The organism is Sphingomicrobium sp., from assembly GCA_036563485.1.
In the GTDB taxonomy this organism is placed as follows: Bacteria; Pseudomonadota; Alphaproteobacteria; order Sphingomonadales; family Sphingomonadaceae; genus Sphingomicrobium.
Genome location: DATCMI010000001.1, coordinates 1,339,923 through 1,397,593 on the forward strand (window position 1 = coordinate 1,339,923; position 57,671 = coordinate 1,397,593).

At 64.5% G+C, this 57,671-nt stretch carries 49 protein-coding genes and 2 tRNA genes (2 of these 51 cut by a window edge); 25 read left to right on the plus strand and 26 right to left on the minus strand.

Going from position 1 to position 57,671, the window contains the following annotated elements; genetic code table 11:
• On the minus strand, positions 1-319 hold the 5' portion of the coding sequence (locus VIL42_07020; GenBank protein HEY8592601.1) for a hypothetical protein. It extends 176 nt beyond the left edge of the window; 319 of the gene's 495 nt are visible here — the first part of the coding sequence; the start codon lies at positions 317-319; its stop codon lies off the left edge, out of view.
• On the minus strand, positions 316-1,575 hold the full coding sequence (purD, locus tag VIL42_07025) for a phosphoribosylamine--glycine ligase (GenBank protein HEY8592602.1): 1,260 nt from the start codon (positions 1,573-1,575) through the stop codon (positions 316-318). The genes VIL42_07020 and purD overlap by 4 nt, the downstream gene beginning before the upstream one ends.
• Here purD and xseA point away from each other — a divergent pair.
• Positions 1,574-2,959, plus strand: coding sequence for an exodeoxyribonuclease VII large subunit (gene xseA, locus VIL42_07030; GenBank protein ID HEY8592603.1), 1,386 nt, complete (start codon positions 1,574-1,576; stop codon positions 2,957-2,959). The two genes, purD and xseA, sit on opposite strands and share 2 nt — an antisense overlap.
• Positions 2,960-2,963: 4 nt before the next feature.
• Complete coding sequence (locus tag VIL42_07035; protein HEY8592604.1) at positions 2,964-3,167, plus strand: DUF2093 domain-containing protein; 204 nt, start codon at positions 2,964-2,966, stop codon at positions 3,165-3,167.
• 76 nt (positions 3,168-3,243) lie between these two features.
• On the opposite strand, the gene VIL42_07040 is transcribed toward VIL42_07035, so the two are convergent.
• Positions 3,244-3,651, minus strand: a complete 408-nt coding sequence (locus tag VIL42_07040) for a hypothetical protein (protein ID HEY8592605.1) — start codon at positions 3,649-3,651, stop codon at positions 3,244-3,246.
• A gap of 417 nt (positions 3,652-4,068) precedes the next feature.
• Between VIL42_07040 and VIL42_07045 the strand changes: the two genes are divergently transcribed.
• Positions 4,069-7,413: a TonB-dependent receptor gene (locus tag VIL42_07045; GenBank protein ID HEY8592606.1), complete on the plus strand. Its 3,345-nt coding sequence runs from the start codon at positions 4,069-4,071 to the stop codon at positions 7,411-7,413.
• Positions 7,414-7,589: 176 nt separating this feature from the next.
• Here VIL42_07045 and VIL42_07050 read toward each other — a convergent pair whose 3' ends face one another.
• The 4 genes from VIL42_07050 to VIL42_07065 form a co-directional block, all read right to left on the minus strand.
• Positions 7,590-9,092 carry a sulfotransferase gene (locus VIL42_07050; GenBank protein ID HEY8592607.1) on the minus strand — a complete coding sequence of 501 codons (1,503 nt, stop codon included), beginning with the start codon at positions 9,090-9,092 and terminating at the stop codon, positions 7,590-7,592.
• 61 nt (positions 9,093-9,153) lie between these two features.
• Complete coding sequence (clpB, locus tag VIL42_07055) at positions 9,154-11,763, minus strand: ATP-dependent chaperone ClpB (GenBank protein ID HEY8592608.1); 2,610 nt, start codon at positions 11,761-11,763, stop codon at positions 9,154-9,156.
• Between the two features lie 69 nt (positions 11,764-11,832).
• A complete protein-coding gene (locus tag VIL42_07060) occupies positions 11,833-13,440 on the minus strand; it encodes a M20/M25/M40 family metallo-hydrolase (protein HEY8592609.1) in 1,608 nt (535 codons plus the stop codon).
• A 58-nt stretch (positions 13,441-13,498) separates the two neighbouring features.
• Complete coding sequence (locus VIL42_07065; GenBank protein HEY8592610.1) at positions 13,499-14,272, minus strand: hypothetical protein; 774 nt, start codon at positions 14,270-14,272, stop codon at positions 13,499-13,501.
• 65 nt (positions 14,273-14,337) lie between these two features.
• Between VIL42_07065 and VIL42_07070 the strand changes: the two genes are divergently transcribed.
• The 6 genes from VIL42_07070 (at position 14,338) to VIL42_07095 (ending at position 20,662) form a co-directional block, all read left to right on the plus strand.
• The gene (locus VIL42_07070) at positions 14,338-14,655 is read left to right on the plus strand and encodes a polyhydroxyalkanoic acid system family protein (protein ID HEY8592611.1); all 318 of its coding nucleotides are present in this window, start codon (positions 14,338-14,340) and stop codon (positions 14,653-14,655) included.
• Between the two features lie 36 nt (positions 14,656-14,691).
• The gene (locus VIL42_07075) at positions 14,692-15,990 is read left to right on the plus strand and encodes an FAD-dependent oxidoreductase (protein ID HEY8592612.1); all 1,299 of its coding nucleotides are present in this window, start codon (positions 14,692-14,694) and stop codon (positions 15,988-15,990) included.
• Between the two features lie 89 nt (positions 15,991-16,079).
• Positions 16,080-16,156: transfer RNA gene (locus VIL42_07080), tRNA-Pro, on the plus strand.
• A gap of 205 nt (positions 16,157-16,361) precedes the next feature.
• Positions 16,362-17,648, plus strand: coding sequence for a hypothetical protein (locus VIL42_07085; GenBank protein ID HEY8592613.1), 1,287 nt, complete (start codon positions 16,362-16,364; stop codon positions 17,646-17,648).
• 48 nt (positions 17,649-17,696) lie between these two features.
• Complete coding sequence (locus VIL42_07090; GenBank protein HEY8592614.1) at positions 17,697-18,317, plus strand: methylamine utilization protein; 621 nt, start codon at positions 17,697-17,699, stop codon at positions 18,315-18,317.
• Positions 18,317-20,662, plus strand: coding sequence for an EAL domain-containing protein (locus tag VIL42_07095; protein ID HEY8592615.1), 2,346 nt, complete (start codon positions 18,317-18,319; stop codon positions 20,660-20,662). Before VIL42_07090 ends, VIL42_07095 begins: the two co-directional genes overlap by 1 nt.
• Here the strand turns inward: VIL42_07095 and VIL42_07100 are convergent.
• Positions 20,659-21,783 carry an L-lactate dehydrogenase gene (locus VIL42_07100; GenBank protein HEY8592616.1) on the minus strand — a complete coding sequence of 375 codons (1,125 nt, stop codon included), beginning with the start codon at positions 21,781-21,783 and terminating at the stop codon, positions 20,659-20,661. The two genes, VIL42_07095 and VIL42_07100, sit on opposite strands and share 4 nt — an antisense overlap.
• A gap of 80 nt (positions 21,784-21,863) precedes the next feature.
• Here VIL42_07100 and VIL42_07105 point away from each other — a divergent pair, with 80 nt between their 5' ends.
• The gene (locus tag VIL42_07105; GenBank protein HEY8592617.1) at positions 21,864-23,735 is read left to right on the plus strand and encodes a hypothetical protein; all 1,872 of its coding nucleotides are present in this window, start codon (positions 21,864-21,866) and stop codon (positions 23,733-23,735) included.
• Position 23,736: 1 nt separating this feature from the next.
• Here the strand turns inward: VIL42_07105 and VIL42_07110 are convergent, their stop codons facing one another.
• From VIL42_07110 to VIL42_07125, 4 genes are read right to left on the minus strand one after another with little or no spacing between them, the layout of a single operon-like run.
• Positions 23,737-24,513, minus strand: a complete 777-nt coding sequence (locus VIL42_07110) for a class II aldolase/adducin family protein (protein ID HEY8592618.1) — start codon at positions 24,511-24,513, stop codon at positions 23,737-23,739.
• 35 nt (positions 24,514-24,548) lie between these two features.
• Positions 24,549-25,190, minus strand: a complete 642-nt coding sequence (gene maiA, locus VIL42_07115; GenBank protein HEY8592619.1) for a maleylacetoacetate isomerase — start codon at positions 25,188-25,190, stop codon at positions 24,549-24,551.
• Positions 25,191-25,199: 9 nt separating this feature from the next.
• On the minus strand, positions 25,200-25,604 hold the full coding sequence (locus VIL42_07120) for a thioesterase family protein (GenBank protein ID HEY8592620.1): 405 nt from the start codon (positions 25,602-25,604) through the stop codon (positions 25,200-25,202).
• Entirely contained in the window at positions 25,601-27,661 is a 2,061-nt protein-coding gene (locus VIL42_07125) for a S9 family peptidase (protein HEY8592621.1), read from the minus strand. Before VIL42_07125 ends, VIL42_07120 begins: the two co-directional genes overlap by 4 nt.
• A 225-nt stretch (positions 27,662-27,886) precedes the next feature.
• On the opposite strand from VIL42_07125, the gene VIL42_07130 reads away from it, so the two are divergent.
• Both VIL42_07130 and VIL42_07135 read left to right on the plus strand, forming a co-directional pair.
• Positions 27,887-28,015 (plus strand): hypothetical protein, encoded by a 129-nt coding sequence (locus VIL42_07130; protein ID HEY8592622.1) that lies wholly within the window; start codon positions 27,887-27,889, stop codon positions 28,013-28,015.
• The gene (locus VIL42_07135; GenBank protein ID HEY8592623.1) at positions 28,008-28,154 is read left to right on the plus strand and encodes a hypothetical protein; all 147 of its coding nucleotides are present in this window, start codon (positions 28,008-28,010) and stop codon (positions 28,152-28,154) included. The genes VIL42_07130 and VIL42_07135 overlap by 8 nt, the downstream gene beginning before the upstream one ends.
• A gap of 54 nt (positions 28,155-28,208) precedes the next feature.
• Here the strand turns inward: VIL42_07135 and VIL42_07140 are convergent, their stop codons facing one another.
• Positions 28,209-29,237, minus strand: coding sequence for an SDR family oxidoreductase (locus VIL42_07140; GenBank protein HEY8592624.1), 1,029 nt, complete (start codon positions 29,235-29,237; stop codon positions 28,209-28,211).
• A gap of 132 nt (positions 29,238-29,369) precedes the next feature.
• Between VIL42_07140 and VIL42_07145 the strand changes: the two genes are divergently transcribed.
• Both VIL42_07145 and VIL42_07150 read left to right on the plus strand, forming a co-directional pair.
• On the plus strand, positions 29,370-31,172 hold the full coding sequence (locus tag VIL42_07145) for an aminopeptidase P family protein (protein HEY8592625.1): 1,803 nt from the start codon (positions 29,370-29,372) through the stop codon (positions 31,170-31,172).
• A complete protein-coding gene (locus VIL42_07150; GenBank protein ID HEY8592626.1) occupies positions 31,169-31,567 on the plus strand; it encodes a cupin domain-containing protein in 399 nt (132 codons plus the stop codon). Before VIL42_07145 ends, VIL42_07150 begins: the two co-directional genes overlap by 4 nt.
• 7 nt (positions 31,568-31,574) lie before the next feature.
• On the opposite strand, the gene VIL42_07155 is transcribed toward VIL42_07150, so the two are convergent.
• On the minus strand, positions 31,575-33,056 hold the full coding sequence (locus VIL42_07155) for a phospholipase D-like domain-containing protein (GenBank protein ID HEY8592627.1): 1,482 nt from the start codon (positions 33,054-33,056) through the stop codon (positions 31,575-31,577).
• 156 nt (positions 33,057-33,212) lie between these two features.
• Between VIL42_07155 and VIL42_07160 the strand changes: the two genes are divergently transcribed.
• Positions 33,213-33,908, plus strand: a complete 696-nt coding sequence (locus VIL42_07160) for a CDP-alcohol phosphatidyltransferase family protein (GenBank protein HEY8592628.1) — start codon at positions 33,213-33,215, stop codon at positions 33,906-33,908.
• Here VIL42_07160 and VIL42_07165 read toward each other — a convergent pair.
• Positions 33,887-33,961 (minus strand) — tRNA-Thr (locus VIL42_07165). The genes VIL42_07160 and VIL42_07165 overlap by 22 nt on opposite strands.
• A 170-nt stretch (positions 33,962-34,131) precedes the next feature.
• Complete coding sequence (locus tag VIL42_07170; protein HEY8592629.1) at positions 34,132-34,953, minus strand: phytanoyl-CoA dioxygenase family protein; 822 nt, start codon at positions 34,951-34,953, stop codon at positions 34,132-34,134.
• An 83-nt stretch (positions 34,954-35,036) separates the two neighbouring features.
• Between VIL42_07170 and VIL42_07175 the strand changes: the two genes are divergently transcribed.
• Genes VIL42_07175 through VIL42_07185 form a run of 3 tightly spaced genes read left to right on the plus strand, consistent with a single transcriptional unit; the run spans position 35,037 to position 37,210 of the window.
• Positions 35,037-36,038 carry a beta-eliminating lyase-related protein gene (locus tag VIL42_07175; protein HEY8592630.1) on the plus strand — a complete coding sequence of 334 codons (1,002 nt, stop codon included), beginning with the start codon at positions 35,037-35,039 and terminating at the stop codon, positions 36,036-36,038.
• Positions 36,035-36,964: an EamA family transporter gene (locus VIL42_07180; protein ID HEY8592631.1), complete on the plus strand. Its 930-nt coding sequence runs from the start codon at positions 36,035-36,037 to the stop codon at positions 36,962-36,964. The genes VIL42_07175 and VIL42_07180 overlap by 4 nt, the downstream gene beginning before the upstream one ends.
• 15 nt (positions 36,965-36,979) lie before the next feature.
• Positions 36,980-37,210 (plus strand): KTSC domain-containing protein, encoded by a 231-nt coding sequence (locus VIL42_07185; GenBank protein ID HEY8592632.1) that lies wholly within the window; start codon positions 36,980-36,982, stop codon positions 37,208-37,210.
• Here VIL42_07185 and VIL42_07190 read toward each other — a convergent pair.
• Complete coding sequence (locus tag VIL42_07190; protein HEY8592633.1) at positions 37,207-37,725, minus strand: hypothetical protein; 519 nt, start codon at positions 37,723-37,725, stop codon at positions 37,207-37,209. The two genes, VIL42_07185 and VIL42_07190, sit on opposite strands and share 4 nt — an antisense overlap.
• 87 nt (positions 37,726-37,812) lie before the next feature.
• Here VIL42_07190 and VIL42_07195 point away from each other — a divergent pair, with 87 nt between their 5' ends.
• From VIL42_07195 to fahA, 3 genes are all read left to right on the plus strand, one after another.
• Positions 37,813-38,022 carry a hypothetical protein gene (locus tag VIL42_07195; protein ID HEY8592634.1) on the plus strand — a complete coding sequence of 70 codons (210 nt, stop codon included), beginning with the start codon at positions 37,813-37,815 and terminating at the stop codon, positions 38,020-38,022.
• A 98-nt stretch (positions 38,023-38,120) separates the two neighbouring features.
• On the plus strand, positions 38,121-39,404 hold the full coding sequence (gene hmgA / locus VIL42_07200; GenBank protein HEY8592635.1) for a homogentisate 1,2-dioxygenase: 1,284 nt from the start codon (positions 38,121-38,123) through the stop codon (positions 39,402-39,404).
• The gene (gene fahA / locus VIL42_07205; GenBank protein HEY8592636.1) at positions 39,401-40,651 is read left to right on the plus strand and encodes a fumarylacetoacetase; all 1,251 of its coding nucleotides are present in this window, start codon (positions 39,401-39,403) and stop codon (positions 40,649-40,651) included. Before hmgA ends, fahA begins: the two co-directional genes overlap by 4 nt.
• Here fahA and VIL42_07210 read toward each other — a convergent pair.
• From VIL42_07210 to VIL42_07220, 3 genes are read right to left on the minus strand one after another with little or no spacing between them, the layout of a single operon-like run.
• Positions 40,648-41,598, minus strand: coding sequence for a 2-dehydropantoate 2-reductase (locus tag VIL42_07210; GenBank protein ID HEY8592637.1), 951 nt, complete (start codon positions 41,596-41,598; stop codon positions 40,648-40,650). The genes fahA and VIL42_07210 overlap by 4 nt on opposite strands.
• Before the next feature lie 8 nt (positions 41,599-41,606).
• Positions 41,607-43,694 (minus strand): response regulator, encoded by a 2,088-nt coding sequence (locus VIL42_07215; GenBank protein ID HEY8592638.1) that lies wholly within the window; start codon positions 43,692-43,694, stop codon positions 41,607-41,609.
• A 2-nt stretch (positions 43,695-43,696) separates the two neighbouring features.
• Complete coding sequence (locus VIL42_07220) at positions 43,697-49,075, minus strand: HAMP domain-containing protein (GenBank protein ID HEY8592639.1); 5,379 nt, start codon at positions 49,073-49,075, stop codon at positions 43,697-43,699.
• A gap of 205 nt (positions 49,076-49,280) precedes the next feature.
• Between VIL42_07220 and VIL42_07225 the strand changes: the two genes are divergently transcribed.
• Genes VIL42_07225 through VIL42_07235 form a run of 3 tightly spaced genes read left to right on the plus strand, consistent with a single transcriptional unit; the run spans position 49,281 to position 50,200 of the window.
• Positions 49,281-49,649, plus strand: coding sequence for a hypothetical protein (locus tag VIL42_07225; GenBank protein HEY8592640.1), 369 nt, complete (start codon positions 49,281-49,283; stop codon positions 49,647-49,649).
• 1 nt (position 49,650) lies between these two features.
• Complete coding sequence (locus VIL42_07230; protein ID HEY8592641.1) at positions 49,651-49,932, plus strand: DUF5985 family protein; 282 nt, start codon at positions 49,651-49,653, stop codon at positions 49,930-49,932.
• Position 49,933: 1 nt separating this feature from the next.
• A complete protein-coding gene (locus VIL42_07235; protein ID HEY8592642.1) occupies positions 49,934-50,200 on the plus strand; it encodes a DUF5985 family protein in 267 nt (88 codons plus the stop codon).
• 749 nt (positions 50,201-50,949) lie between these two features.
• On the opposite strand, the gene VIL42_07240 is transcribed toward VIL42_07235, so the two are convergent.
• From VIL42_07240 to VIL42_07250, 3 genes are all read right to left on the minus strand, one after another.
• Positions 50,950-51,792, minus strand: coding sequence for a hypothetical protein (locus VIL42_07240; GenBank protein ID HEY8592643.1), 843 nt, complete (start codon positions 51,790-51,792; stop codon positions 50,950-50,952).
• A gap of 259 nt (positions 51,793-52,051) precedes the next feature.
• Positions 52,052-54,919 carry a calcium-binding protein gene (locus tag VIL42_07245; protein HEY8592644.1) on the minus strand — a complete coding sequence of 956 codons (2,868 nt, stop codon included), beginning with the start codon at positions 54,917-54,919 and terminating at the stop codon, positions 52,052-52,054.
• Between the two features lie 214 nt (positions 54,920-55,133).
• Complete coding sequence (locus tag VIL42_07250) at positions 55,134-55,553, minus strand: M10 family metallopeptidase C-terminal domain-containing protein (protein HEY8592645.1); 420 nt, start codon at positions 55,551-55,553, stop codon at positions 55,134-55,136.
• Between the two features lie 505 nt (positions 55,554-56,058).
• Here VIL42_07250 and VIL42_07255 point away from each other — a divergent pair.
• Entirely contained in the window at positions 56,059-56,214 is a 156-nt protein-coding gene (locus VIL42_07255) for a hypothetical protein (protein HEY8592646.1), read from the plus strand.
• A gap of 95 nt (positions 56,215-56,309) precedes the next feature.
• Here VIL42_07255 and VIL42_07260 read toward each other — a convergent pair whose 3' ends face one another.
• From VIL42_07260 to VIL42_07270, 3 genes are all read right to left on the minus strand, one after another.
• On the minus strand, positions 56,310-56,585 hold the full coding sequence (locus tag VIL42_07260) for a hypothetical protein (protein HEY8592647.1): 276 nt from the start codon (positions 56,583-56,585) through the stop codon (positions 56,310-56,312).
• 1 nt (position 56,586) lies between these two features.
• Positions 56,587-57,414 (minus strand): Crp/Fnr family transcriptional regulator, encoded by an 828-nt coding sequence (locus tag VIL42_07265; GenBank protein HEY8592648.1) that lies wholly within the window; start codon positions 57,412-57,414, stop codon positions 56,587-56,589.
• Between the two features lie 232 nt (positions 57,415-57,646).
• Positions 57,647-57,671 carry the 3' portion of a hypothetical protein gene (locus tag VIL42_07270; GenBank protein ID HEY8592649.1) on the minus strand. It continues 182 nt past the right edge of the window, so the window shows 25 of its 207 coding nt (coding positions 183-207); its start codon lies beyond the right edge, outside the window — the gene reads right to left on this strand; it ends in the stop codon at positions 57,647-57,649.

Sequence of the window (57,671 nt, forward strand, 5' to 3'; positions counted from 1 at the left end):
GCTCGCTTCGCTGGAAATCGTCGGCCGGTCCGGAAAGCAGCACTTGCCGGGTCAGCGGGCCATGCTGCACCTGGCCTCTGACCTGCGTGATCTCATAATAGACGAGCGTCCGCTGCACCTTGCGGTCGACGGTCGCGGCGAAGCGGTCGGCGGCGCCGAGCGGACCGTGCCATAGCGCCATCAGCGCCAAAGCCGTCACTGCGCCAATGGCGAGCGCCTGTTTGAAGCGGCGGCGCCGATAGCCGATCGTCGCCGCAAGCGTGCCGACGACGAGCCCGCCGGCGAAGATCGGCCAGAAATAGGTCCAGAACTCGTTCATGCCTGCTCTCGCGCCAATTCGCGCCAGCCGATGTCGCGACGATGGAAGCCGTCGGCGAAGTCGACCTGGTCGACCGCCCTGTACGCGCGCGCGCGCGCGTTAGCGAAGGTGTCCGCGATCGCGGTGACGGCGAGGACTCGTCCACCTTTGGCCACCAGGCCTTGGTCACCAAGAGCGGTGCCCGCGTGGAACACGGTGACGCCTTCGACCTGCTCGGCGGCTTCGATCTCGCGGATCAGGCCGCCGCTTGCCGGCACTCCTGGATAGCCGCGCGCCGCCATGATCACCGTGACGGCATGCTTGTCCGACAGGCGGGGCGGCGAGGCAGCCGCAAGGCCGCCGGTCGCCACGGAATGGAGCAGCTCGGCGAAATCGCCGTCGATGAGCGGCATGATTGCCTCGCACTCGGGATCGCCGAAGCGGACATTATACTCGATCAGCTTGGGGCCATCGGCAGTCAGCATCAATCCTGCATAAAGAACGCCGCTGAAGGGCGTTCCCGCCGCCGCCATCGCGCGCGCCGTCGGCACGACGATTTCGTCCATTGCCCGCCGCTGCAGTTCGCCGGTCAGAACCGGCGCCGGCGCATAGGCGCCCATGCCGCCGGTGTTCGGACCGGTGTCGCCTTCGCCGACGCGCTTGTGGTCCTGGGCCGATGCGAGCGGAACGGCGGTGTCCCCGTCGACCAGCGCGAACAGGCTCGCTTCCTCGCCTTCCAGGAATTCCTCTATGACCATCGGCCCGTCGCCCGCCGCGTCGATCGCCGCTTCGGCCTCTTCGCGCGTCATCGCAACAGTGACGCCCTTGCCCGCCGCGAGCCCATCGGCCTTGATCACGACCGGGATCGAGAACCGCTCGAGTGCGTCGCGAGCGTCGGCCACGCGCTCGACGCGGACATAGTCCGCTGTCGGGATGCCGTTGGCGCGGCAGAGATCCTTGGTGAAGCCCTTCGAGCCTTCGAGCTGCGCCGCCGCGGCATTCGGCCCGAACACCGCAATGCCGGCCTCCCGCAGCGCATCCGCGACCGCGGCGACCAGCGGCGCTTCGGGTCCGACGACGACAAGGTCGATGCCGCGCTCGCGCGCCAGCTCAACGACGGCGACCGGCTGGCACGGGTCGATGCCGACACATTCGGCCCAGCGCGCGATGCCGGGATTGCCGGGCGCGGCCAGCAGCTTGCCGCAGCTCGGCGATTGCCTAAGCCGCCAGGCGAGCGCATCTTCACGGCCACCCGACCCCAAGAGCAATATGTCCATGGATCTCCCTGACCAACCGCGCGCCGGCCTGTTAGCGAACGTCGCCCCCGGCGACAATTCGCCCGCGCTCAGCGTCAGCGAGCTTTCCGGCGCGCTCAAGCGGACCGTCGAGGCGGCGTTCGGCAATGTCCGCGTCCGCGGCGAGATCAGCGGCTTCAAGCGCCACTCGTCCGGCCACTGCTATTTCAGCATCAAGGACGAGAACGCCTGCATGGATGCGGTGATCTGGCGGACCAGCGCTGGCGCCCTGGCATTCCGGCCCGAGGACGGGGCGGAGGTCATCGCGACGGGCAAGCTCACGACCTACCCGGGCCGGTCCAAATATCAGATCGTCGTCGAACGGCTGGAGCTGGCCGGCGAGGGGGCGCTGCTCGCCCTCCTCGAAAAGCGGCGCAAGGCGCTCGCCGCCGAAGGGCTGTTCTCGCCGGAACGCAAGCGCCCGCTGCCGTTCATGCCGCGAGTCATTGGCGTCGTCAGCTCGCCGACCGGCGCGGTCATCCGCGACATTCTCCACCGGCTCGAGGATCGCTGCCCCACGCATGTCATCCTCTGGCCCGTGCCCGTGCAAGGCGAAGGCGCAGCGGCGAAGATCGCAGCCGCGATCCGCGCCTTCCCGGACGTGCAGCCGAGGCCGGACCTGCTGATCGTCGCGCGCGGCGGCGGCTCGATCGAGGACCTGTGGGCGTTCAATGAAGAGGATGTGGTGCGCGCGGCCGCCGAAAGTCCGATCCCGCTGATCTCCGCCGTGGGGCATGAGACCGACACGACCCTGATCGATCATGCCTCCGACCGGCGGGCGCCGACCCCTACGGCCGCTGCGGAAATGGCGGTGCCCGTCCGTGCCGAGCTGATCGCGCAGCTGAACGAGCTCGCGCACCGCGCGGAGAGTTGCCTGTCCAATCGGGCGCACCGCTGCCGCGAGCGGTTCGACCTGACCGTCTGTCGCTGGCCGGAGCCGGGCGCGATCTTCGCGCCGATGGTGCAGCGTCTCGACGAAGTAGGCGACCGGCTTCCCCGCTCGCTCGCCGCGCGTGCGGGCAACGCGCGCGGCGACCTCAACTTCGTTGCCGGCCGGCTTCGCCCGGACCTGATCGAGCAGCGCATCGGCCGCCTTTCGGAGCGCTTGTCCGCGGCCTGGAAGATGGCCGAGCTCGTCCACCCCGAACGGCCGCTCTCGAAAGGCTATGTCCGCGTCACGACGCGTGACGGCGCGACTCTGACCAGTGCGGGCGACGCGCGTAGTGCCGGCCTGCTGACGCTGCGGTTCGGGGACGGCAGCGTCGACGCTGCTGTCGACGGCGCCGCGCCGCGCCCGGTTGAGCGCAAGCCGCGCCGCTCCTACATCCCTCCCCAGCCAGGCCTGTTCGACCCGGCGGAGGATTGAAGCAATGTTGATGAGCGGCAACGGGCGCCCGGCGCGGGTTCATTATCTCGACGGCACCTTCCGGCTGCTGACCGACGGCGACCATGTCGTCTGCGCCGTCACGGGTGCGCGCATCCCGCTGCACGAACTCAAATATTGGAGCGTCGCGCGGCAGGAGCCGTACGTGGATGCCGAAGCAAGCCTGAAGGCCGAACAGCGGGCCGGTTGAGCGGCCCCCAATCACCCATCGTGAGCCTTCGGGTCGGATGGGCTAGGGCCCGCCAGGCGGCGGGCCCCGGCGGCGCTTAGTTCAAGCGGAAAGACGTGCAGAGTGTCACGCCTGCGCAGAACCGTCTGACACTGGCGTCCGCCATCTCAGAGCCGACGCTCCGAACTACGACGTAGGACGTCGGGCATGAAGCCGGTGCGGGTCGAGTCAAAGCCGGCGCCCCCGCCGACTTCGTCGCCCCAACGCGATATAGCTTCAACATGCCGACGGGCTGGTCGTTGACCATCATGCCGAGCCAGCGTTGCCCGTCGGTTGCAAGTTGGGTTGAGCCAGCCGCAAACACAGGCGTCATCGGCTCCGAGTCCGCTTCGGTGCGGAATACGACGCATCCTTGCTCTTCGGAAAAATAACCCGCCCGTTGTGTCACCGCGCCGCTGCCGCTGCCTTCCTGCAGCGCCAGGTACGGCGGCGGAGCCATGGCCATGTTTGGACCTTGCCCAACGCTGCACGCAGTGACTGAAAGCGCAGCCAATGTCGTGGCCAACGCGGCGGGTATGCTCGTTCTGGTAGTGCCGGTTCTTGAGCGCATCATGGCGACCTCCTGATAACCAACAGGAACAACATACTCCTCTGCCGAAGCCATGTAAATCGGAACGCAGGCGGACTGACCGCTGTCCGACTTCCCGGCACGTGCAAATCGCGAACCGCAGCTCGTCGAAATTTCCTGCACATGCACTGTGGCAGCACTGACACACCATCATCACAAAACACCCCCTGCGTGTTTCAGAAACTTTACAGGGTGTGAAGGAAACCTGCACAAGCGCGCCGGATGTGGGGGGCTTTGCTCGCCACCCGCTATTGCATGGCGCCTGCAACCAGGCGTCGGATTGGGGAGAGACTAATGAAAAAGTCGATTCTGCGCGCGTCTGCTGGTTTCCAGGCGCTCGCACTTATGGGAGCGGGCGTCACTGCCGGCTTCATCGCCGCGGCTCCTGCCGCAGCGCAGGATTACACCTCGGGTGGTCTGACGGGTACCGTCACGAACGCTTCGGGTGCGCCGGTCGCCGGTGCGGCGGTTACCGTCCGTTCGCTTGCGACGGGCACCACCGTTAACGCCACGACCAACGCGCAGGGCCAGTTCACCGTGAACCAGCTCGCTGCCGGCAGCTATGACGTCACCGTCAATGCCGCGGGCTCGCGTTCGTTCACCGCGACTGCCGTTGACGTTCAGCCTGGCCGCACGACCAGCATTCCGGTCGCGCTTGCTTCGGGTGCTGCTGCTGAAGGCGGCATCGTCGTCACCGGCCGCCGCATCCAGGCGTTCACCGGCACGACCACTGGCCGCACCGTCGACGTTTCCGAGCTCGTGAAGACCGTTCCGGTCGGCCGCACGCTTGCCGACGTTACGCTGCTCGCTCCGGGCACCGTCCAGGGCGACACGTCGTTCACCAGTGCCGGTCAGCCGCTGGTGTCGATCGGCGGTTCGTCGGTCGCCGAGAACGCCTACTACATCAACGGTCTGAACATCACGAACTTCGACAACTACCTCGGTTCTGCCGAAGTCCCGTTCGATTTCTACAAGACGGTTGAAGTGAAGTCGGGTGGCTATCCGGCGGAATTCGGTCGTGCGACCGGTGGTATCATCAATGCCACCAGCAAGTCCGGCACGAACGACATCACCGGTGGTCTGCACCTGAACTGGGCGCCGGACCGCTTCCGCTCGAACGGCAAGGATCTCCTGAACTGTGCGGAAAATGATGCGGGCACGATCGAGTGCAATCCGTACACCCGCCGCTCGGAAGACAAGGCCAGCTCGCTGTCGGCCACGGTTGAACTCGGCGGTCCGATCATTCGCGATCGCCTGTTCGCGTACGGCTTGGTCGAAATGCGCCGTACGTTCCAGCGCACGATCAACGTGCTCAACGAGCAGGCCACTGAAGATCGCTCCAGCGATCCGTTCTGGGGTGCGAAGATCGACGCTTTCCCCATCGACGGGCAGCATCTCGAATTCACGATCTTCGACACGCGCAAGACCGTCCGTCGTGAGATCCGCGACTGGACGGACAGCGAAGACGGTGGCCTCCTCGGTCCGATCGTGTCGAGCCGTAACCTCAACTACGGTGGCGTGAACTGGGTCGGCAAGTATACCGGCCGCTTCACGAATTGGCTGACGCTTTCGGCTGCTTACGGGCGCAACCGCGACCGCTTCGACACGCCGGGTCTCGATGAAGGATCGACGGCTCCTTACATTGCGAACGGCACGACCGGAACGCTGTTCGGCATTCCGAGCGGTGGCCTGGCCACTGGCCAGACGACGACCATCGTCGATCAGCCGTACGAAACCGAGCGCAAGTTCCTGCGCGGTGACGCGGACATCAACGTCGACTTCTTCGGCAGCCACCGCTTCCGCGTCGGCTTCGACCGCGAGAAGAACACGCTCAACCACTTCGCCGTTCGCCCGGGCGCGGGCGTGCTGTGCACCGTGGGCTTCCTGACTGCCGAGGCGTGCAACGCAAACGGTGGCAATGCCGGTGCGGCGCTGATCTTCCGTCCGGCCCAGACCACGGGTGCGAACGCGGGTCGCCCGATCGTTGAAGTGAACTACTACAACAGCGGCGGCGAGTTCCAGTCGGTGAACACGGCCTACTACCTGCAGGACGAGTGGAAGACGCCGCTTCAGGGTCTGACGCTCAACCTCGGCGTTCGCCGCGACGACTTCGTCGTGAACAACCCGGAAGGCGACACGTTCATCTCGCTGAAGAAGAACTATGCGCCGCGGATTGGCTTCACCTACGACGCCTTCCCGTCAATGCGTGGCCAGTTCTTCGGTTCATACGGCACCTACTACCTGCCGATCGCCAGCAACACGGCGTTCCGCGCGACCTCGGCCGAGTACTACATCCGCGAGCGCTACTATGTGGACGCTCTCGATGCGAATGGTCTGCCGATCCTCGGGCCGCAGGTGACCAACGTCGGTTCCTACCAGAACCCCAACTGCGCGCTGCCGATCGTTCCGCAGTCCAGCGGGGCGTTCTGTAACCAGACCGGCAACGGCGAGCCGAAGGATCCGACCTTCTACCTGTCGCAGGATCTGAAGCCGACCAAGGTTGCCGAATGGATCCTCGGCTATCGGCAGAAGCTCGGTGACTTCAACGTTGGCGTGGCTTTCACCAACCGCTCGACGAAGAACCTGAACGAAGACGCGAGCTTCGACCAGGCGATCATCAACTACTGCGAAGCCAATGGCATCGCAGGCTGCGCCGACTATTACACCACGGGCAGCCACCAGTTCGCGATCGCCAACGTCGGCAAGGACGTGACCCTGGTCATCGACGGTGGTCCGCTCGATGGTCAGACGATCACGATCCCGGCGGCTCTCACCGGCTACCCGAAGGCGAAGCGCACCTATCGCGCTCTCGACTTCACCTTCGACCGTCCGTGGGACGGCCGTTGGAGCCTCGGCGGCAGCTACTCGCTGTCGTGGAGCAAGGGTAACTCGGAAGGCTTCGTGAACTCGGATACGGGTCAGGACGACGCCGGCGTTCTCGCCGACTGGGACTTCCCGGGCTTCATGGACTACTCGTACGGCTACCTGCCGAGCGATCGTCGCCACAAGATCAAGCTGTTCGGCGCTTTCGCTCCGATCCCGCAGCTGATCCTCGGCGCGAACGTCCAGATTGAGTCGCCCCGTTCGCTGAGCTGCTTCGGTTGGCACCCGACCGATTACTTCGCGAACAACTATGCGGCCGCGTACAATCACTACTGCAATGGTCAGCCGTCTCCGCGCGGTACGGCGCAGAAGAGCGATTGGAACAAGCGCGTGAACCTGTCGGCCAGGTACAACCTGACCGTTCCGGCGACGGGCCTTGGCGTGACGCTTCGTGCGGACGTGTTCAACGTCTTCAACAGCCGTCCGGTCCTGTACCGCAGTGAAATCGGTGAACTGGCGCCTGCCGACACGGATCCGGTGACCGGTCTGCCGACCGTCTTCACTCCGGCGCCGAACTACGGTCAGCCGCGTGTCTACGGTTCGCCGCGTTACGTCCGCCTCGGCCTCGACGTCGGCTTCGGTGGTCCGGCTCCGGTGGTTCCGGTTGCTCCGGTGATCGCACCGCCGCCGCCGCCGCCGGCAGCTCCGGCGACGATCACCTGCCCCGACGGGCTCGTGATCCTGGCGAACCAGCAGTGCCCGGTGGCTCCGCCGCCGCCGCCGCCGCCGGCTCCGGCTCCGGAGCGTGGCCAGTAAGGCCAGCTGTCTCGCGCAAGCGAACAGTTGTGAAAAAGGGAAGGGTCGCTCCGCTGGAGCGGCCCTTTTCTGTTTGGGGGTAAGGTCACGACGCCGGCGCAAGCGACGGACGAGCGTCCGCTCAGGCCCGCACGAATTCAACGAAAGGTGGTCTCGGCCCGGTGGGGCCGAGCCGATCAGGCGGCCGAGGCCAGTTCCTTGGCGAGACGATCGCTAGTCGTCTCGTAAGCGCGCCAGAAGTCGCCCATCCAGGGCGCATAGGGCTCGGCCTGGCCGATCGCCTTCGTCGTGATCGGCTGCCGAACCTGCTGCAGGCTGGCGGTCCGCACTGCGCGCTTCTTGGTGTGGAACTGCTCCATTGCGTCTTCCCACGGGAGCCCGGCATGCGACGCAATCCGACGGATCATCGGAGACGGATCGTGGACGAGCTCCTGATAGTCGACGGCAAGGATGCCGTCGCCAAGAACCTTGGACCAGTGGGTGAAGAGGGCATCTTCGACTGCGAAGAAATGCCCCATGTCCGCAAAACGCCAGCACCAGGCGAGCGGCGAGGTGAAGAGGGTTCGGTAACAAGAGATCGCGACATCCGCGAGGTTGCGCCGCATCCAGATCACCGGGCAGCCCGCAAGCGCATGGCGGATCAGGCCCATGATGTGCGATTGGGTCAGCGACTTGTCCACCACGAGCGCGTCCGTACGAAAGCGCATTGAAAGCATGCGCTGGTACTGAGCACCGATCGTTCCCCAGGGATCGCTTCCGGCCTCGGCCTTCCGATCGTAGGCAAGCGCTCCGGCGTAGCGATAATCCAGTGCCGGGATCAGGGCCGCACGCGCGAGATTGACCTCGGCGCCGTCATGCACCTCGCTATGCGCGACGAGGATCTGCTCGACGAGCGTCGTTCCGCTGCGCGGCAAGCCGTTCACGAAGATGGATGCGCGTGGGCGATATTCGGCGGGTCGAAGCGCCTCCAGCGCCGCCGGAGTGAATTCCCGGATTGCCGCCACGGCAAAGGCTTCGAGTTGCTGCGGATTGTACTGGGCTTCGCTCCGACGTGCTGCGGCACCGCGCGAATAACAGTCCATCGCACGCGCGTAGTCGCCGCAGTCGTGGAATGCCTTGCCCAGCCCATATAACAGGCGCGATTGCGCCGAGGGATCGCTGCTCCGTCCCGCCCGCTCCACCGCCAGCATCTGGTCGATCCAGTCCGGGTGCTTGCTCATGTTGGTAATGGTGCTGAGCGAGAACCAGCCCTGGGCCGCGAGCTCGGGATCCTGGACTACCCGCAAGTGAAGCGCCGTCGCTGCTTCGAAATCGCCATCCTGGGCAGCCATCTGCCCCCTGACGTGAAGCACGGCCGGGTGGTAGGCGACTTGGTTGCCGAGCCGCGTAATCTCCTTTTCGACCACGTCGGTGCGGCCGAAGATCGTCAGATCCTTCCAATAATCGAGCTGGCGCGAAAGCATCAGGGGCGCAGTGGCGGCATATTTCCGCATCGCTTCGACCGCGAGTTCGATCTCGCCGATCTGCCCGCAAAGCTTGCCGATGCTCTTCCACTGAGCGCCGGTCGGCGGGCCCTTGTGCACCGCCTCCGCGATCAGGGCTGCAGCCTCGTCGCGCTCCCCGACCCGCAGCCGGCCAAGCGCCGCAAGGACCTTTTGCTTAACCTCGTCTTCCGTCATCGCCGGGCTATTGCCGTATCGGCCGAGCGGCGTCCATTCGCCTCTGCTTAGCCGATGTGCGTCAAGCGGCCGCGGACACCGATCCAGCTTCCGTCGCGGGCGTCAGCACCAATTGCCCGTCACCCTCGTCGACGTGAACAGTCGATCCATCCCCGACTTTGCCGGACAATATCTTGTCGGCCAGCGGGTCCTGCAGATATTTCTGCACTGCGCGCTTGAGCGGCCTTGCGCCATAGACCGGGTCATAGCCGACGCGCCCGAGCCAGGCGCGCGCCGCATCGGTGAGGTCAAGCGTGATCTTGCGATCTTCGAGCAGCTTCTGGAGCCGGGCGACCTGGATATCGACGATCGGCCCCATGTGCCCCGCGCTCAAGCGGTGGAAGAGGATGATCTCGTCCAGGCGGTTGAGGAACTCGGGCCGGAAATGGCCGCGGACGACCTCCATCACCTGGTTCTCGGCCTTTTCGACCGGCTCGTCCTCGCCCAGCGCGGCCAGATATTGCGAGCCGAGGTTCGAGGTCAGGATGATGATGGTGTTGGTGAAGTCTACCGTGCGGCCCTGGCCGTCAGTGAGGCGACCGTCGTCGAGCACCTGGAGGAGCACGTTGAACACGTCGCCGTGAGCCTTCTCGACCTCGTCGAACAGCACGACCTGGTACGGCCGGCGCCGCACCGCTTCCGTCAGCACGCCGCCTTCTTCATAACCGACATAGCCGGGAGGCGCGCCGATCAGCCGCGCGACCGCGTGCTTTTCCATGAACTCCGACATGTCGATGCGGACCATCGCCGTCGGATCGTCGAACAGGAATTGCGCAAGCGCTTTAGTCAGCTCGGTCTTGCCGACGCCAGTGGGCCCGAGGAACAGGAAGGAGCCGAGCGGGCGGTTCGGATCCTGGAGGCCGGCCCGGGCACGGCGCACGGCCGCCGACACGGCCTTCACCGCATCTTCCTGGCCGATGACGCGGGCGCCGATCGCCTGCTCCATGTTGAGCAGCTTCTCGCGCTCGCCTTCCATCATTCGTTCGACCGGAACGCCGGTCCAGCGGCTGACCACGCCGGCTATGTCCTGGTCCGTAACTTCCTCGCGAAGCATCGCGCCCTTGGTCACCGCCTGCGCTTCGCCAAGCTGCTTCTCGAGCTCCGGGATGCGGCCGTATTGGAGCTCGCCGGCCTTCGCGAGGTCGCCGTTGCGCTGCGCCTGTTCGAGTTCGATCCGGGCGGCGTCGAGCTGCTCCTTGATCTTGGCTTCGCCGGCGATCTTGTCCTTCTCGGCCTGCCAGCGCTGGGTCAGCTCCGACGATTGCTGCTCGAGATTCGCAAGCTCTTCCTCCAGCTTGGCGAGCCGGTCCTTCGATGCGCGGTCCTGCTCCTTCTTCAGCGCCTCGCGCTCGATCTTCAGCTGGATAATTCTCCGGTCGAGGTTCTCGATCTCCTCGGGCTTTGATTCCACTTCCATCCGGATGCGGCTTGCCGCCTCGTCCATCAGGTCGATCGCCTTGTCCGGCAGGAAGCGGTCCGTGATGTAGCGGTTGCTGAGCGTTGCCGCGGCGACGATCGCCGCATCGGTGATGCGCACGCCGTGGTGAAGCTCGTACTTTTCCTTCAGCCCGCGCAGGATGGAAATGGTGTCGGGTACCGTCGGTTCGCCGACGAACACCGGTTGGAAACGCCGCTCCAGCGCCGCATCCTTCTCGATATATTTGCGATATTCGTCGAGCGTCGTCGCGCCGATGCAGTGCAGCTCGCCGCGCGCGAGGCTCGGCTTCAGGAGGTTGCCGGCGTCCATCGCGCCTTCGGCCTTCCCGGCGCCGACCAGCGTATGCATCTCGTCGATGAACAGGATGATCTCGCCGGCAGCCTGCTTCACTTCGTCGAGCACGCCCTTCAGCCGTTCCTCGAACTCGCCGCGGTACTTCGCGCCGGCGATCAGCGAACCCATGTCGAGACTTAGCAGGCGCTTGTCCTTGATGCCGTCGGGCACGTCGCCATTGGCGATGCGCAGCGCCAGCCCTTCAGCAATGGCGGTCTTGCCGACGCCGGGCTCGCCGATCAGTACCGGATTGTTCTTGGTGCGCCGCGCAAGCACCTGGATCGTGCGGCGGATTTCCTCGTCGCGGCCGATGACCGGGTCGAGCTTGCCCGCCCGCGCCGCCTCCGTCAGGTCGCGGGCATATTTCTTCAGCGCGTCGTAGCGGTCCTCGGCACCTTGTGTATCGGCCGTGCGGCCGCCGCGCAGCTTCTCGATCGCGGCGTTCAGCGCCTGCGGCGTCGCGCCCGCGCGCCCCAGCGCCTCGCCGACGTCGCTGCCCGTGGCCAGCGCAAAGGCGAGCAGGATGCGCTCAACCGTGACGTAGCTGTCGCCGGCCTTCTTCGCGACCTGCTCGGCCTGGTCGAGGATGCGCATCGTATCGCCATCCAGGCCTGGCGCCTGGGTCGCGCCGGTACCCGTCACCGACGGGATCTTCGACACCAGCAGATCGACTTCCCGCTGCGCGGCCTTGGCGTCGCCGCCCGCGGCGTTGATCAGCCCCGCAGCCATGCCCTGCTCGTCGTCGAGCAGCGCCTTCAGCAAATGCGCCGGAGCAATCCGCTGGTGATGCTCACGAACGGCAATCGTTTGCGCTGCCTGAAGGAAGCCGCGCGCGCGGTCGGTGAGCTTTTCGAAATCCATCTGGTCCTAACCCCTCTTGCTACTCACCGGCATGTAGTGTTGCACATTAGCAACACAAGGGGTCAGGCGTCAGGGCTTCGGCGCCTTCGGCTGATCCTTCGCGAACTTGTCGCCAAAATAGCTGCCCTGGTACCAGCGCGGCGCCTCTGGGGCATCGGCCAGCTCCCGGCCGATCAGGTAATTGATCCGGGCGAACTTCGCCGCGGCCTGCCAGTCGAAGGGCAGGGTCACCTCGTCGCTGACGCGGTGATAATGATTGGCGATGAAGTCCTGGAAGGCGGCCTTGCCCGGTCCGGCCCAGCCGGTCGCAAGGTACACCGCGGGGATGCCCTTCTCGACGAACATATAGTGGTCCGAACGAGTGAAGAGGCCTTCCTCCGGCACTGGGTCCGGCGAGAGTTTGACGCCGGCCGAGGCGACCGCCCGGTCGACCGTCGCGCCCATGGTGGAATGCTCGGCGCCGAATGCGATCATGTCCTGGAAGTCGTAGGTCAGGATCGGCATGTCGAGATTGACGACGCCGACTACCTTGCGGTCCTTGCCCACGGGATAGTGCGCCAGATATTCGGCGCCGAGCAGGCCGTCTTCCTCGGCCGTCAACGCCGCGAACATGATCGTCCGCTTCGGCCGCTTTCCGCTGTCGACGAACGCGCGAGCCGCCTCCAGCATGGCTGCCACCCCCGACGCATTGTCCATCGCGCCGTTCATGATCGTGTCGCCTTTGTCGGCTTTGACGATGCCGTCGTGGTCGAGGTGGGCGGTGAACAGGATCACTTCCTTGGCGAGGTTCGGATCGCTTCCGGGGATCAGGCCGACGACGTTGGGGCTGGTCATGTTGGCAACGCTGCTCTGCCGCTGGAATCGGATCTTGCCGGGGATCGCGAAGCCCTTCGGCCGGAATGCCGTATCCTCGATCGCCTTGTAGAGCGCGTCCACCTTCATCGGCGCATTCGCAAACAGCGCGGCCGACGCCGCCGGACCGAGCGCCCCGCCGACTTTGAGCGACGGCGCGATCACGTTCGGCTTCCCGTCCGGATGTACCCAGCGCAGGCGAGGAACGCTGCCATATTCGCGCATCCGCTCCCACGCGAGTTGCTTCATGGAAGCCGGCGTGACGATGCCGATGGTTCCGATGGCGCCCTTCGACTCGGCGAGCCGCGAGCGATTGTCAGCAAGGTCGGCGACGACATCGCTCGGCGCGCCGGTCGGAAGGCTGCTGAGCAGCGCAACAACTTTGCCGCGGACGTCGAGGCCGCGATAATCGTCGAAGCCGTAGCGGTTGTCCTCCATCCCATAGCCGACGAACACGACCTCAGCTTCGAGATCCTGGTTCGGGAAAATGCTGGTGCCCGAAAGCACGACGTCCTGGCCGTTGAGGAAGGGCTTGCCGCCGATCGTGATGGCGTTGGTGGCGTACGGCTTGATCGACGCAAGCACGAACGGCACCTGCTGATAGTAGCTCGCGCCGTTGGCCGGCTTGAGGCCGAGCGAGGCGTAGCGGTTCGCAACATAGGCCGCCGCGATATTGTAGCCGCGCTCCCCGGTGTTGCGGCCCTCGAGCAGGTCATCGGCAAGGAAGCTGACGTCGGCGCGGATCCGCTCTGGCGAAAAGGTCTGCGCGGCGGCAGGCCCGCTTGCGAGCGCGAGTGCCAGCAGTGCAAGGCTATGCGATTTCATCGGATGTCCCCCAAGCAACAGGCGCAGACGATGCGCCAGATACCGCTTGGGGACAATCCTATTGCGGATTGCCGCGTTCGGGCGCGGGGGGCGGCGATGCTGTTGCGGCGGGCTGGGGCAATGCAGTCGACGGGGCGGGCGTGAGCGGCCGGCCGATCGAATTGGCATCCTCGACATGGACGATCGGCGGGCATTCCGCCGCAACAGCCGGGTCCATGTTCCAGCGGCGGAACTTGGTGCTGTCGACGTGGAAGCGAACGAAGGCATAGAAGCCGAGCCCGGCCCGATAGCGGGACCCATGCTTGTTATGGTCGCTGCACAACGCGCGCATCAACGTTACCCGCTGAATCGGGCGCAGCGGCACCATGTCGATAGCGCTGTCCAGCTTGTGCGCACTTTCGACCGCGCCGCCGGCGCAGACGTTCAGCTGCGGGTTGCGATACACGGAAACCGCTTCGACGGGCCCGATCGCCGGCACGACGAAGTCCCGAACGTAGCGCAGCGTGTTGACGATGTTAGGCCATTCGCTGGACGGCGGCACTTCGAACGGCTGGGCGCCGCAGTCGCGCCATGAGGTGGCGGTGCGAAGCAGCTGCCAGGTCGGGAGAATCCCGGCGACGCGGCTGGCGCTCAGATAATCGTTGAATGCCCTGACCTGCAGAGCGCGCTCGGGCGCGGCGAGGTACCAGGCGCGGTAGCCGGGCTCGTCCTGGCCGACGGTCACGTAGGGCGCGGCGGGGTTCCACGCACTTGGAACGGGCGGAACGGGACTCTGGCCCGCGGCATGGGCGCTGGAGACCAGCAGCAGGAGAAAGGCGATCAATCGCATCATCTTGGAATCATAGTCGGTCCCGGCGCCTTGAAAAGCGCTGAACGGCGGCCCACTGTTTGATTTCTATGACACAGCCAATCGACGTCGATCTCCCGCACAGCCTCGGCAAGGACGAGGCCCGCCGCCGCATCTCCAACAACATCCACAAGCTGCAGGAACATATTCCCGGCGGCGCTCAGGTTCAGTCGGGCTGGACCGGGGACCAGCTCAACATGGACATCGCTGCGATGGGCCAGGCCGTAACCGCAACCATCGACGTGATGGACAACAAGGTGCACCTGCGCGTGCTTCTGCCCGGTATGCTCGGCATGTTCTCGGGCATGATCCAGGCCGGGCTGCAGAAGAAGGGCGGCGTCTTGCTCGAGGATCATAGCAAGGGCTGACCGTCGCCGCTAAGCTGGCGCACAAAAGGGGGCGTCATGCGGCATTTCGCGATCGTCGGTTCGGGACCTGCAGGCTTCTACACCGCGGAGGCGCTCGAAAAGGCCTATGGCGAAGCCGCGCGGATCGACATCATCGACCGCTATCCCGTTCCCTACGGCCTGATCCGCTTCGGCGTCGCGCCCGACCACCAGTCCTTGAAGGCTGTTTCGAAGCGCTACGACAAGACGGCGGACAGCGCGGGCGTCGATTTCATCGGCAATGTCTGCGTCGGCCGCGATGTCTCGGTCGATGAACTGCTGGAAGTCTATGACGCGGTGATCCTCGCCACGGGGGCGCCGCACGACCGCAAGCTCGGCATCCCGGGCGAGGATCTTCCGGGCGTCGTCGGTTCGGCCGAATTCGTCGGCTGGTACAACGGTCACCCGGACTTCGCGGATCTCGACCCGTTCCTCCATGGCGAAGGTGCGGTCGTCGTTGGCAACGGCAATGTTGCGCTCGACTGCGCGCGCATCCTCTCCAAGACCCGCGACGAGTTCGGAGGGTCCGACATCGTCAATCATGCACTGGACGCGCTCGACGGCTCCGCCATCCGCACGATCACCATCCTCGGCCGCCGCGGCCCGCACCAGATCGCCATGACGCCCAAGGAGCTGGGCGAGCTCGGCCACCTCCATGCCGCGGTGCCGGTCATCGACCCCGCCGATTTCCCGCCAGCCGAAGCCGACGAGCCGCTCGAGCCGGGCTTGCGCAAGTCCGTCAGCCTGCTGCGCGGCTTCGCGGACCTCGCGCTGGACAAGCCCAAGCGGATGATCTTCGACTTCTTCGCCAAGCCGCTGCGGGTGGAAGGCGAGGGCAAGGTCGAACGAGTAATCGTCGAGCGCACCGAGCTGGACGAGACAGGCGGCGCTCGCGGCACCGGCGAGATCTACGAAGTCCCGGCTTCGCTGGTCATCACGGCGATCGGCTATTCCACCGCTCCGATCGAAGGGGTGCCGTTTGCGGGCGGCAAGTTCGTGAACGAGGCGGGCCGGATCGCCGAGAGGCTCTATGCCGTCGGCTGGGCGCGCCGCGGCCCTAGTGGGACAATCGGCACCAACCGGCCGGACGGCTATGAAGTCGCGGACCAGGTCGCGGCCGCATTGCCCGCCGGCGGCAGCGGCGACCGCGAGGGCGCGGAGGGGCTGAAGCGCTTGCTCGCCACCCGCGGCGTGATGCCCACCGACTATGAGGATTGGCGAAAGATCGAGGAAACGGAGACCGCCAACGCCCGGCCGGGCAGCCCCCGCGAAAAGTTCGTCCGCCACGAAGACTGGCTGGGCGTCCTGCAGCGCTGATTCACCGGTTGCGCTAAGCGCCACCCCCATCTATCTAGCCCCCGCCTTGGCTCCCGCCGCGACCTGTCGCGACGATAGCGGGTTCCGGTCGGGGAGTAGCTCAGCCTGGTAGAGCACTGTCTTCGGGAGGCAGGGGCCGGAGGTTCGAATCCTCTCTCCCCGACCATCATCCGCAGCACAAGCATGCGGGGCATGCTTGTGACCGGATGATCTTTGCGGATGTCCGGGGACATCCGCCGATAAATCGATCCGCAGCGACCATCCGGTGGATGGTCCGAAGCCGTGATCCTACACGCGGTCGTGGGGCGGCTAAGGCAGATCAAGCATATACGCTCACCAATATCTTAACCCTGTTCGCGTAAGCACAGCGAATGTTCGGCGCTGTTCGACGCCTGCCGCTGTATGGCGCGCTGCCCTTAGGCTGCGCGCTTGCTGCCCTGTGCCCGTCAGGCGCCGCCGCATCCGACACGCGATTTTTCACGCCCGACACGTTCGAATTATCGGGCGACCTGCGCTTCGTCCTGGTCGATGGCGAGCCGAGCTGGGTTGAGGGCGGCTTCGGCAAGCTGCGGTCTGGAAGCGACGGCGGGTCGCGCCTGACCCCGCAGCTCGGCAACGCCAACCTGATCTGGCAGCCGCAATTCACCTGGTCGCTGTCGGCAACCGTGGTCGCGACGATCCAGGGCGGCGAGCGGACCGAAGCGGGCGTGAACCAGGCCTTCCTGAGCTTCCGGCCGATGCGCAGCAGCAGCGGCACCAGTCTGTCGGCCCGTGCCGGGCTGATGTGGCCGCCGGTCAGCCTCGAACATGAAGGCGCCGACTGGCACGTCGGCGACAGCATCACGCCGTCGGCGATCAATAGCTGGATCGGCGAGGAAGTCAGGCCGCTCGCCCTTGAAGGCACGGTGAGTACCAGCATCGGCTCCCACCGGCTTCGCGCGACGGCGGCGGCGATCGCCGCGAACGACACTTCGGGCACGTTGCTGACCTTCCGCGGCTGGGCGCTCCACGACCGCATCACACTCGGCTTTCGGCGCCAACCGCTGCCGCCGCTCGGGGACGACGTCAGCACGTTCCAGCCGCGCTACACCCATCCGCTGATCGACATCCACAGCGGCTTCGCGCACCGGCCCGGCTATTATGCCAAGCTGTCGTGGCAGCCGCCGGTGCCGGTCCGGGTCGACCTGTTCCGTTACGACAATCGCGCCGACCCCGAGGACGTGAACCTCGAGATGGAATGGGGCTGGCGCACGGCCTTCGACAATGTCGGCGTGGTCGCCGATCTGGGCGCCGGAACGACGCTCAAGGCGCAGGCGATGCAGGGGCGGACGCGCATGGGGTTCATGGAAGGCGATCGGCGGTGGATCGACAATCGCTTCCGCTCGGCATTCCTGATGCTGACGAAGCCGGTCGGCCCAATCGGGCTGGCGGTGCGGGGAGAGGCGTTCGGGACCCGCAATCGCGGCTTCCACTGGGACCACGAATATGACGAGCATGGCTGGTCGGCGATGGTCGCCGGAAGCCGCGAATTCGGCCGTTTCACCGGTCTGCTCGAACTACTCCACGTCGCCAGCACCAGCCCGGCGCGCGAACATTCAGACCTCCCCTTTCGGCAGCGGCAGACGCAGCTGCAAATGGGATTACGAACGCGCTGGTAACCACGTCGGTCGTGACGGCGTTTACCGTCGCTGCGTTAATCATCGCCGATGGTGCGTATTATCCTTGGATCCGTCACGGCGCTGGCGCTTGCAGCACCGGCCGTCGCAGCCCCGCTGGCCGTCCGCGTCGTCGACGCGGCGGGCAAGCCCGTGCGCGACGCCGTCGTGACCTTTTATCCCAACGGCCAGGCGCGGGCGCCCCGTGCCGGCGGCCGCTACGTCATCTCGCAGAAGGACCTGCAGTTTCACCCGTTCCTGGCCGTCGTGCCGGTCGGGGCGGAGGTTTCCTTTCCGAACCTCGATAACACCCGGCACCATGTTTATTCCTTCTCGCCGGCCAAAAGGTTCGAGCTGAAGCTGTTCGCCAAGGACCAGTCGCGAGCGGTTCGCTTCGACCGTGCCGGAGTCGTCCCGCTCGGCTGCAACATCCACGACCAGATGACCGCCTTCGTCGTCGTCACCGACAGCGTCTGGACTGCACGCACCAATGCCCAGGGCGTCGCCGCGTTTGCAGACACGCCGGGTGGACCGGGACGAGTCACGGTCTGGCATCCCTATCTGCGGGCGCCGGGCGGCAAGCTGCAGCAGGCGCTCGCCGCCGGCCAGACGCGCCTCAATTTCTCGGCCCGCCTGCGGCCGCCGGCCCCGGCAATGCACACGGATTATTGATGCCGATGGGGCGCTTCCGTTCGCTGAGCACCCGCCTGACGGTGCAGTTCGCCCTGTTGTTCGCAGTGGCGATGCTCGGCGTGTCGGCGGCCCTTTCGACATTCATCGCCGGATCGGCGTCGCGGCACGTTGCCGAGCAGCTGCAATCGTCGGGCGCCGTCTACGACCGGCTGTGGCAGCAGCGCTCGCGCGAGCTCCAGAACGCCGCGCAATTGCTCGCCCGCGACTTCGGCTTCCGGGCCGCGGTTGCAAGCGCGGACGCGCCGACGATCCAGTCTGCGCTCGACAATGCGGCCGCGCGGCTGAAGGTCCGAAGCGCGTTCATCGTCAGCGCCGACGGGCGGGTCACCAGCATCGATGGCGGCATTTCTCCGCGCGAGACGGAACGGCTGTGGGCGCCGCTCGACGAAGGGCGGCTCACCGGCGTGTCGGTCCTCGCCGGGCGCCCGCGCCAGATCGTCGCCGCGCCGGTGATGGCGCCCAACCTCATCGGCTGGGTCGTATTCGCGCCCACTCTCGAGGGCCGGGAGATGCGCAGCCTCGAGCGGCTGTCGGCAATTCCGCTCCACGCGGCCGTGCTCGCGCGAAGCGGCGGCGCCTGGACCGAGGCTGCGGGCAGCGTCTCCGTGCTCAGCCCGCAAGCCGCGGCAAGCGCGGAGCGGCACATGGCGACCGGCGCCACTTTCCAAATGAAGGTCGCTGGCGAGAAATCGATCGTGCTCGCCAAGCCGCTTCCCGCCTTCGCGCCGGGCGAGCGGGCGATGCTGATGCTGACCTATTCGAAGGCACAGGCGCTTGCCGACGCCCGTGTGCTTCAGGCTGCGCTCGCCGTCATGACGTTGCTCGGTCTGCTGCTGATGGGCTTTGCTACCTGGCGGGCGGCGGGGCGCATCACCCAGCCGCTGGCGCGCCTCGACGAAGCTGCCGGCCGGCTCGCAAGCGGCGAGCATGTCCAGGTGCGCGTCCGCGGCAGCGACGAACTCGCGCGCCTCGCCGCCAGCTTCAACGAAATGGTCGGCCGGATCGTCGAGCGCGAGCAGCGCATTACGCAGCTCGCCTTCAACGACGTGCTCACCGGCCTGCCGAACCGGACCATGTTCCACCAGCAGCTCGACCAGCTGTTCCGTACATCCGAAGCCAATGGCAGCCTGTTCGCGCTCCACTGCCTGGACCTCGACCAGTTCAAGGTCATCAACGACACGTTGGGCCATCCGGCGGGCGACGCGCTGCTGATCGAAACCGCGCAGCGGCTGCGCCATGTCGCACGCGGCCACTTCGTCGGCCGCCTCGGCGGCGACGAATTCGTGGTGCTGCAAAGCGTCGGCGTGGACCGCGACGCGATCGATCGGCTGGCTCGCGACATCATTGCCGCGATCACCGTGCCGGTGACGATCGACGGCAATGAATTCGTGCCCTCGACCAGCATCGGCATCGCCATCGCGCCCGACGACGGCCGGGACGGCGGCACCTTGCTTCGCAACGCCGACCTGGCGCTCTACCGCGCCAAGGAAGCGGGGCGGGGCACTTACGCCTTTTTCGAAGAAAGCCTGAACAAGCGCGCTCAGGAGCGGCGCCAGCTGGAAGCCGACCTTCGCCTCGCTCTCGAGCGCGGCGAGTTCGAACTTCACTACCAGCCCTTGTTCGACCTCGAGAAGAACCGCGTCTGCTCGTTCGAGGCGCTGCTGCGCTGGAACCATCCCAAGCGCGGCCAGATCTCGCCCGTCGACTTCGTGCCCGTCGCGGAGGACACCGGCCTCATTGTGGCGATCGGCGCTTGGGTGATCCGCGAAGCCTGCGCCCAGGCCGCGCGCTGGCCGGCCGACGTGCGGATCGCGGTCAACGTTTCACCCGTCCAGTTCCACCGCGGCGCGCTTCACGAAACCATCCTGCGGGCGCTCGCGGCCAGCGGCCTCGAACCCGGCCGCCTGGAAGTGGAAATCACCGAATCAATTTTCCTTGAAGGAAGCGAGACGACGCTGCGCCTGCTCCATGCGCTTCGCACGCTCGGCGTGCGCGTGGCGCTCGACGATTTCGGCACCGGCTATTCGTCGCTCAGCTATTTGCAGAGCTTCCCATTCGACAAGCTGAAGATCGACCGCAGCTTCATCCACAATCTGCTGACACGGGATGGGGCTAGCGCGATCGTCCGCGCCATCACCGAATTGGCGCACGCGTTGAACATCGAAACGACCGCGGAAGGCGTCGAGGAGACGGCGCAGCTGGTCGAACTGCGGGCGCACGGCTGCTCGTCGGTGCAGGGCTTCCTGTTCGCCGAGCCGATGACGGTGTCCGATGTCGAGCAGCTGTTCCGCGACGACCGCTTGGGCATCCGCAACGTCGCCTAGGCCAACGCGCTCCGGTCCACCTCGTCGATCCGGGTGCAGCCGGTCAGCGCCATTGCGACCCGCATTTCCGCTTCGATCAGCTGCAGGACGTGCGCAACGCCCGCTTCGCCGCCGCCTGCAAGCGCATAGGCCCAGGCGCGGCCGAGAAGGACGAAATCGGCGCCGAGCGCGAGCATGCGCACCACATCCAGGCCTGACCGTACGCCGCTGTCGGCAAGGATCGGCATGATCCCGCCAAGCGCGTCGGCAATCGCCGGCAGCGCCCGAGCGCTCGACAATGCGCCGTCTAGCTGCCGGCCGCCGTGATTGGAGACGACGATCGCATCCGCCCCGCTGGCCGCCGCTTGGCGGGCATCATCGGGGTCGAGGATGCCCTTGATGATTAGCGGGCCCTTCCATTGCTCGCGCACCCAGGTCACGTCCTTCCACGTGACCGATGGATCGAAATTGGCGTGGATCCAGGCCTGGAAGTCGCTGAGCGGCGCCTTCGACCCGACGATCGGCTCGAGGTTGCCGAGGCTGTGCGGCTTCCCGTGCAAGCCGACGTCCCACAACCATCCCGGCCGCGACGCGAGTTGGACCGCCCGCCGCAGCCCGGCGCCTGCAGCTCGCGCATCGCGATAACGCGAGCCCGGCACCGCGAGGTCGACGGTTAGGACGAGCGCCTCACAGCCAGCCTCACGCGCGGTGTCGATCATCTGAGCGACGAAGCCGCGGTCCTTCACGAAATAGAGCTGGTACCAGGGGACGTTCCCTAACCGGGCGACTTCGCGAAGCGAGCAGGCGCCGACCGTCGACAGCGCGAAAGGAACGTTTGCGGCAGCCGCGGCTCGCGCTGCCTGGACCTCCCCGCGGCGGGCGTAGAGCCCGGCGAGGCCGACCGGCCCGAGGCCAACCGGCATCGCCCAACGCTTGCCGAACAGGTCGGCGGAAAGGTCGATGTTCGACACGTCGCGCAGCACCCGCTGCTTCAGCGCGATCGCCTGAAGGTCGTCGACATTCCGCCGCAGCGTCGCTTCGTCGTACGAACCGCCGTCGAGATATTCGAACAGGAAGTGCGGCAGCCGCGCCCTTGCCAAGGCCCGATAGTCACTCGCAGAGGCGGCTTTGCTTCGCGTCACTTAGCCTCCCGTTCACTGTTCCCTGCTACGCCCGCAAGCGCCGCAACAATCGTTAGTCGGCAAGGGGGCATTCGGAAACCGTGACGCGTTTCGTCAATCTCTATTTGCTCGTGAGCGGCGGGCTCGCCGGCCTGGCGCTGGCGATACCCTCGCTGGTGGTGATGGGGCTGTTCCTGCTCATCCTGCCCGGGCTCATCCTCGGCCTCGCCCCGACGGCATTCATGTGGGGCCTGGGCTTTGCGCTTCCCTGGTACGCGGTTCGCCCGGTCCTCGGCGACTATCTGGCGATCGTCCCGGCTGCGCTGATCGCCGCGGCCATCTTCTGGTTCATCCCGCAAGCCGGCATCGCCGAGAGCAAGGCACGGCTTTCCGCCTCTCTGCAGCCGGAACTGATCCCCGCGCAACCGATCCGGCTGGCCGGCCACATCCTTCTGTCCAGCTCGGGCATGGCGACCGAAAAAGGTGCACGAGGCGCTCCTTACGACCAAGCCGAGATCGCGCGGCGGCCATATGTCTGCGACGCCGTGTGCGCTGCTCTGCTGGCGACACCCGGTGTCGAGAGCGTGACGGTGAATAGCGACCAGCGGCCGGGGGACGGGGGCGCTCAGATGAGCGCCCATGCGCGTACATTCCGCCTCGTTCCCAAATCGGAATGTTCGGGGCCGAGCGTTCGTCCCACCAACCCTGATCAGCTCGGGCTGACCCAGGGCGCCGGCGGCGCCTCGCGTGCCCGGATCCGGCGGCTGTTGTCCCGGCCCTTGCAGGCGGAATGGGATGTTCGCCTTTCCACGAAGGAATGCATCGTCGCCGAGGCGCCTCGCACCCAGCACGATTTCGTCATCCGCAAGCACAGCTACCGGAACTTCGAAAGCGAATCGCCGCGCGAATCAAGATGGTCTCTCGGTGCGCTTCCAGTCTCTGTGGACATGCTGGAAATTGCCCAGGCAGATGGGCGCATCCTGCTTCGCAAGATGCTCGCGCGTACGTCGATGCTTCAGGCGCCCCTCAACATCGGCACCGCAGGCGATCTCCAGAGCTTCCACTTCAAGTGGTCACGCAAGGACCTGTCGAACGGCAAACGGTATGAATCCTTCAACGCCAACCAGCTGCTCGCCGATCACAGCACGCTGCGCACGGAGGTCGACTTCGCAACGGTGATGCAGGACTCGCGCGATCGGCTGGCCCATGCGCTTGCCGACCCTGCGCTCCCGGCCTCCGACCCGGCATTCCAGCTCGCGGGTCCGTGGATGAACTCGCTGGACGGGCAGGAGGTCAGCGACGCCGACCGCGCACTTGTGGCGACGCTCATCCGCGACCCGCGCGTGACGAAATTCGACGGCCTCCATTATGCGATCAAGGCGATGGGCGAGAGCGCCGCAGAGCTGCGTGCACCAATGATCGAACGTATTGCCTCGACCGATCTGACAGCCTCGGACCGGCCGCGCGATATTGGCCGGGTCATCGCTTCGCTGCCGCCAGGCACATTCGCTTCGTTGACCGATCCGGAGAAGGCGATCCTCGCCGACCCGGCCCGGCGCGTGCTCGCCGCCGGATTGATCTCGCGCCAGGCCGATCGCGGTCCTGCCGCGGTGCCGCTGCTGCTCGACATCCTGAAATATCACCTGCGCGAAATCGCGCGGGAGAGGGCCGAATCTGCGGGCGCCTCAGACAATATGATCCCGGTCGATCGCGTCCGCATGGCATTGTGCCTGATGGGGCCGGAAGCCGCATCTGCACTCCCCGCCATCGAACGCCTGGCAGCCGAGGGGCTCGTGGATCAGCGCTTTGCGGACAGCCGCGAATGGCAGCTGATGCTCGCGCGCTTGGGCAAGCCTGTCACTTCGATCCCGAAGCCGGGCAACCTCTCCGGCACCGAAGCCAATTTCCATCGCAACCTTCAGGAACGGCTGGACCGCTTCAAACCCGACAGGTGCGGGCCGCAGTGGAGCTAATCTAGCTCGCGAAGCTCGGGTCGAGCCGGTACGCCTTTCGCTTCAGCGCCGGCCAGGCGAGCAGGTTGGCCGCCATGGCGACCCCCACTTGCCCCTGCTGAGCGGTGATCTCCGGCGCGCCCTGCGGCGGGTTGTTGATATTCTCCCCGGCCGACAGGGCCATGATCTGCGCCTGGCACGCGCGTTCCAGGAAGTAGAGGCGCACGAAGCACTCGCCGACGGTCTTGCCGACCGCGAGCGTGCCATGGTTGCGCAGGATCATCGCATTCCTGGTGCCGAGGTCGGCGACCAGCCGCTCGCGTTCGTCGAGGTCGACCGCAACGCCTTCATAATCGTGGAAGGCGACGTCGCCGCGCACCAGCATCGCCGTCTGCGTCAGCGGCAGCAGCCCCTCGTTGTGGGCCGAGACCGCCTGTCCGGCGGGCGTGTGGAGGTGCATGACGGCATGCGCATCCTCGCGCGCCATGTGGAGCGCCGAGTGGATAGTGAAGCCGGCGGGGTTGGTGATGAACGGCGTCGGGTCGACCGGGTTGCCGTTGACATCGACCTTCACCAGCGAACTGGCCGTCACTTCCTCGAACATCAGATTGTACGGGTTGAGCAGGAAATGATGCTCCGGGCCCGGAATACGCGCCGAAAGGTGCGTGAAGATCAGGTCGTCCCAGCCATAATAAGCGACCATGCGATAGGCGCAGGCGAGATCGACGCGGATCGCCCATTCCTCGTCGCTGACCTTGCCCTGGAGCGAGGGAATGTCGACGCTGTCGAGCGCCTTCATCTCGGCCATTCCGCGATTGATGCTGTCGACTCGGTTCATGCGGGCACCTGCTGCCTGTCGGGATGGGCTGCTGCGAATGCTTCCAGCTTGTTGGCATTCTCCTCGGCGCGCAACAAGGTCGGATAAGCGTCCAGCGGCACGTTGAAGCGACGCGCATTGTACAGTTGCGGGATCAGGCAGACGTCGGCGCCTGTCGGCCCGTCGCCGAAGAGGAACTTGCCGGCACGGTCGTTGGCCATGGCTTCGAGTGCGGGCAGGCCCTCGTTGATCCAGTGCGCATACCAGCTGTCGGTCTGCTCCTGCGAAGCGCCGAATTCGCTCTTTAGATATTTGAGCACGCGCAAATTGTTGAGCGGATGGATGTCGCACGCGATCGTCATCGCCATGGCGACCACATGCGCGCGGGCTTCCGCTGCGACGGGGATCAGCGGCTGGTTGGGGTAGCGAAGGTCGAGATAGTTGATGATGGCCAGGCTCTGCGTGAGCCGGTGGCCATCGATCTCCAGCATCGGGACCAGCCCTTGCGGGTTCAGGGCTTTATATTCGTCCGACTTCTGCTCGCTTTCCAGCAGGTTTACCGGGCGCTGCTCATAATCGACGCGCTTGAGGTTCAGGGCGATCCGCACGCGATAGGCGGCGGACGATCGATAATAATCGTAAAGGATGATCCGGCTCATGGCCGGCGCTTACGCGGATGCAAGGAAGGGCGCTATCACTTCCGGCGGAACCCGGATCGGCCGCCCGCTCGCTTTGTCGATAATGGCCCAATGAGTGCGGGCGCGAACGCAGACTTTCCCATCGGCGTTCACGAACTCGACGAAGCGATCGAACCGCGCACCCTGCGGCGCATCGCCGACCCAGGTGCGCCCCGTCACCTGGTCGCCCTCAATCGCGGCGCGAAGGTAATCGATCTCGTGCCGGACCACGACCCAGAAGTAAGCGGCGTCATGCGCCGGATCGGCAAGGCTGCGCCAATGCTCGACCGCAACTTCCTGAATCCACTGCACCCAGACCGCATTGTTCACGTGCCCAAGTTCGTCGATGTGCTCCGCCCGCGCGGTGAACTCACGCTCGAAGATGGGGCGGCTCATTGCACCTGCGTCAGGATGAAACCGTAAGTCTCGGCGATCTCGTGCAGCTTCTCCCAGCGCCCCGACTTGCCGCCATGCCCCGCGCCCATGTTGATTTTGAGCAGCAGCAGGTTCTGGTCGGTCTTATAGGCGCGGAGCTTCGCCGCCCACTTCGCCGGTTCCCAATAGGTGACGCGCGGGTCGGTGAGGCCGCCGGTGATCAGCAGCGGCGGATAATCCTGCGCCTTCACCTGGTCGTAGGGCGAGTAACTGCGGATGGTATTGAACGCCGCTTCGTCGGTGATCGGATTGCCCCATTCCGGCCACTCGCCCGGGGTCAGCGGAAGCGTGTCGTCGAGCATGGTGTTGAGCACGTCGACGAACGGCACGTCGGCGACCACGGCGCCCCACAGGTCGGGATCGCTGTTGACGACCGCGCCCATCAGCTCGCCGCCTGCCGATCCGCCGTTGATGGCGATGCGGCCCGGCCTTGTGAACTTCGCTTCGGCCAGCCCTTTCGCGACATCGACGAAGTCGTTGAACGTGTTGGTCCGCTTGTTCAGCTTGCCGTCGAGAAACCATTGGTGGCCGAGGTCGTCGCCGCCGCGGATGTGGGCGATCGCGCAGGCCCAGCCGCGGTCGAGCAGGCTGATGCGGTTCGAGTTGAACACCGGCGGGATGGCGTGGCCGTAGGCGCCATAGGCATAGAGGAACAGCTTGCCTTCGCCGTCCTTCTCGAACCCGCGCTTGTAGACGACCGACACCGGCACCTTCGCACCGTCGCGCGCGTCGACCATCAACCGCTCGGTCGCATATTGCGACGCGTCGTAGCCGGATGGGATCTCCTGCACCTTCAGCACCTCGAGTGCGCCGGTCTCGGGCTTGTAGTCGTAGGTCGTCATCGGCGTGACCATCGACGAATAGCCGAGGCGATAGCTGGCGGGCGCGAACTCGGGATTGCCGTGGAAGAAGGCGCTGTAGCTCGCTTCTGCGAACGGGATCCGCGTCTCCTCGCCGGCGTAGGTCCGCAGCACCAGCTGGTCGAGGCCATCGACCCGGCTGCTGATCGCCAGGTGATCGCGGTAGGAGGTTACCCCCGTCAGATAGACACCGTCGGAACCCTCGATGACGGTCCGCCACTCGCCCGGGCTCGCAATGTCCGCTTTCGCGAGCCGGAAGTTCACATGGTCATCGTTGGTGTGGATCCACAATTTCCCGTGCGCCACGTCGACATGATATTCGCGGTTCGCCTTGCGCGGCGAGATCAGGGTCAGCGGCTGCGACGGGTCGTCGGCTGAAACGAAGCGCACTTCGCTCGTCGCATTGTCGCCCGTGGCAACGAAGATCAGGCTCTTGTCCTGCGATTTTCCGAGGCCGACCGTAAAGCCGAGCTCTTCGGTTTCCTCATAGATGGTAACGGCTTCATCGGCGGGGCGGCCGAGCCGGTGGTAACAGGCGCGGTAGCTTCGCCAATTGTCGTTGACCTCGGTGAACACGACGCCGCCGCTGTCGCTCGACCATAAAGGCTGGCCGATGCCGACCTTGGTCACCGTGTCGATGTCCTCGCCCGTCGCAAGGTCGCGAATGCGGAGCTCGAACCGCTCCGACCCATCGTAATCGGCTAACGTCGCCAGCAGCTTGCCGTCCGGGCTCACTTCCAGCGCGCCGAGCCGGAAATACTCACGCCCTTCCGCTTCGGCCGGCTCGTCGAAGATGACCTGCTCGTCCGACCCGTCGAGCTTCTTGCGGTACCAGCTGCGATATTGCGCGCCGGGCTTGAATGCCCACCAGTAGAGGAAGTCGCCGTCCTTCAGCGGAACCGAACTGTCGTCTTCCTTGATCCGGCCCTTCATCTCTTCGAACAAGGTGTCGAGCAGCGGCTGGTGCTGTCCCTTCCACTGATCGAAATAAGCGTTCTCGGCCGTCAGATAGGCGAGCACGTCCTCGTCGCCGACGTCCGGATAGTTGGGGTCGCGCAACCAATGCCACGGGTCCTCGATGGTCACGCCGTGGCGTTCGTAGCTGTACGGGCGCTGCGCGGCGGTCGGCGGGCTTGGCATTTGTGCGGGCTTGTCCATGCCCGAGCGAAAGCAAGAGCGCCGCGACGCGTCCACCCCTAATCCGCAAACCGAGCCCGCGCCGCGCCGGCCCAATGTTGGGAATTTTTCCCGCAACGGCCGTGGCGCGCTTTCCCAATCTGCACCGGACCAAATGAAAAAACCGCAGTTCTGCGCCATTGGCACATTGTTTGAATAGTGCAGGCTACGACCCGCATGAAGCGGGAAATGAAAAGGGGAATTGAAATGATCCAGTCTTCGCTCAAGCGCTCGCTCGTCGCCATCGCCGCCGCTCTTGCCATGAGCAGCGTCGCCGTCGGCGCCGCCGTCGGCCCGGCCCAGGCCGCCAGCACCAGCGTTGAAGTCCGTGCATAAGCTGCAGCCGGCGTCGGCGACGCGCCAGGCCCATAAGTCCGCGGCGACCAAGATCCCGGCGCAGGTTTTCGGTGTCATGGCGCTGACCAGTCTCGGCACCTTCGCGACTCTCGCGGGGACGTACAGCCTGTTCTTCTGATCGGCGCAGCCAAGGCGCCTGGCGCCGATCAGGAGATGATCGGCAAGAGGAGGGTTATCGTTCGTCCTGCCGGGTCTCCATCCGGTCGCGCAGAGCGCTGAGCATCACCAGGCCGGCCGCCGCTGCCGCGATCGGCAGCATCAGCGGGTTTGTCTGTGCCTGGAGCAGCAGGCTGGTCTTGCGGACGAACACATCCTGGTCGCCGCGCGTGTCGCCATCCTTCCTGGGCGCATCGAGATTGTCGCGCATGACCGGATCGCCGGGGTCGCCGGGCTTCTGCTGGATCTCGACGCCGAACTGCTCCATCGCAAAATCCGTCAGGCGCGGCGCCACCCGGCCGGCGAGCGAGATCAGCCAGCCGCTTCCGCCGACATAGATGTGGCGGCGCTGGTGTTCGCAGGCGAACAGGATCGCATCGGCAACCAGCTTTGGATCGTAGAGCATCGGCGGCAGGCGCGGCGGCTCGTCCATGTAATTGCGTGCATGCTCAGGGTAGGGCGTGTTGATCGAGCCTGGCTTGATCAGCGTGACGGATACCGGCGCGCCATCGCGCTCCAGTTCCATGCGCAGGGCGTCGGTCGCCGCCTGCACCGCTGCCTTGGTGGCCGAATAGGGCCCCTGGTAGATCATCGCCCGGTCGCTGAGCACCGATCCCATGTTGACGATCGCGCCGGCGCCGCGGGCGCGCAGGTGCCGAGCCGCCGTCAGCGATCCCATCAGAAGCCCGTGATAATTGACGTCGAAGATCCGGCGGTGGTCCTCCATCGGCACTTCTTCCATGCTGCCGTAGGTGGCGGCGGCCGCGTCGTTGACCCAGCTGTCGAAGCCGCCGAACCGCTCGATCGCCGTTTGCGCGATCCGCTCGACGTCCGCCGGGATTGATACGTCCGCGACGCATACCGCGGCTCGGCCCCCGGCGGCCTCGATCTCCGCTTGTGCTTTCTCCAATGCTTCGCGGTTGCGCGATGCAAGCACCAGCGCGGCGCCGCGCCGGGCGGCCTCCAGCGCAGTCGTAAGGCCGATGCCGCTGCTTGCACCGGTGATGACAATCACTTGTTCTTCTAAAGGCTTGAGCCGAACCATCGTGCACCTCTCCCAAACCCAAGCGGCTGAGGCGGGCAGGGGTTCCTACCGACTTTCGGGCTGGTGCCGTGAGCGGTGGGCCCTTCAAGAAACTGCCGCGGTAGACTAGCTGAGGGGCAAGGGAGCCAAGCCATGTCCACCTATGCCGATCGCCTCAAAGCCCTTCGCGAGCAGCTCAAAGCCGACCGCCTCGACGGCTTCGTCGTTCCGCTGACCGATGAGCATATGAGCGAATATGTCGGCAGCTATGCCCAGCGGCTTGCCTGGCTGACCGGCTTCCAGGGCTCGGCAGGCGCCGCCGTCGTGCTTCCGGAGGAAGCCGCCATCTTCGTCGACGGCCGCTACACGCTGCAGGTTCGCAGCCAGGTCAGCGCCGACGAGTGGAGCTACCAGTCGGTGCCGGAAACCAGCACCACGCAATGGCTCGAAGAGCATGCGCCGGAAGGCGCGCGGATCGGCTACGATCCCTGGCTCCACACCCGGGACTGGGTGAAGAAAGCGAAGGACGCGCTCGCCAGCCGCGGCGCCGAACTGGTCCCCGTCCGCCACAATCCGATCGACCGCGTGTGGGCCGACCGCCCTGAAGCGTCAAAGGCTCACCTGGTCGTCCAATCCGACGAGCATGCCGGCAAGTCGGCCGCCGAGAAGCGGACCGAGGTCGGCGACTGGCTGGCCAGGCACAAGGCCGACGCCGCCGTGCTCTCCGCGCTCGACTCGATCGCCTGGGCTTTCAACATCCGCGGAGCGGACGTCAGCCGCACGCCGGTCCCGCTCGCTTATGCGCTCGTCCACGCCGACGGCACCGCCGATTTGTTCGTCGCCTCGGAGAAGGTCGGTTCCGAAGTGCGCCAGCATCTCGGCAACGGCGTCCGGCTGCACGAGCGCGCCGATTTCGAAGGGGCGCTCAGCGAGCTCGGTGGCAAGACCGTCGTCGTCGATCCCGAGCGGGCCGTCGCTGCCATCTTCGATGCGCTGGAGCGCGCCGGCGCCAAGGTGCTGCCGCTGCGCGATCCGACGATCCTTCCGAAGGCGATCAAGAATCCGGTCGAAATTGCCGGCCAGCGTGCGGCCCAGGCCCGCGACGGCGCGGTCATTTCCAAATTCCTTCGGTGGATCGACGAGGAAGCGCCCAAGGGCGAGGTAGACGAGCTGAAAGCGTCCGATCACCTCGAAGCGCTTCGCCGTGAGAATCCGGAGCTTCGCGATCTCTCTTTCGACAGCATCTCCGGCGCGGGGCCGAACGGCGCCATCGTCCATTACAAGTCGAGCGAGAAGACCAACCGCAAGCTCGAAGCCGGCACGCTCTACCTGATCGATTCAGGCGGGCAGTATGTCGATGGCACGACCGACATCACCCGCACGGTGCCGATCGGTGAGCCGACGGACGAGATGCGCGACCGCTTCACCCGCGTGCTCAAGGGCCACATCGCCATCGCCACCGCCGTGTTCCCGAGGGGCACGCGCGGCACCCAGCTCGACAGCTTTGCCCGGCGCCCATTGTGGGATGCTGGCGTCGATTATGCTCACGGCACCGGTCACGGCGTTGGCAGTTTCCTCTCGGTCCATGAGGGCCCGCAGCGCATTTCCCCGGCCGGCAGCGCACAGGCGGGCGGCGACGAGCCGCTGCAACCGGGGATGATTCTCTCCAACGAGCCAGGTTATTACAAGAGCGGCGAATACGGCATCCGCATCGAGAATCTGGTGCTCGTCGTCGAGCGTAAGATCGAAGGCGCCGAGAAGGAGATGCTGGGCTTCGAGACCTTGACCTTCGCTCCCATCGACCGCCGCCTGGTCGACCCGCGCATGCTCGATCCCGAAGAGCTGAGCTGGCTCAACTGCTACCACGCCGAGGTGCTGGAGAAGATCGGACCGAGCCTATCTGGCGCGGACCTCGATTGGCTGCGCCAGGCCTGCGCCCCCATCGAGGTCGAATGACAGAGGCGCGCTCGCTCGCAGACTTCCCGATCCATCTCGGCCTCGGCGCCAGCGCCGTTGCCGAACCGCAGTTCAGCGGGATGGACTGGTACGAAGCTTATGCGGAGCGCCACGCGGAGGACATGGACGAAGGGCGGCTGGTCAGCTTGTTCCGCTTCGACGAGCCCTGGACGAGCTGGGAAATGCACCCCCACGGCGAAGAGGTGGTCCTGTGCCTGGAAGGCCGCATGACGCTCCATCAGGAAAACGCGGATGGGTCGGCGGGAAGCGTCGAGCTCGGCTCGGGAGATTATGTGATCATTCCGCGCGGCACCTGGCACACCGCCGATTGCGACGGATCCGTGACGGCGCTGTTCATTACGGCGGGGAAGGAAACCGAGCACCGGCCGCGCTGAGCGGAAGCTAGCTTCGGAGGCGCGCCAACAGTCCCGGGCGCGCGATCGGTTCGAAATTGCCGCCCGCGCTTTCGGGATCCAGCGCTTCGGTCTTCGCGACTTTCTTCTCGATGAGATTGGGGCGATCGGGCTCGACCGTGACGAGGCCGCGGCCCTTGCTGCTTGCGAAGGAGTCGATCGTCGCGATCAGCGAACCAGTGTCGGCAAAGCGCGCGGCAATCTTGTCCACGCCGACGCCGAGATGTTCGGCCAGCAGGTCGCAGCGCAGGCGGGCGATCGCGTCCTCGACGTCCGGGCGGCCGGCGGAATCGATCATCAGGTCGCATTCGCTGTCGAGGCCCATCGACCGGTTGTTGAAATTCGCCGAACCAACCCGGAACTGCCGGTCGTCGACGATCATGATCTTGGAATGAACGTAGATCGGCTCGCGCTCCTCGCTCACAGGATAATAGATGCGCATCCGGTTGTTCGGATCGTGCCGGCGAATACTGTCCAGGAGCTCGGCACGCGCTGGGCTCATCACCTCGTCGTCAAGCCAGCCGCGGCCGCTTGACGGGTTGACGATCACGAACTCGGGCGGGTCGTCCTCCTGGAGGCGCTCGGCGATGGCTTCGGCGATGACGCGCGACGCGAAATATTGGTTCTCGGCATAGACGAAGCGCTTCGCCTCGCGGATCATCTTCAGGAACAGCGCCTCGATCTCGCGGATCGCAGCCTTGCCGTCATATTCTGCACGGGTGCGGGCGATGGCGATCTCGACGTCCCGAAAGTCGGTCTGGAGCTGTTCGGGCCATGGGTCGCCGCTCGCACGCGGCGGATGGATCGGATCGCCCCCCGCCGCCTTCCACCGTTCGCGCGAAAGGTCGCCGAGCGCGGCAGCGACGGCGGAATCCACCGCCATGCTGGCGTCGTGCCAGGGATCGTAGCGGCGGTTGGTCGTCGGCCGGCGGCGATGGTCGTCGCCGTCGACATGGCCGCGTGTGTCCCAGCGTTCCGCGGTCATGTCGATGCCGCCGCAAAAGGCGAGCTTGTCGTCGATCACGACGATTTTCTGGTGGTGGCTGGCGCCGGTCGCGTGGGCGCCGTCGAGCTTGAAATGGATTTGCTTGCTGGAAGCCCAGCGCAGCAGCCGCAAGGCGGTCGTCCCGCGGCCGAGCAGGCTGATCGCGCCGACGTCCCACTTGAGGATGTAGATTTGCAGGTCCGGGCGCTTCTTCGGCAGCCAGGAAAGGAACTTGCCGAGTTCGGTCGGGGCGCCGTCGTCCGCATCATAGTCGAGGCAGATGCGCGTATCGAAGTCCCAGCCGATCAGCAGGATCTGCTTTTCCGCCCGCATCATCGCCTGACGCGCAATGCGGAAATAATCGGCGGCATCGACGATCAGGCTGGCGCGCCTGGCCTCCTCCGTCCGCCACTGCGTCGGGCTCTCGGCGTTCGCCTTCTTCGGTGGGGCTTTGCCTGCTCCCTTCCTGTCTATCCCGCCCGGCATTCAAACTCACCCCTGACCAGCGGTCGACGCGCCCTCTTGGAACGCGGGTTGTGCCGCTCTCGTTGCTACGAAGCAATGAACGATGTGAAGAAACCGGCGACGGCCGCGGCGAGAGCAGCGGCTTGGGCTGTGCACGCCTTTTCGGCGACCGGCGCGGTGCTGGCGCTCTTCGCGACCTTCGCCGTTTTCGATCAGCGGTGGACCGAAGCGATGCTGTGGCTCTTCGCAGCCCTGGTCGTGGACGGCGTCGATGGAAGCCTGGCGCGGGCGGCCAGGGTGAAGGAACTGGCCGGGCGCGTGGACGGCGACGCGCTGGACCTCGTCATCGACTATCTGAACTACGTCTTCGTGCCGTCGCTGTTCATGATCCAGGCGGGGCTTCTGCCGCCCGCTTTTGCCTTGCTCCTGGCCGCGCTGATCCAGCTGTCATCGCTCTACGTCTTCGCACGACGCGACATGAAAACGGCCGACAATTATTTCCGGGGGTTCCCGGCGCTGTGGAACATCGTTGCGCTGTACATTTTCGCAGCGGGCGTTGGACCGGCAGCCGCCGCCATCATCGTCCTCGTTCTTGTGGCGCTCACCTTCGCGCCGGTGCACGTCGTGCACCCCTTCAGGGTGCGGGACTTCGGATGGTGGCTGCCGGCGCTGTCCTTGCTGTGGGCCCTATCCACCCTCGCCTTGCTGTTCCAAATCCCGGACGAGATGCGGCAGCCGCTGTTCATCGCCTCTTCCGCATCTGCTATCGTGCTGGTGGGGATGGGCTTGCTGCGGACGGTGCACGGCGATTTACGGCTTCGGCAGTCCCCGCAACGGCCTCAAGACGGAAATGGTGCTGCCGGTGAGGATTGAACTCACGACCTCAGCCTTACCAAGGATGCGCTCTACCACTGAGCTACGGCAGCACTGTCTGGAGGACGCGCGGCCTATGGCCAAGGCCCCGCCGCGCTGTCAAGGAAAAGGGCGTGAAAGAGAAAGACGAAAAGGCTGAACGGCTTGCCGCCGCCCTGCGCGAGAATCTGAGGCGCCGCAAAGCCCAGGTTCGCGCCGCAGAGGAAGCCCGCAAGGATCCGGATCAGCCGTAATCGGCTTCCAGCAAGCCTTCGATGACATGGTGCTGGATGATGGGCTCGAGCTCGTCGGCGATCCGGCAGGTCAGATGGTTCCGAACCACGGCCGGCAAAGCGTCATAATAGGCCTTCGTCACCTGTAGGTCGTGATGATTGGCGTTGGTCGCGTCTGGCGCGTCGACGCCGACGACCAGCACCGGCCGCGCCTGGTTCGACCGGTTCGCGGTTCCGCGGTGGATGGTCAGCGCGGAGCGTGCTGAAATGTCGCCGCGCTGCGGCAGCTTCTGGACCGCGCGGTCAATGTAGCGCTGCCATAAGGACTTGTCGGGGAACATGTCGTCCTTAGCGCCGGTGATGTCGTCCCACTGCGTCCCGAGCGCGATTTCGAACGGCCCGTGTTCCGGACGGGTATCGACGGTGGTGAGATTGAAGGCGAGGCTGTTCAGCCGTCGGCCGGTCACCGTTGCGTCCGGCGCCTTGAAATCGCGGTGCCACGGCTGGTCCGCGGCGCCCGGGAATGGAATGTCGAAGCCGATCTCGACGATGCGATAATCCTTGGTCAGCACCGATTCGCAGACTGCGACGAACCAGGGGTGACTGGCGATCTCCACGAAGCCGCGGATCCGCTCCGGCTGTGTCTCGACGTACCAGCGCTCGGGGCCACGCGGCAGCGCGCCGCCGGGCACCTGCCGCGCTTCCTCGTAGAGCGTCATCACGTCTTCGTAGAGGCGGTCGGCAAAGTCGGCGGAAAAGGCGCCCTTCAGCCCGATGATGCCGTCGCCGTAGAGGCCGCCCATGATCTCGGCGACGTCATATTCGTTGTTCACGCAATCGCTCCCGTGAGTCGCGGAGGTGAACCTATCACCGGCGGCTTGCCATGCGAGTGGCATTCGGCTTGGGGAGCGGGCCCATGCGATTTTTCTCCGACAATGCGGCTCCCGCGCACCCGAAGGTGCTGGACGCCATCGCCGCCGCCAACCGGCTCGACACCGCTTATGATGGGGACGAGTGGAGCCGGCAGCTCGATGCCGCCTTCTCCAACCTGTTCGGCACCGAGGTTCGCGCCTTCTGGGTAACCACCGGCACGGCAGCCAATTGCCTTGCCCTGGCGGCGCTGTGTCCGCCGTACCGATCGGTCCTGTGCCACCGCGAGGCTCATATCGAAAATGACGAGGCCGGCGCGCCGGGCTTTTTCACCGGTGGCGCCAAGCTGAACCTGCTCGGCGGAGAGGGGGCGAAGATCGCACCCGACGCGGTCCGCGAAGCGATCGGCCGCATTCGCAGGGACGTGCACCAGGTCCAGCCGGCGGCGATCTCCATCACAAACGCGACCGAATATGGCCTCGCCTACCGCGCCGCCGAAGTCGCGTCGCTCGGCCAAGTCGCGCGGGAGCATGGCCTTGCGCTGCACATGGACGGCGCTCGCCTCGCCAACGCGCTGGCGAGCACCGGCGAGACTCTCGCCGATACGACTTGGCGCGCCGGCGTCGACGCCTTGTCGTTCGGCTTCGTCAAGAATGGCGGGCTCAATGCCGAGGCGCTGATCCTGTTTAGAACCGAGCTTGCCGACCAGGTGGCGGTGCGGCGCAAGCAGGCGGGGCATCTGCTTTCGAAGGGCCGCTATCTGGCCGCGCAACTGCTGGCGATGATCGAAGACGGCCTCTGGCTCGACAACGCTCGTGCCGCCAATGCCGCGGCCCAGCAAATCGCCGGCGCAGCGCCCGACCGCCTCGTTTATCCGGTCGAAGCGAACGAGATCTTCCTCAAGGCCAGCACCGAGGAAGCGGCGCACCTCCGCGGCCTCGGCTTCGATTTCTACGACTGGGCGCCGGGTGAGATCCGGCTGGTGACCAGCTGGGACCAGAAGGGCGAAGCACTCGATCGCCTCGCCGCTGCCATCGCCTCGCTGTGAGCGAAGTGCACGGGTCGACGTTCAGGTCAATCGTCCTTCCCTTCATCATCTTCACGGCGATCTGGGGCTCCACCTGGATCGTCATCCGCGACCAGCTCGGCACCGTGCCGGCGCATTGGTCGGTCGCTTACCGGTTCGTACTGGCGACTCTTGCCATGGCATCGCTGACGCTGTGGAAGGGCGACAGCCTGCGCCTACCCGCCGCCGGCATGGTGATCGCTTTGGCGATGGGCTTCTTCCAGTTCGTCGTGAACTTCAACGCCGTGTACCTGGCGGAACATCATATCACGTCTGGGCTGGTCGCCACGGTCTTCGCGCTGCTCGTCATCCCCAACAGCCTGCTCGCCTGGGCCTTCCTCGGCCAGCGACCGAACGCACGTTTCGTGTGGAGCTCGCTGATCGCGATTGGCGGCACGGCGCTGCTGTTTGCGAACGAGCTGCGGGCGCATCCCGCACGAAGCGGCGACATCCTGCTGGGCATCGGCCTGACGCTGATCGGCATCCTTGGCGCATCCGTCACCAACGTGTTCCAGGCTCGTGAGGAGGTGAAGCGCTTCCCACTCTTCACCTTGCTCACTTATGCGATGGGCTTCGGCGCTCTGATCGACGGCGCCATCGCCTTTGCCGCTTCTGGGCCCCCGGTGTTCGACCCGCGCCCCGGCTACTGGCTCGGTCTCGGCTATTTGGCAGTCTTCGCCTCGGCACTCGCGTTCAGCCTCTACTTGCCTGTGGTGCGGAAAATCGGCCCCGGCAAAGCCGCTTATTCAAGCGTCCTCGTGCCGATCATCGCGATGAGCTTTTCGACCTGGCTTGAAGGCTATCGCTGGACCCCCCTCGCGGCGGCCGGCGCCGCACTGGTGCTTGGCGGAATGCTCGGTGCGCTCAGCCGTGACCGAGTGAAGGTGCCGGCTCCGGACGCCGCCTGAATGCGTTGAAGGCGCATGCCTTCGACCGTCATCCGCCGTTTCGTCTACTGCCCGGACAATTGCGAGCTGTGGGTCGAGTTCAACAGCGGGCGCCGTTACGTCTATTCGGACGTCCCGAGCGAGGTTGCGGATACCTTCCGCAGCGCCTTCGCTAAGGGCGTCTACTTCAACACTCGGATCCGCGACCGCTTTGCGTGCCGAGAAGTGCCGCACGAAGAGGCGCCCGAGGAAGCGACGGGACGCTAGCGAGCAGTCCAGTCGATCCGCTCGATGTGCCAGCGGCGCTGCGCCTCGGTTGACCCCGGTACGTCGTTCACGCGACGCAGAATGATGTTTGCGGGGCGGCTGAAGCCCTCGCCGTAGAAAACGACGGGAACGGTCGTGTAGACCGAGCCGGCCGCTCCTTCCGCGGCGCCGAGGTTGCCAATCTGCAAATGTGTCGTGCGTCCGCCGAACTGGCGCGCGAACGCCTCCGCCGCTCGGCGGTCGCCCCACTCCTCGGCGGCGTTCGGGAAGTGCCCAGCCTCAAGCAAAGCGCCATAGCTTTGCACGACCTGCCCTGCCGCTTCGACGCTCTTCGGATCGATGGGCCCGCGCGGCTCTTCAAGGATCGTTCTTGAGCTTTCCTGTCTGGCAGCCGGCGCCACCGTCGCAGTAACCGGGCGCTCGCTGCCGTTCGCCGCGGCGGGTGCCTCTTCCCGTACGCCGCACGCAGCGAGACCGACGGAGAGCAAAAGCGCCGGCACCCGCGGAATACTCATCAAACCACCCTTCTTCGATCGTTGGAACCGCGCGTGCGGCAGTTCGTTCGTTTCGCCAGCAAAACATAGCAGAGAGGGAGAGTTTCCATGGCCGACAGAGATCGCGACGAGGTTGAGCGCACGACCATCGTCGAGACGGACGGTGGCGGCGGTGGCGGCGGTGTCCTTGCCGTCGTTCTTCTCATCATCATCGTGCTGGCCCTGCTGTGGCTGTTCCGCGACAACCTCGGCTTTGGCGGCAACACGACCAACGTGAATGTCCCGGACAAGATCGACGTCAACGTAAACGGCAGCTGAGCGCGGGCGGGATCGCGAGTCACCGTTCCAGCGCACGGGCGCGGCAGCGATGCCGCGCCCGTTTGTTTTTGCAGGCTTGACGCTTTAACCGAGCCGGCATGACCGATGCGCTTGATTACCTGACCGGCTTCGGCGGACATTTCGAAACAGAGGCCGTCGCCGGCGCGCTGCCCAAGGGCCGCAATTCGCCGCAGCGCCCGCCGTTCGGCCTTTATGCCGAGCAGCTGTCCGGAACTGCCTTCACCGCGCCGCGTCATGAGAACCGCCGGTCATGGCTGTATCGGATGCGGCCGACCGCTGATCACCGGCCGTTCCAGCGCTACGAGGGAACGCCGCTGTTCGCGCCGGGGACGATCAAGGAACCGGTGGCGCCCAACCGCCTTCGCTGGAGCGCGCCGGACGACCTGCCCGCAGGCAAGGATTTCGTCGACGGGCTAGTCACCATGCTGGTCAGCCGCCCGCCGCACGAGCTCAGCGGCGTCGCGCTCCACCTCTACCGCGCGGACCGCTCGATGGAGCGCCGCGTGTTCTCTGACGCTGACGCGGAAATGCTGATCATCCCGCAGTCGGGGACGCTGCACATCTTCACCGAGCTTGGGAGGATGGACGTCGCGCCCGGGTCCGTGTGCGTCATCCCGCGCGGAGTACGGTTCCGGGTCGATGTCGACGGACCGTCGCGCGGCTATGTCGCCGAAAACCACGGCGCGCTGTTCCGCCTGCCGGAACTGGGACCGATTGGCTCCAACGGCCTGGCGAATGCTCGGGACTTCGAAACGCCTGTTGCCGCTTTCGAGGACAGCGATGAGCCGGTCGAGTACATCCAAAAATATATGGCGGCGCTGTGGACGACGACGCTCGACCATAGTCCCCTCGACGTCGTCGCCTGGCACGGCAATCTCGCGCCGTGCCGCTACGATCTGTCTCGCTTCAACGCGATGGGAACCGTCAGCTTCGACCATCCCGACCCATCGATCTTCACGGTGCTGACGTCTCCCAGCGAAATGCCGGGGCGCGCCAATGCCGACTTCGTCATCTTCCCGCCGCGCTGGATGGTCGCCGAGGATACGTTCCGGCCGCCGTGGTTTCATCGCAATGTGATGAGCGAAGCCATGGGGCTGATCACCGGCGAATATGATGCGAAGGCGGAAGGCTTCGCACCCGGCGGGCTGTCGCTGCACAATTTGATGAGCGGCCACGGGCCAGACGTGGAAAGCTGGCAAAAGGCCAGCGGAGCGGATCTGAAGCCGATGAAGATCGAAGGAACGATGGCATTCATGGTCGAAAGTTGCTGGCCGTACATTCCGACCCGCTTCGCCATGGACCGCGCGCAGCCTGATTATGACGCAGCCTGGACCGGCTTTCCGAAGGCGCAGCTGCCATGAGCTGGGTCGAAAGCGCACAGGGAAGCGACTTCCCAATCGAGAACCTGCCGCTCGGCGTCTTCTCCGTGGGCGAGCGACGCCGGCGAACCGGAGTTGCGATTGGCGACTTCGTCCTCGATCTTGTCGGGATCGCCGACCTCCTCGACCAGGATTGGATCGAGGATTTGTCGCAGCCGGTGCTCAACAGCTGGCTCGCGCGCGGCCCGCAGGCGCAACGCGACCTGCGTGAGCGGCTGACGGAGCTGCTCTCCGACGAGCGCTACCGCGACGATGTCGAGCCGCAACTGGTTGGGCTGACGGAAGCGCGCATGCACCTGCCGTGCTTCGTCGGCGACTACACCGACTTCTACGTCGGCATTCATCACGCGACCAATGTCGGCAAGCAGTTCCGCCCCGACAATCCGCTTTTGCCGAACTACAAATATGTGCCGATCGGCTATCACGGCCGCGCGAGTTCGGTGCGGGTGTCGGGCGAGCCGGTGATCCGCCCCTGCGGCCAGCGCAAGCCGCCGGAGGCCGAAGCGCCTGAATATGGGCCGAGCCGCCGCCTCGACTACGAGCTGGAGCTGGGCATCTGGATCGGGCGCGGCAACGAGCTCGGCTCGCCGATCCCGATCGACGAGGCTGGCGACCATATTGCCGGCTATTGCCTGCTCAACGACTGGTCCGCGCGCGACCTGCAAGCGTGGGAGTATCAGCCGCTCGGGCCGTTCCTTGCAAAGAACTTCCTGAGCAGCGTCAGCGCATGGGTGGTCAGCCCCGAAGCGCTCCGCCCGTACCGCAAGCCGATGCCGCCGCGGCCGGCGGGCGATCCCGAACCGCTGCCTTACCTCAACGACCCCGCGGACCGGGAGAGCGGCGCCATCGCTATCCAGCTTGAAGCGACGCTGACCACCGAGCGCATGCGGCGCGAGGGCGTCGCGCCTTATGTCCTGTCGCGCGGATCGGCGGACGCGGCGATGTACTGGAGCGCGGCGCAGATCGTCACGCATCACAGCTCGAACGGCTGCAACCTGCAGCCGGGCGACCTGATCGGCACCGGCACACTGTCGACCGACAGCGACCAAGGCCTGGGCTCGCTGCTGGAGATCAGCCGCGGGGGCAAGCAGCCTATCGAGCTTGCCACTGGCGAGACGCGCAGCTTTCTCGAGGACGGCGATGAAGTCACCCTGCGCGCTTGGTGCGAAGCCGAAGGCGCTCCGCGCATCGGCCTCGGCGAGTGCGTCGGCCGCGTCGAGCCCGCCTAAGCGAGGCCGAGATTGGCGCCCATCTGCGCGGTCATCGCATAGATGCGGTCGAGCTGCGGCGTCGGTACGTTTACCCGTCTGGCGATCTCCCGGGGCGCGCCTAACAAGGCTTCGAGTTCGATCGGCCGCCCGGACTCGACGTCCTGAAGCATGGACGACTTGAATGCGCCCAGGCGTGCAGTGACCGCCATCCTGTCCTCGGCAGTCTCGCTGATCGGGCAGCCTATCGCCGCGCCGACCGCCGCAAGCTCGTCCATCGCCTCCGCCATCCAGGCGCGGATGGCGGGATCGTCGAGCAGCTTGTCGGCGGTCGAGCGGGTCAGCGCCGATAGGGGGTTTATCGTGGCGTTGCCCCACAATTTGTACCAGATGGCGCGGCGGACATTCTCGTTCGCCTCGCAGCGGATGTTTGCCTGTTCGAACAATCCGCAGACGCGAGCAACCCGGTCAGTGATGCCGCCGTCCACCTCGCCGACGATCAGCTTGTCGGCGTGAACGACCTGAATGTTGTTCGGCGCCACTCGTCGACAACTGGCGTGCACGACTGACCCGAGCACCTGATCCTTCGCAAACGTCGCCGCGATCGTGCCGTCAGGGTCAGCCGACTGGAGCGGTTCTTCAGTGAACCACCAGGGCACGCCGTTGAGCATCGGCAGGATGATCGTGTCCGAAGCGATCAGCGGTGAGAGCGCTGGCGCGAGTGCGGGCAGGGCAGGCGCCTTGACGGCGACGATGAGCAGGTCCTGCTCGCCGAGTGCGCTGGCATCTCCAGCCGCATTGATCGGCACCGACTGAAGGCCGTCAGTTCGAGTGAGCCGCAGCCCCTCGGCGTTGATGAGGCGGAGTGTCTCGCCGCGGGCGAGCACGCTGACCTCGCATCCGGCAAGCGCCAGCTCGGCAGCAAGCCATCCGCCGATCGCGCCGGCGCCGACGACGCAGACGCGCATCCCTGCGGTCACTCGGCCGGGACGGTGGCGTCCGTGACGCGGTGGATCGCGTCTTCGAGCTTGCGCTGCGTGAACGGCTTCAGCAGCACTTCAACGCCGTCCGGACGGTCCTGGATTGCGCCGGCATCGGCATAGCCGGTGATGATCAGCGCCGGCACGCCGGGGCATAGCGAGCGCGCGGCACGGAGGAATTCGGCGCCCGAGACATTCGGCATCGCGTAATCGGTGATCATCAGGTCGAAGTTGCAATCGCCCGCTTCGAGGACCTTCAGCGCCTGGCCGGCGCTCGACGCTTCGACGACCTCATGCCCGAAGTCGGACAAGATGGCGGCGGTCGTACTGCGCACTTCGGCATGGTCGTCGACCAGCAGCACGCGGAGCGACCTCGTGTCGTCACGAACGCTCGTGTCCAGCGGCGCCGACGGCTTTTCCGCCGTTTGCTCCGGCGCCCGCGGCAGCCACAGCTCCGCGGTCGTGCCCTTTCCGACTTCGCTGTCGAGCCGGAAGGCACCGTTGGACTGCTTGGCGAAGCCGTAGACCATGCTGAGCCCGAGGCCACTGCCCTTGCCGACTTCCTTGGTCGTGAAGAACGGCTCCAGAACCTTTTCAAGATGCTCGCGAGCGATGCCGGTGCCGGTATCGATGACCGCCAGCCGCACATAATCGCCGGCGTCGAGGCCAGGCAGTTCACCGCTACGGACGTGGTGGTTTTCCGCGCAGATGGTCACCGTGCCGCCCGACGGCATTGCGTCACGGGCGTTGATGATGAGGTTCATCAGCGCAAGCTCAAGCTGTGCCTGGTCGGCGAACACCTTCCAGATCTTGTCCTCGATCTGCCAGTCGAACTTCATCAGCCCGCCGAGTGCGTGCGCGAGCAGTTCGACCACGGCATCGCGGAGCGACATCAGGTCGATGGGATGCGGCTGAAGCTGCTGCTTGCGCGCAAAGGCGAGAAGGCGACGGACGAGGTCGCTGCCCTGTTCCGCGGCGCGCTTGGTCATGTCGAGCAACCGCTGCTGCTCGGGCGCAAGCTCGGTGCGCCGTTCGATGACGCTGAGGCCACCGATCACCGCGGCGAGAAGATTGTTGAAGTCGTGCGCGATCCCGCCGGTCAGCTTGCCGATCGCATCCATCTTCTGCGCCTGCATCAGCTGGTTTTCGAGCGACCTTTGCTCGGTGATGTCGGTCAGGGTTCCGGCGAATTCCAGCGCACGTCCGTCGCCGTCGCGAAGCAGCACGGCCTGATCGAGGAAGTGACGGTACGTGCCGTCGGCGCATTGCCAGCGATATTCGACCGAAAAGCGGCCGCTGTTCCGGCGGGCCTCGAGGCTCGCAAGCACGCGCTCCCGGTCGTCGGCGTGCAGCCGGCTTGCCCAGGTTTCTGGGTTGTCGATGATGTCGCGCTCGGAAAAGCCGGTGATCGCCTCGATGTCGCCGCTGATGTAGCTAGGCCATCGCGGCGACCGTTCGAACGGTTCCAGATAGAGAACCATCGGCAGCGACTGGATGATCGCAGCCTGCCGCTGCTCGGCGCGGCGAAGCTCCTGCTCGGCCCGCAACCGCTCCGCGTTGGCGCGAAGGTTGGCGTCGAGAAGCACGCGCTCCTGCCGCGCCTTGCGCTCGACCTCTTTCGACTTCTCGAACAGCTCGACGAAAACGGCGACTTTCGACCGAAGGATGATCGGGTCGACGGGTTTGAAGACATAGTCAACCGCGCCCATCGAATAGCCGCGCATCAGATGCTCGGCTTCCTTGTTCACCGCCGACAGGAAAACGATCGGGATGCCCTTCGATTGATCGCGACTGCGGATGATCTGGGCGGTTTCGTAACCGTCCATGCCCGGCATGTAGACGTCGAGGAGGATGACCGCGAATTCGCTCTTCAGCAGGTGGCGGAGCGCTTCCTCGCCGGATCGCGCTTCGACCACTTCGCCGAGGTCCTCGAGCACGGTGGAGATCGCGAGCAGGTTGCGCTCGTCGTCGTCGACGACGAGCACGCGCGCTCGCTCCACCGCCTGATCGAGCATGTCAGCCGCTTGCACCTCTTCGTTGGGTGCGCGCGCTGGCATCGGGATTTCGCCCGTCGGCACGTTCATCCTTACTCAGCCGCTTCCATTGCCGCGGGCACTGCTGCCGCCATTGCTTGGCTATCACGCGAACGCGCAACCCACACGCGCAGCAAGGCGAGCAGCAGCTCAAGGTCAACCGGCTTCGCAATGTAATCGGAAGCGCCGGCATCGAGGCATTTCTGCCGGTCGCCCTTCATTGCCTTGGCGGTGACGGCAATCAGCGGCAAGTCGGCGAGCTGCGGGCGCTGCCGGATCTGCTGCATGGTCTCATAGCCGTCCATCTCTGGCATCATGATGTCGATCAGCGCCACGTCGACGCCGGGCGTTTGTTCGAGGATCAGAATGCCGTCCTTCCCGCGTTCCGCGTGGAGCACTTCCACGTCGTGGCTTTCAAGAACGCTCGTGAGCGAAAAGATGTTGCGGATGTCGTCGTCGACGATCAGCACCTTCGCGCCCGCGAGTTCCGCCACCTGCTTGGTAGCCGAAGCAGGTGCCGCCTTCTTGCGCCGTGGCTTCGCCGTTGCGGCCTGAGCGCCAAGCTCCCTGAACACGCGCACCAGCTCGCCGTGCTCGGCCGGCTTTTCGGTGACCCCGAACGCGCCCATGTTCATCACCGCCGCGCTTCGATCGGCGCCGGAAATGACGTGGATTGGAACATGGCTCGTTTCGCTGTCGTGCTTCAGCAAGTCGAGCAGCACGAAGCCGTCGATGTCTGAAAGGCCAAGGTCGAGCGTGATCGCCGCCGGCTGGAGCTTGCGCGCCATGGCCAGCGTTCCCGCGCCCGCCGTCGAGACCACGCCCTTGATGCCGGCCTCATGCGCGGCATCGAGAAGAATGGTCGCGAAGGTCGGATCGTCCTCAACGATCAGCACGAACGGGTCGGTGCCCAGATCGTCGCGGTCGTCGCTGACTTCGAACCCGGTCGGGAGCGCCGTCGGCACCATCGCGCCGCTATTGTCGTAGCGCGCCGGCGCACCGCTCGGCGCAGCGGCTGCGGCCACTTCAGCCTCCAGCGGGACGTACAAAGTGAAGGTCGACCCTTCGCCCGGCTTGGACCGGACCTGCAGCTCACCGCCGAGGAGGCGGGCGATCTCGCGGCTGATCGAGAGGCCGAGGCCCGTGCCGCCATATTTGCGGCTGGTCGTACCGTCCGCCTGCTGGAACGCCTCGAAGATCAGCTTCTGCTTGTCGTCGGGGATACCGATGCCGGTGTCGGAAACGGCGATCTCGATCGCCTTCTCGGCACCCCGCAGCACCGGGTGCGTGGGGCTCCACCCGCTCGACGCGCAGCGAACGCCAAGCGTGACGCTGCCCTTCGAGGTGAACTTGAAGGCGTTCGACAGCAGGTTGAGCACGATCTGCTGAAGCCGCTTTTCGTCGGTGCGGATTTCCTGCGGCAGCTTGGGATCGAACTTGACGTTGAAGTCGAGCTGCTTGTCGGCGGCAAGCTGGCGGAAGGTCCGCTCCATGTGCTGCTTGAGGTTCTGCATCGGCATGTCGCCGACCTCGATCGACACCGTACCGGATTCGATCTTCGACAGATCGAGAATGTCGTTGATCAGGTTCAACAGGTCCGAACCCGCCGAGTTGATCGTCCGCGCGAACTCCACCTGCTTGTCGTCGAGATTGCCCTTCTGGTTGTCGGCAAGAAGCTTCGACAGGATCAGCAGCGAGTTGAGGGGCGTGCGAAGCTCGTGGCTCATGTTGGCGAGGAACTCGGACTTGTACTTCGACGTGAGAGCGAGCTGCTCGGCCTTTTCCTCCAGCGCTCGGCGGGCCATTTCGATTTCGAGGTTCTTCGCTTCGACCTGCTTCTTCTCGTTTTCGAGAAGCTGCGCTTTCTCCTGAAGCTCCTCGTTGGTCGCGTGCAGTTCTTCCTGCTTTGTCGTCAGCTCGGTCTGGCGGGACTGAAGCTCCTGCGTGAGCAGCTGCGACTGCTTCAGGAGGCCTTCGGTACGCATGGTCGCGGCGATCGTGTTCAACACGATGCCAACCGATTCCATCAGCTGGTCGAGGAAGCTTTGGTGGGTCTCGTTGAACTCACCGAACGACGCCAGCTCGATCACGGCCTTCACCTCGTCCTCGAACAAGGCGGGCAGGATGTTCACATTGGCGGGCTTGGCGTCGCCCAGGCCCGAACCGATGCGGATGAAGTCGGGCGGAACGTCCTTCAGCAGGATCGGACGGCGGTCGGCCGCCGCTTGTCCGATAAGACCCTCGCGAAGCCCGAACTTCTGCTTCAGTTGGTCCGGGTTCTCGGCGCCGTAGCTGGCGACGAGTTCGAGCTTGGTCTCGTCCTCTTCGCGGCGGGTGACGTAGAACACGCCATATTGCGCGTTCACCAGCGGCGCGAGCTCCGACATGATGAGGTTCGACACGGTTGCGAGATCGCGTTCGCCCTGGAGCATGCGGCTGAAGCGGGCGAGGTTGGTCTTGAGCCAATCCTGCTCCGCATTCTTGAGCGTCTGCTCCTTCAGGTTGCTGATCATCTCATTGATCGTGTCCTTAAGCGCGGCCATTTCGCCCGATGCCTGCACGGCGATCGAGCGGGTAAGGTCGCCCTTGGTCACGGCGGTCGCCACTTCGGCGATCGAGCGCACCTGGTTCGTCAGGTTCGCCGCCAGCTGGTTCACGTTGTCGGTAAGGTCGCGCCACAAGCCGGCAGCGCCGGGCACGCGGGCCTGACCGCCGAGCTTGCCTTCGATACCGACCTCGCGGGCCATGTTGGTCACCTGGTCGCCGAAGGTCGACAGAGTATCGATCATGAAGTTGATGGTGTCGGCGAGCGCCGCGATTTCGCCTTTCGCGGCCACCGTCAGCTTCCGCTTGAGGTTACCCTGGGCCACCGCGGTGACGACCTCGGCGATACCGCGTACCTGGTTGGTCAGGTTGTTGGCCATCAGGTTCACGTTGTCGGTAAGGTCCTTCCAGGTGCCGCCGACGCCCGGCACGTTGGCCTGCCCGCCGAGCTTGCCTTCGGTACCCACCTCGCGGGCGACGCGGGTCACCTCGCTGGCGAAGCCGTTGAGCTGATCGACCATGGTGTTGATGGTGTTCTTGAGCGCGAGGATCTCGCCCTTCACGTCGACGGTGATCTTCTTCGACAAATCGCCCTTCGCCACCGCGGTGGTGACGTCGGCGATGTTACGCACCTGGCCGGTCAGGTTTTCGGCCATCAGGTTCACGTTGTCGGTGAGGTCCTTCCAGGTGCCGGCGACGCCGCGCACCTGCGCCTGGCCGCCGAGTTTGCCTTCGGTACCTACCTCGCGCGCCACGCGGGTTACTTCCGAAGCGAACGAGTTCAGCTGGTCCACCATGGTGTTGATGGTGTTCTTCAGCTCGAGGATCTCGCCCTTCACGTCGACGGTGATCTTCTTGGACAAGTCGCCCGACGCAACCGCGGTCGTGACCTCGGCGATGTTGCGGACCTGACCCGTCAGGTTGGCCGCAAGTTCGTTCACATTGTCGGTGAGGTCCTTCCAGGTGCCGCCGACGCCTTCGACCTTCGCCTGGCCGCCGAGCTTCCCTTCCGAACCCACTTCGCGCGCCACGCGCGTCACCTCGGATGCGAAAGCGTTGAGCTGGTCCACCATCGTGTTGATGGTGTTTTTGAGCTCTAGGATCTCGCCCTTCACGTCGACGGTGATCTTCTTGGACAAGTCGCCGCGCGCCACCGCGGTCGTCACTTCGGCGATGTTGCGGACCTGACCGGTGAGGTTGCCAGCCATCAGGTTCACGCTGTCTGTCAAGTCGGCCCAGGTGCCGGCGACGCCTTCGACCTGCGCCTGACCGCCGAGCTTACCTTCGGTGCCGACCTCGCGGGCGACGCGGGTCACTTCCGACGCGAAGCCGTTCAGCTGGTCCACCATGGTGTTAATGGTGTTTTTCAGCTCAAGGATTTCGCCCTTCACGTCGACGGTGATCTTCTTGGACAAGTCGCCGCGCGCAACGGCGGTGGTCACTTCCGCGATGTTACGCACCTGACCGGTGAGGTTGTCCGCCATCAGGTTCACGTTGTCGGTCAAATCGGCCCAGGTGCCGGCGACGCCTTCCACCTTGGCCTGACCGCCGAGCTTCCCTTCCGAGCCCACTTCGCGCGCCACGCGCGTCACTTCCGACGCGAACGAGTTCAGCTGGTCCACCATGGTGTTGATGGTGTTCTTCAGCTCGAGAATCTCGCCCTTCACGTCGACGGTGATCTTCTTGGACAAGTCGCCGCGGGCCACGGCGGTCGTCACCTCCGCGATGTTGCGGACCTGGCCGGTCAGGTTCGCGGCCATCAGGTTCACGTTGTTGGTAAGGTCGGCCCAGGTTCCCGCGACGCCCGGCACTTGCGCCTGGCCGCCGAGCTTTCCTTCGGTGCCCACCTCGCGCGCGACGCGGGTCACTTCCGATGCGAAGCCGTTGAGCTGGTCCACCATGACGTTGATGGTGTTCTTGAGCTCGAGAATTTCGCCCTTCACGTCGACGGTGATCTTCTTGGACAAGTCGCCGCGGGCCACGGCGGTCGTCACTTCGGCGATGTTACGCACCTGGCCGGTCAAATTGTCGGCCATCAGGTTCACGTTGTCGGTAAGGTCCTTCCACGTACCGGCGACGCCTTCCACGCGCGCCTGCCCGCCCAGCTTCCCTTCGGTACCCACTTCGCGGGCCACGCGGGTGACCTCGCCCGCGAAGGCGTTGAGCTGGTCGACCATGGTGTTGATCGTGTTCTTGAGCTCGAGGATTTCGCCCTTCACCTCCACGGTAATCTTCTTCGACAAGTCGCCGCGCGCCACCGCGGTCGTCACTTCGGCGATGTTGCGCACCTGGGACGTCAAGTTGGTCGCCATGGCGTTCACATTGTCGGTGAGGTCCTTCCAGGTCCCGGCGACGCCCTTCACCTTGGCCTGACCGCCCAGCTTGCCCTCGGTGCCGACTTCGCGCGCGACGCGAGTCACTTCGCTTGCGAAGCCGTTCAGCTGATCGACCATGGTGTTCACGACCTTGCCGATGCGCAGGAACTCGCCGCGCAGCGGACGGCCGTCGATCTCGACGGTCATGCTTTGGGAAAGGTCGCCCTTGGCGACCGCGCCGATGACGCGCGACACTTCGGCGGTCGGCTGCACCATGTCTTCGATCAGCTCGTTGACGGAGCGGATCGCCGTCTCCCAGCCGCCGCGCGCGTTCTTGACGCGCCCGCGCTGGCTGATCTTGCCCTCCTTGCCCACCACCTTGGACAGCCGCTCGAACTCCTGCGCCATGTCCTGGTTCATCGAGACGACCTCGTTGAACAGGCTGGCGATCTCGCCATCGACGCCATCGGCTTCTTCAAGGAGGCGAACGGTGAAGTCGCCGCGGCGGAGCGCACGAAGGGCGCTGACGAGCTGGCGGCGATCGATGAATTGGCGGGGGCTCTGGATATTCACTCGCTACTCCGGTGGCTTTTCTCCCCCCGCCCGACGTTGAATCCCAAGCGGCCCCCCGGCCGCCTAAACGAGCTTCTACTACCGCATTGAATAGCGTTCTGCTTCATAAAAAGTGAACGCGTCCGGAATGACTCGACGCCTTGCTTTGCCCTCCTAACTTTCGATAGGGTCCGGCCATGCCTCTGCACCGGATCAGGGGGAGCTCGTGAGGGGCTCGAACGACGAAACTCTGCGCTTCATCGGATCGAGCTTCCGGTCCGTATGGGCGCTCGAGCTGCTGCTCGTGCTCAAGGGCGACCGGCCGGCCTGGACCTGCGAGGATCTGGTGACCAGCCTTCGTGCCAGCGACCTCGTGGTCGCGAAGGCACTTGAGGGCCTTGAGGCCGCAGGGCTGGTCAGCAATGGCGAAGCGGGCGTTCAGTACATGCCGGTGAGCGACGAGGTTTCGCTACTCGTCGAGCAGGCGGAAGCGCTCTATGCTCCACGGCCGGACGCCGTTCGGCGGGCGATCATCTCATCCTCGGCCGGCGATGCTGCCGCGTTCGTGGATGCGTTCAGGTTCAGGAAGGGCTGAGATGGCGGACATCTTCCCCACAGCCGTGTACGTGCTTTGCTTCATCACCAGCGCGGCCTCCTGCTGGCTTCTTGGACGAAGCTATATGGCGAACCGGACGCGGTTCCTGCTGTGGAGCAGCATCTGCTTCGTCTTCCTGTCGCTCAATAATCTGGCGCTGGTGCTGGACAAGGTGGTCTGGCCGACACCCGAAGTCGACCTAAGCCTCCCGCGCGTCCTGCTCTCGATGGCCGCTGTGGTGTCGCTCATCTGGGGCTTTGTGTGGGAAGTGGAGGAGCGCTGAAGTGAGCCTCTACGACTTCCTTTCGGGTGCGGTCTGCTTCGGCTTCTTTACCTGCGCCCTGTTCTTCATGCGCTTCCGGCGCAGAACCGGTGACGGGCTGTTCCTCTTGTTTGCGCTTGCGTTTGCTGCGCTCGGGATCGGCCAGGCGCTCGTCGCCTTCAGCTCCATCCCGGACGAGAATCGTGGGTCGCTCTACCTGGTCCGCCTCGCCGCGTTTCTGCTGATCCTGCTCGGCATCTACCGCGCGAACCGGCAGCAGCGTGCTTGACTCTTTGGCCGGCAAAGTGAGGTGGTGCCGCTTGCGTGACTCGAACACGCGACCCCATCATTACGAATGATCGAGCCCTGTAGAGAGGCGCGACCGCTAACGCGCGCATTTCGGTTGCGCATCTCGTGTCGAGATAGGGAGCCTGTCCAGGATGCACTGCTCGCACAGGCCCGAAGGCGAAGCGCTCAGGATTGCCGCTGGCTGGATCGTGCTCGGCATGACGGCCTTAATGCAGGCTAGTTATCTGTGCTCCGTCTGGTGAATCCGGCTGGTGCGATAATCGCGCGATGCATCCGCCCTTTTTCAGCGCTCACCGTGCTCCTCTTCGGGTTCTCGGCTGCGTTTTCTGTTCTACGCGTCGGCGCAATGGGTGAAGGTCTACCGTAGGGGCGAGCAACGACAAGGCCGTGAGCCTGCCGAGTTCAACATGCGCGAGCTTCGGGAACAGGCTCGGTGACTGCTCTGGCTTTAGGCACACTTGGGCTCGCTGTTGACGCACAATCGAAAGCGACGGTTAGGCAGGCCATCTAACTAACGATTAGATGGACCGTAGGCCGACAAATAGCAGGAAAAGGCTATTCCAGAGCCCTACCGCCGCGACTCTCTTCACAACTGGCAATCACGTAGCAAGCACGAGGCCCTTAGATGCGCTCCAGCGGGTCGGCCTCGCTGGCGTCTGAAAACAATCAAAATCTATCAAACTGGGACAGCGCAGCTGCTAATGGGGTTCACGTTGATTTAGGTTGAGATCAAAGGATGATCCTCAAGGTCGCGTGTCTCAGCTTTCCGGGCGCGCAAAGGAACTGCGCTTCCACCTTTATCTCCGGACGTACCCATGAAGCTCCTTTGATGTCAGTCGCAGCTAGCGCTGCAGTATCCGTCGCCAGATGCTCCATCGTGCGCCAGAAGCGCTCCCGTTCGGGTTCTGAGAGCGTTACGAACGCACTGCCGGCATACTCCAGGCCGTCACCTGTTTCGCGCGCTAGGAGCGCCGCTGATCGGGTCTTATCGCGCTTGTGCCCGATCACGACGAACTCGCCTTCGTCCATGGCTTTTGTCTTGAGCCAATCGCGTGTCCTGCCGCTCCGGTAGCAACTGCTCAGCCGCTTCGAGACGATGCCCTCCAAAGATGCTCCAGCGGCGACCTCAAAGAACTCTGGTCCATCCCCAATCATGTGCTCGGTGAGCTGGATGCGAGACTTTGGATCGTGCTCGCCAACAAGCTCCTGCAAGCGGCCTTTGCGTTCGATCAGCGGTACTCGGCACAGATCCTCACCATCCAAGTGAATAAGGTCGAAGGCGTAGAAGATCAGCCGTTCGCGCTCGTGCGCCAACGCTGACTTCATCTCCTCAAAGTCTGACCGGCCAAGCTCGTCCTGAACGATAACCTCGCCGCCGATGATCGCCGACCTGCAGTTAAGCTTCCGAGCATCGGAAAGGATCAGAGCGTAGCAGTCGCTCCAATCGTGCCCGTTACGCGTGTACGCCGCAGAACTATCGCCAAGCACAAGCTGCGTTCGATAGCCGTCGTGCTTGATCTCGTGCAGCCACTTGTCGCCAGCGGGCGCTTGTTTCGTGAGCGTCGGCAGCATGGGTGGGACGAACCGAAGAGCGGTTCTATGAAGCATGTTCGGAGCGACTCTTTGCTCGCGAGTCGGGTTCCAGTGTCTGATTCGGGTGGAAAGCGGACCTAAACGACAGCTCGGTGTAGGTGGCAGGAGCCTCCCCTCAAACCCGCGCTAACGATTACGCGTACGGAACAGTCTTCCGGCGGTAAATCTTTTGCATCTGTTGCGCGGCAGAGACTTTGTAGCTCTTGCGGTAGTCTTCAGGGGATAGCTTCGAGCCCCTTCACAGTATCAAGTTAGCGCTGCCTACTTGCGCAGATCCAAGTTCAATAAGCAGATCTGCGGCGCCATCGCCGTTGTTGTCCAGAGCTACGACGAAGCCGGCGGTCCCGCCCGAGTTGTAGACCCGGAGCTCACCGGCCTGACCACTGAACGCAGCGCTGCCAATAAACGTGAACGCCTGGTCGCCAGCAAACGTCGTGTTTGCATCGATCGAGCTCACATCAATCTTGTCAAGGCCGACCTGGAGGTCGCCAATCCGATCAGTCGCACCTACTTCCGTGAAGTAGAACGTGTCGGACCCCGCGCCACCCCAAAGTTCGTCGCTGCCCAAGAAACCAAGCAGTTTGTCGTCACCAGCCTCCCCGTAGAGCACATCGTTAGCCGTACTCCCGACTAGCAAATCGTTTCCATTGCCCCCGTACATGGTGATGCTGACCAGCTGTCCGATGAGCTGATCATCGCCGTCCCAGGACCGGACCACCGCAGGATCAGCCTGGTCGCCGATTACCATTTTATCGTCGTACGCCGTGAGAGCGATGTCGCTGAATCGTTCCACGTTCTGGAATGTACCTGCGCCGGCCAAGAGCGGGAGGCCCTGATGTAAGATCGCAGTGTCGCCTGTGATCCCGTGCGTGGCGCCTACGTATGACAGGCCGACTGTGTCGAAGCCATCGCCGCCATCGACGATGTCGCCGTACCCGGACAGGATGAAGTCGTCGCCCGCACCACCGCTAAGGATGTCAACTTCGACGCCGTTATCGAATGAACCCTCACTATTTGCGAATAGCATATCGTTGCCAGATCCGCCGCGAAGGTCGTCGGCGCCCAAGCCTCCAGCCAGTCGATCATTCCCATCGTCGCCGGAAAGGAGATCCTCATCGATACCGCCCAGCAGAGTATCATCGCCGGCCCCGCCGAAGACCACAGCAGTGCTGCTGGCTGCAATGACAACATCGCTGCCGCCGCCTCCATTAACTGTCAGGGTCGCCGCCTGCGAGTGCAGGCTCAAGGTGTCGGCGAAGTCGCTGCCGTAGAGCTGCAGGACCAGCTCCATATTACGGACGCTACCCGCGCCTAATGCGAAATCCGCGCCGACCAAGCTTCCCGTGTTCAAGGAAACCCCAGCCGCGGAGCCGAGCAGGGAGAAGGACAGGCTATCGAGGCCATCGCCGCCATCGAGATAGTCATTGTAACCACCGGACAGGAGGTCGTTACCAACGCCACCCTCCAGCCGGTCGGCAGTGCCGTCGTCGTCCGCAGCGCCGGTGTTGTCGGAGTAGAGGGCGTCGTCGCCCGCGTTGCCCTGCAGCGTGTCCGCGCCGTCACGGCCTACGAGGATGTTCGCGCCTTCCAAGCCGATCAAAGTGTCCGCAAAGGCCGAACCGCGCGCATTCTCAATGCTTTGTATATAGTCACCATTGGAGACCTGAGATCCAGCATAGAGCGTTACTGACACCCCCGATCCAGCGTTCCGGTAGTCGATGGTGTCGGACCCAGACTCTCCCTTGAATACACCGCCGACGCCCAAGCTGATGAACAGATCATCCCCGAGACCGCCTCGCGCTTCAACGCGCCCGTAGCGGGTGCTGATTACGTCATCGCCCGCGTCGCCGAGTATGAGCAGCGAGTTATAGTCACGGGATTCGGCGGCGATCACATCATTGCCGTTGCCCCCGTCAACGATGACCCATTGATCGTTGGCGATGACGACATTGTCGGCGACGTCCGTCAGCCGAACCGATGCAAGATGCTCGATGCTTTGGATCTCGGCCGCGCCAGCGGTCTGGATCATCGCCAGGGTAACCGAACCCGAAAGCCCGTTGGCCAAGGCCGCGAAGGAGAATGACAGGCTGTCGGAGCCTCCGCCGCCATCGACGCGATCGCCATAACCTGCCACAAACCTATCGTCGTGGGCGCCGCCGGTCAGCTGGTCCCGTTCGCCGCCCGCGTCACCAGGTGAGACGTAGGAGCTTCCATCGGACGACAACAGGCTTCCAAAGCCGTATGAGGCGCTGGGGGCCGCCCGGATGATATCCGATCCTGCGCCACCGGAGAGCTCGTCAAAATCGCCGCGACCTTCGATGTAATCGTCGCCGGATCCGCCGTGGACGTATGAACCAGAGATCCTGTCATCGCCGTCACCGCCATCGACACTAGCGCCAACAATGATGTCATTGCCGCTGTCGCCATAGACGACGCCGCCAGAATTCCACGCTACCGTGATCGTGTCCGCCCCATCTCCGCCGTGAACGTCAAACCCAACGACTTGTGAAAAATCGACAATGTCGTCGCCTGCGCCCGCATCGAGGTACCCGGCGGTGGCAAAGGATTGCTGCCCGTAGAACCGGTCTGAGAATTCTGAAGCTCGAATCCAGCGGTAGACCTCGATACCGCTGATCTTGGTCGACCCTACGACCTGATCCGTCGCCCCGACATCGAACACGATGCCGGTAGATGCGTGCTGGAACGTCAAGAACAGCTCGTCAGTGCCGACACCGCCATCAATGAGATCGCCAGCGCCGCCATAAAGGATGTCCGATCCCGCGCCGCCCATGAGTGTGTCGCTTTCGCTGTCCACATAAGGCGTGTCGGTGCCTTCAATCGAGAATAGGTCGGGACTGAAAGTGTACTGGACAGCGCGCAGTGCGGTGTTTTCCTCGGCGCCGTAAAGGATGTCGTTGCCGTCGGCCCCGTTCAGCGTATCGCTGCCAAAGCCACCAATAAGGCGGTCATCACCGGTGCCGCCATCAAGCGTGTCATTGCCACCCACGCCAGACAGTCGGTCGTGACGCGCGAAGCCATTGATGGTGTCGTCTTCATTCGTGCCGACGAGATTGTTGTCACCATCGTCGCCAGTGATTACCGACATTGCCCTGCCCCCCCTGTTCGTTTGCCAATGCTTACCCGAACCCTTTGATATGGCAAAGCTTATTGCCGACGAAGGCGGGCGCCGCATGTCCGCTTTCTACCCATTCACGGCGTGAGCGGCTTAGGCCTGCTTCCGAATTCAACAGGACACTAGCTGCCTAGTTCACTTTACCTGTCCCGGAGAGACAGGATGGGCGCGAACGCTGATAATGGCTTCAGAAGAACATATCCTCGTTACTAACGTTGACGCTCCCGGTGTTGATCAACAGATCGGCTGCACCATCGCCGTTCACATCGAGCGCGACGACGTACTCACCATCGCCGGCGGCGTATGAGCGTAGCTCGCCCGGTTTGCCCGTGAATGAGGAAACGCCAATCCACGTAAATGATTGATGACCTGCTATGTTGGCGTTCGCGTCGATAGACGTCAGATCAATCTTGTCGACGCCTCGTTCAAAGTCGAGAATGCGATCAGTTGCACCGAGCTCGGTGAAGTAGAAGGTGTCCGACCCTCCGTCGCCCCAAAGGTCATCACTTCCGATGAAGCCTAGAAGCTTGTCATTGCCGGCCTCTCCGTACAGCACATCGTTCGCTGTGCTTCCAACAAGCAGATCGTTCCCATTGCCCCCGTACATTGTGATGCTGACAAGCTGACCGATCAGCTGGTCGTCGCCGTCCAGGAGCGAACAACCGCAGGCTCGAACTGATCGCCGATCACCATCTTGTCGTCGAAAGCAGTTAAAGCGATGTCGCTGAAACGCTCTACGTTCGTAAACGTACCTGCGCCTTCCACAAGCGGGAGGCCTTTGTGAAGGATAGAAGTGTCGCCGTTGATGCCGTGAGTGGCCCCAACATAGGACAAAGCGACGGTGTCGAACCCATCACCTCCGTCAACGATGCGAAGCCTTTCGCACTGAGGACATTGCTCAGTCTCCGCAGAAGGCGAGGAACGTCCGCGCATGCGTCGCATCGAAGTCGGCGCCGAACGGCCGGCCCGATCATCTAATCTACCTCTTGGTTCAACCACCCCCTGACTGCAGGCGCGAGAACCCCTCGGATGCTGCCAAAGCGGGAATCCCGAGAGCGACGGGTGCAACTCGCCGGGGCGCCTGTCGGTTAGCACGTCGAAAGGACATTTGAATGGATGAAAACAGGCATGGTCAGGGACTTCACAATGGGCAGGAACCGCGCAGCAAATCCTCGGCGGTGAAGATGTTTGCGTACACCGCAATCGCTGTGCTGGTCGTCGGCATCATCCTGCTCGCGACCGGTGCGGTTAAGTTCGGACCTTACTAGGTCCTCTCATCGAAACGTCCGCCGCCGCTCCCGGCGCGAGTCCGGAATGGGTGGAAAGCGGGCAGTCCGTGGATGCACGGAACCTCGAGAGGAGCCTATCGCAAAAACTGTAGGATAATGCCGACAACAACTAGCGCCGCAACTGCCATCGGGATGATAAGGAACGCCCACCACACTAGCCCTTCTGGGCCGCCATCCTTGACCAGCAACAACGTGATCAGCGCTGCGTCAGCGAGTCCGATCGCAAGAACGACCGTCCAGTAGGTTCTCATCAGTGCAGGATCGCAGGGGAGCTGGATGTCTGCAATGGGTGGAAAGCGAACATTGGAAAGATGCACAACGGCTTCCAAATAACCGACGCACTGGCGCACTTCACTCCTGCGTCAACGGGTGCGTGACCTTTTGCCACGCCTTCTGGAAAACCCCGCCCGACGATGCTGGCAATAGATCTCCAACACGATTGAATACGGCCGGATCTGCCTTTTCTGTGCGCACAAGGTGAAGGTAAGCTGGCTCATATTGCGCAATCTCAGCCAAACGCTCGAAATCCACTACCCTTAAGGTCCTGTTGCCTAACTCGATGACCCTCTCAGCGCGAAGGTCGTGAAGCATCCGGTTGACGTGTATGGGCGTCATGCCTGTCGCCTCGGCCAGCTCCTCTTGGGTGAGGGGGAACGGGATTGCGTTGTCCAGACCTTCGCCGACGATGCGGTAGCGGATCAGCAGCTCGCAGAAGATGTGCGCAATTCGCTCTCGGGCGTCGCGCTGACCGTGGTTCACGATCCACTCGCGAAGCACCGCGGAGTCAGTCATCGTGCTCCACCACAGCGCCCGTGTTAGGTTCGAAGATTCCGTCAGCAGCTTCTCCATCTCGGCCGCTGGGATCAGCGCACAAGTGGTGCGGTTCAGCGCGAGAATGTCGTGGTCCATGGCCTCCAGCACGAACACTTCGACGTCGCAGAGATCGCCCGGCACAAGAAAAGCCATCATCTGTCGACTGCCATCGCGAAGGGTTTTTGAGCGGGTGGCTAAGCCGCTCGTGACAAGGTGAATCTCGTCAACCTTTTTGCCAGCCGAAATGATTGTTTGGCCGCGCTGGTAGGTCTTGCTCTTGTGCTGCAACAGCTCATCTAGCCGCATCCGCTCTGATGCGGTGAACCGCGTAAGCTGCTCCAGCTTCATTGTCAGCGGATTGGACATTTGTGTCACCTCCCCAACGAAACGCGTGAACAGTCGTAACGAGCCGTAGGCAACGGCCGCTGCGCTCTTGACGGCGCTGATATAGTTGGCTGCAGACCTACTTATGGCTGCTGCGCGTCGAAAACAGCTGGCAGCGGGATAAAAAAGGCCCGCTCTCCAAGGTACAGAAGAGCGGGCGAGTCACTCAGAGAGACTAAGCGGCCAGTGCGGCGGCCGAGACAATAAACAACACTTAGTCTAGGTGCTCGGTTCCTCTC

Excerpts from the sequence above, each read along its gene's own strand:
- VIL42_07265 (HEY8592648.1), bottom strand. The coding sequence starts at position 57,414 with ATGTCCAATCCGCTGACAATGAAGCTGGAGCAGCTTACGCGGTTCACC.
- VIL42_07175 (HEY8592630.1), top strand. The coding sequence starts at position 35,037 with ATGCGATTTTTCTCCGACAATGCGGCTCCCGCGCACCCGAAGGTGCTG.
- VIL42_07040 (HEY8592605.1), bottom strand. The coding sequence starts at position 3,651 with ATGGCCATGGCTCCGCCGCCGTACCTGGCGCTGCAGGAAGGCAGCGGC.
- clpB (HEY8592608.1), bottom strand. The coding sequence starts at position 11,763 with ATGGATTTCGAAAAGCTCACCGACCGCGCGCGCGGCTTCCTTCAGGCA.
- VIL42_07035 (HEY8592604.1), top strand. The coding sequence starts at position 2,964 with ATGTTGATGAGCGGCAACGGGCGCCCGGCGCGGGTTCATTATCTCGAC.
- hmgA (HEY8592635.1), top strand. The coding sequence starts at position 38,121 with ATGACCGATGCGCTTGATTACCTGACCGGCTTCGGCGGACATTTCGAA.
- VIL42_07070 (HEY8592611.1), top strand. The coding sequence starts at position 14,338 with ATGACACAGCCAATCGACGTCGATCTCCCGCACAGCCTCGGCAAGGAC.
- purD (HEY8592602.1), bottom strand. The coding sequence starts at position 1,575 with ATGGACATATTGCTCTTGGGGTCGGGTGGCCGTGAAGATGCGCTCGCC.
- VIL42_07045 (HEY8592606.1), top strand. The coding sequence starts at position 4,069 with ATGAAAAAGTCGATTCTGCGCGCGTCTGCTGGTTTCCAGGCGCTCGCA.
- VIL42_07075 (HEY8592612.1), top strand. The coding sequence starts at position 14,692 with ATGCGGCATTTCGCGATCGTCGGTTCGGGACCTGCAGGCTTCTACACC.
- VIL42_07215 (HEY8592638.1), bottom strand. The coding sequence starts at position 43,694 with ATGAACGTGCCGACGGGCGAAATCCCGATGCCAGCGCGCGCACCCAAC.
- VIL42_07210 (HEY8592637.1), bottom strand. The coding sequence starts at position 41,598 with ATGCGCGTCTGCGTCGTCGGCGCCGGCGCGATCGGCGGATGGCTTGCT.
- xseA (HEY8592603.1), top strand. The coding sequence starts at position 1,574 with ATGGATCTCCCTGACCAACCGCGCGCCGGCCTGTTAGCGAACGTCGCC.
- VIL42_07095 (HEY8592615.1), top strand. The coding sequence starts at position 18,317 with ATGCCGATGGGGCGCTTCCGTTCGCTGAGCACCCGCCTGACGGTGCAG.
- VIL42_07195 (HEY8592634.1), top strand. The coding sequence starts at position 37,813 with ATGGCCGACAGAGATCGCGACGAGGTTGAGCGCACGACCATCGTCGAG.
- VIL42_07250 (HEY8592645.1), bottom strand. The coding sequence starts at position 55,553 with ATGTACGGGGGCAATGGGAACGATCTGCTTGTTGGAAGCACAGCGAAC.
- VIL42_07185 (HEY8592632.1), top strand. The coding sequence starts at position 36,980 with ATGCCTTCGACCGTCATCCGCCGTTTCGTCTACTGCCCGGACAATTGC.
- VIL42_07130 (HEY8592622.1), top strand. The coding sequence starts at position 27,887 with ATGATCCAGTCTTCGCTCAAGCGCTCGCTCGTCGCCATCGCCGCCGCT.
- fahA (HEY8592636.1), top strand. The coding sequence starts at position 39,401 with ATGAGCTGGGTCGAAAGCGCACAGGGAAGCGACTTCCCAATCGAGAAC.
- VIL42_07110 (HEY8592618.1), bottom strand. The coding sequence starts at position 24,513 with ATGAAGGCGCTCGACAGCGTCGACATTCCCTCGCTCCAGGGCAAGGTC.
- VIL42_07145 (HEY8592625.1), top strand. The coding sequence starts at position 29,370 with ATGTCCACCTATGCCGATCGCCTCAAAGCCCTTCGCGAGCAGCTCAAA.
- VIL42_07090 (HEY8592614.1), top strand. The coding sequence starts at position 17,697 with ATGGTGCGTATTATCCTTGGATCCGTCACGGCGCTGGCGCTTGCAGCA.
- VIL42_07155 (HEY8592627.1), bottom strand. The coding sequence starts at position 33,056 with ATGCCGGGCGGGATAGACAGGAAGGGAGCAGGCAAAGCCCCACCGAAG.
- VIL42_07245 (HEY8592644.1), bottom strand. The coding sequence starts at position 54,919 with ATGTCGGTAATCACTGGCGACGATGGTGACAACAATCTCGTCGGCACG.
- VIL42_07150 (HEY8592626.1), top strand. The coding sequence starts at position 31,169 with ATGACAGAGGCGCGCTCGCTCGCAGACTTCCCGATCCATCTCGGCCTC.
- VIL42_07140 (HEY8592624.1), bottom strand. The coding sequence starts at position 29,237 with ATGGTTCGGCTCAAGCCTTTAGAAGAACAAGTGATTGTCATCACCGGT.
- VIL42_07065 (HEY8592610.1), bottom strand. The coding sequence starts at position 14,272 with ATGATGCGATTGATCGCCTTTCTCCTGCTGCTGGTCTCCAGCGCCCAT.
- VIL42_07190 (HEY8592633.1), bottom strand. The coding sequence starts at position 37,725 with ATGAGTATTCCGCGGGTGCCGGCGCTTTTGCTCTCCGTCGGTCTCGCT.
- VIL42_07240 (HEY8592643.1), bottom strand. The coding sequence starts at position 51,792 with ATGCTGCCGACGCTCACGAAACAAGCGCCCGCTGGCGACAAGTGGCTG.
- VIL42_07050 (HEY8592607.1), bottom strand. The coding sequence starts at position 9,092 with ATGACGGAAGACGAGGTTAAGCAAAAGGTCCTTGCGGCGCTTGGCCGG.
- VIL42_07230 (HEY8592641.1), top strand. The coding sequence starts at position 49,651 with ATGGCGGACATCTTCCCCACAGCCGTGTACGTGCTTTGCTTCATCACC.
- VIL42_07120 (HEY8592620.1), bottom strand. The coding sequence starts at position 25,604 with ATGAGCCGCCCCATCTTCGAGCGTGAGTTCACCGCGCGGGCGGAGCAC.
- VIL42_07085 (HEY8592613.1), top strand. The coding sequence starts at position 16,362 with ATGTTCGGCGCTGTTCGACGCCTGCCGCTGTATGGCGCGCTGCCCTTA.
- VIL42_07255 (HEY8592646.1), top strand. The coding sequence starts at position 56,059 with ATGGATGAAAACAGGCATGGTCAGGGACTTCACAATGGGCAGGAACCG.
- VIL42_07125 (HEY8592621.1), bottom strand. The coding sequence starts at position 27,661 with ATGGACAAGCCCGCACAAATGCCAAGCCCGCCGACCGCCGCGCAGCGC.
- maiA (HEY8592619.1), bottom strand. The coding sequence starts at position 25,190 with ATGAGCCGGATCATCCTTTACGATTATTATCGATCGTCCGCCGCCTAT.
- VIL42_07060 (HEY8592609.1), bottom strand. The coding sequence starts at position 13,440 with ATGAAATCGCATAGCCTTGCACTGCTGGCACTCGCGCTCGCAAGCGGG.